Genomic DNA, 55730 nt, shown 5'->3' on the forward strand with positions numbered 1-55730 from the left:
CTGACGGCCCAGCCACGCCAGCTCGGCGACCGCGGACCGGGTGGCTTCGGGATCGAGAACCCGGGAGAAGCCGCTGAGGGTGGAACGCAGCTGCCGGGTGATCACACGCATGTCGGTTACGGCGTCCGGCAAGCCGTCGAGTACCGCGTGTTCGGCGTCCCACAACTGCTCGGTCCTCGTGCGCAGCGCCTCCAGCACCACCTCGCCCGAAGAGAGGTCAGCGTCGTGCTTGGCGAATGTCGCAGTGCTCATCACAGGGCTCCTGCCGTGGCGAGGCGGGCACGCCCGCCCTCCCGACCGGCCCGGTGCGGTGCCGGTGCCGGGGTGCCGGCGGCGAGGGGTTCGCGGGCCGCGGCGGGCATCGCGGGCTCGCTGACCAGAACGCCGCCACGGCGCAGGTGCACGGTGCGGGTGGCCAGCGCGGTCACGGCGGGCCGGTGGGTGGTCATGATCACGGTGCGGTCGTGGACCAGCCGGGTCAGCGCCTCGACGACCAGCTCCTCGGCGTGGGTGTCCAGCCCGGTGGTGGGTTCGTCCAGCAGCACCACCGGTGCGTCGACCAGCAGGGCGCGGGCGATACCCACCCGCTGGCGCTGCCCGCCCGACAGCCCGATACCGCCGGTGCCGACCACGGTGTCCAGGCCGTCTGGCAGCAGGTCGGCGAACTCGCTGACCAACGCAGCCTCGGCCACAGCGGCGACCTCGGCATCGGTGGCGTCCGGGCGTCCGTAGCGGATGTTGTCGGCCAGCGTGCCGGAGAAGAGGAAGGTCTCCTGCAGCACCATGGCGACCTGCTGGTGCAGCCAGCGCTCGGGCGTGTCGGGCACCTCGTGCCCGTCCAGCAGCACGTGGCCCCGCGAGGGCCGGTACAGGCCGCCGATCAGGGAGAGCAACGTCGACTTGCCGGCGCCGTTCTCACCCAGCAGCGCGATCCGCTCCCCGGACTCGATGGTCAGGTCGACCCCGTCGAATACCGGGCCCCGGTCGGGGTCGTACTCCAGTCCGACCTCGCGCAGCTCGATGCGGCCATCGACACGCGCCGGGAGGGGCTCGGGGGTGCCCAAGTGGTCGGCGGGCTGGTCGAGGATCCCGGCGATGCGCTCGGCCGACGCGGCGCCCTGGGCGAAGCTGGGCGCCAGCTTGGCCAGCGTCTTCATCGGCGAGAACATGTTCTTCAGGTAGCTGGTGACCACCACCAGCACCCCGACCTGCCACCACGCGTTCAGTGCCCCGTAGCCGCCGACGAACAACACCAGCGCGGTGCCCACCGCGCCCACGAGCTGGAGGGTGGGGCTGAAGCGGGCGCTGATCTCGACCGAACGCATCGACAGGCCCAGCACGCGGTCGTTCTGGACGCCGAACCGCTCGTCCTGCACCTCCTGGTTGCCGAAGGCGTGCACGGTGCGGACGCCCTGCAGCGACTCCGTGACCAACCCCGTCAGGTCGCCGACCGCGGCGCGCTTGCGGCGCGCGTTGTAGCGGGTCAGGCGGGCGAAGCGGTTGGCGGTGAGGTACACCAGCGGGGCGACGACCAGCGCGATCAGCCCGAGCCGCCAGTCCACCGCGACCATCACCGCGCCGGTGCCGACCAGGGTGATCACCGCCGGGATGAGGTCGGTGAACAGGTCCCGGATGCTGGACTCCACCCTCGAGGTGTCGGAGACGACGCGGCTGGTGAGCTCACCGATGGTCTGGCGGTCGTGGAAGGCCATCGGCAGCCGCTGGGCGTACGCGAACACGTCGGAGCGGATGCGCGAGGTGACCCGCTGGCCGGCGCCGTTCATGAACACATCGCCCAGGTAGTCGAATACGCCGGAGGCGGCGGTGATCACCAGCACGGACGCTGAGGCGACGAGGAGCATGGCCAGCGGCGAGCCGCCGAACCATCCGGCGACGGTGTGCAGCATCCCGCCCTTGTTCTCACCCTGGAGCAGATCGTTGATCACCAGGGCCAGCGGCCATGGAGCGGCCAGGTCGGCGACCAGCTGCCCGCCACGCATCAGCACCCCCAGGCCCAGCGCCCGCCGCTCGGGCCGGGCGTAGTCCTTGAACCGCCACAGCTCGCGCAATGTGCTGATGTCCCGCGTCGACGGGGCGGCCGGCGGCTCGCCGGGGGTCTTCGTGCGCATGGCGCTCTCCACTGCTGAAGGTCTGAACTGAAGATGAACGTGAATGTAGCAGTTAGCATCTGTATCACCACCTCTCAGTGGTAGTAGTCATAGCAGCCGCGACATCGGTGCTAGGATGGCGACAGACCGGACGGAGGACTGATGCCATGGTCAGGACGGCAGGGCGGCGCGCGGATGCCGCACGCAACATCGCCACGGTTCTCGAGGCGGGGGCACGGCTGCTGACCGACGATCCCGGCGCCAGCATGTCGGCGATCGCCGCGGCGGCCGGGGTGGATCGCGGCACGGTGTACCGGCACTTCGAGAACCGGGACGCGCTCGTGTGCGCCGTGCACCGGGCCGCGCTCGACGCCCTCGACGACGTCCTCGACCGCGCCCGGCTCGAGCACGCTCCCGTCGCGGTGGCTCTGCACCGGCTCGCGGAAGACCTGATCAGGGTGATCCGCCGCTACCCCATCAGCCCGGAACGGATGTGTGGTAACCCCGAGACGGGCAACCGGGCGAACGCGCAGCAGGACAGGGTGGCGCGTTTCCTCCGCCGCGCGGCCGACGAGGGCCTCATCCGCTCGGACCTGCCCGACGGGCTGGCCATGGCGCTCCTGCGACGGACCGTCGAAGTGCTCGCCGGACAGTCCGAGCTCGACCCCGCTGCCGCCGCCGACGTCGCCGTGCACACCCTGCTCCACGGCATCAGCGCTTCATGAGCGCCGCGAGAAGTACCGCTGGTCCGCCCGAGCGCGGGGTACGGAGCCATCTGTGGCGCTCGCTGGGCCTGCCTCGCAGGAGGTCCTCCGGTCAGGCGAAGGGGTAGGGGCCGAAGCGGCCCCAGGCCACCACTGCGGCCAGCACGATCAGCACCACGTTCGCGGCGATCGCGCGGGACTCCCCGCGCCGGGCGTGGGTGATCGCCGCCCCTGCCATCAGCAGGATCAGGCCGACGGCGGCCAGCGGCACGAGAACCGGGACGATGCCCAGCACGGCGGGCAGGATCAACCCGATCGCGGCCAGCACCTCGAGGGCGCCGATCGTCTTGAGCATGCCCGGGGAGAAGTCCTGCGCCCACGCCATGTTCGGCGACGCGGCGAGCTTCTCCTTCGGCTGGGCCAGCTTCATGCCGCCGGCGACCAGGAAGGCGACGGCGAGCAGGGCGGCGAGAATCCACAGAACGATGTTCATGAGCGTTCACCAATCAAAGTCAGAAACGTGGACCGAGGTGTGCTCCGGTCAGGAGTTGGCGAACGCGTCCTTGTGCGCCGTCAGCCACAGCCCGAAGGTCTGAAGCTGCGGATTCAGGGCGCGGACGGCGTCGAGATCGCGAACGGCGTTGAACTGCGGCACTTCCGCGTAGTACTGGAACATGTTCCCCATTTCGACCGCGCCAGGGAACGACTGCGCCCGGACCGCCTCGAAGGGCACCGCCACGTAGACCACCTCTTCGCCCAGGACAGCGCTGAAGCGCTCGGCCATCTGCGTTCCGGTCAGGTGCTCACCGGCGATGCTGATGGTCTGGCCGACCAGCTCGCTGCCACGCTCGAAGATGCCGTAGGCGGTCTTTCCGATGTCCTCGACCGCGATGCCGGCGAGCGGGCTGTCGCCCATGGCCAGGGCCAGCGTGAGCCGGCCGTCGGCGGCCCGAGCCGGTGCCATCGGGCCGAGGAGGTTCTCCCAGTAGAAGGTGGTGCGCAGGAAGGTGGTCGGCAGTCCGGCATCGGTGAAGAGTTGCTCGGCCTCGGCCTTGACGTCGAAGTGCGGCACCTTGTAGCTGCCCATCAGGGTTGGCATGCGCGCGTCGTTCAGTGGAATGTGCTCGCGGGTGTCGTCGAGCGTCGACCAGATCACATGGCGGAGCCCGACGGTCTTGGCCGCCCGCGCCATCGTCGCGGCGTCACTCTTCTCCCGGTCCGGGGACCCGTGCTCCCAGAAGTTGGTCACCAGGAACGCCCCGTACGCACCGTCGAAGGCCTTCGTCACGCTCGCCTCGTCGCTGATGTCGGCCTCGACCACCTCGGCCCCCAGTGCGGCCAGCTCCCGCGCCTTGTCCGAGGCCGCGTTGCGGGTCAGCGCCCGCACGGTGAACTCGCCACCACCATCAGCCAGGATCGCTCTCGCCAGCCCGCCGCCCTGGGCTCCGGTCGCGCCGACAACCGCGATCACTCTCTGCTCTGCCACGGTCTTCTCCTCTGCAGCAAGTACATGACACATCAGTTGATGTGTCATGTACAGTACGTAGGACTGCATGACGTGTCAACAGTCGGGTAGACTCGCCGCCATGGGAGAAGAGACGCCCCCGTGGCTGAGCCCCGAGGAGCAGCACGCCTGGCGCAGCTTCATCCGCCTACACCAGAAGCTCGGCGCCACACTGGTCCGCGACCTGCAGGCGCACTCCAAGCTCTCGGGCGCCGACTTCGAGATCCTCGTCGCGCTCACCGACGTCCCGGAGGGCCGGCTACGGTTCCAGGACCTGGCCAGGACGGTGGAATGGGAGCAGAGCCGCCTGTCCCACCAGATCGCCAGGATGACCAAACGGGGGCTCGTGGCGCGCGAGGAGTGCGCCGAGGACGGACGCGGAATCTTCGTCGTCCTCACCGCCGCGGGACGCGAGGTCATCGACGCCGCAGCCCCCAAGCACGTCGCCACGGTCCGGCGCCTCGTCATCGACGCCATCAGCCCGAACGAGCTGGCCACCCTCGGGCAGATCTCCAACCACATCCTCAACCGGCTGGACAACGTGTCGTCTTGAGTAGCCGCGCCTGCCGCGACCCTCCCGGCCGGCACCCGGGCCCCACTCACGCCACAGGAGGCCAGGATCGCCCGGCTCGCCGCCGAAGGCGCGTCCAATCCGGAGATCGCCGACCAGCTCTACGTCAGTCGCCGCACGGTCGAAGCACACCTGACGAAGATCTACTCCAAGCTCGGAATCAACTCCCGCACCCAGCTCGCGTACGCGATGCTCCACGACCTGGCCGGCTAGGAGCTCGCGGTCGGCGTTGCCTCACCCCCGCAGTGGGTGGCCCCGGCCACCGCGACCCATGGCAGGCCCACCCACTGCGTTTCGCGTCCTCGACAGCGTGTCCTGCCGAGCCGGTCAGGAGACCAGTTCTCGGAACTGGGGACGAGGATCCAGCGCCGCAGCCACCCGGAAATGGACCTTTGCCTCGTCGTGCCGGCTGCGCCGCTGCAAAGTCCGGCCGAGCGCGAAACGCGCGTAGGCATCCGTCGGAGCCATCTCCACCACGCGCTCGAGAGCCTCCTGAGCCCGCGCAAGCTGGGCGGAGTGGTAGTAGGCGCGCCCCAGCAGCAGCTGCCCGCCCGCGTGCGTCCGCAGCTCGTCGGCCAGCGGCTCGAGCAGCCGCAGCGCCTCGAGTGGGTCGCCGGTCTCGAGGTACAGCTCGGCGAGCCGGTAGCGCTCGGTCTCCTGCATCGCGTCCTCCTCGGGCGCTCGATCGGACAGGCTCAGCGCTCAACCGTCAGCAGGGACCAGGTATTTCGCGTCGCAAGTGGACCTTTCTCAGCTACGTCGCAGCGCGGACCGAGAGCGCGTCACGCTGTCGGGCGCCGCGGCCTACTGCTCGGAAGGGAAGCCGCGCGGCACCGGCACGGACACCGTGGGCATCTCGGCGACACGGAGTCGGGCCGACCCGTACGGCACCAGTCGCAGGCTCTGCACGGGCATCGTGAGCGACACCGGGCTCGCCGGCACCGGGCCTGCCGAGTTCTGGTGCAGCTGCCAGTCCTCGATCATCGAGCCCCGCCCGGCCACCACCACGGGCGGCGACCCGGGGGCGAACGGGACGGATGGAACCGGCGTGCGGGTGACAGACCAGCTCTCGAGCCCGTCGGGGTCCTCGACCCAGAGTCCGAAGTGCCACGCGGTGCGCGGGGTGATCTCCCACTCCCCAAGTCCCTCGTGGCCGGGCACGGGGCGCCACACTTCGCCGAGCCCGTGGACCATCACCAGCGGGCCCAGGCGCAGCCCCACGGCGCCCCCGTCGCGCGGGACGGTTCGCAACTGCATGGGCAGCACCAGCCGGAGCCGGTCGCCGTCGGTCCACACCCGGGTCACGGTGAGGAACCCGTGCTCGTTCGGGCGCACCGGCTGGGGTTCTCCGGCGACGGTCAGCGTGGCGCCGGCGCACCACTCCGGGATACGCAGGCGCAACCCGAACGCGGGTCGGCCGGGCTCGGTGTGCACGACGACCTCGACGGTCTCGTCGAAGGGGTAGCTGGTCTCGACGTCGAGGACGACCGTGCGGCCGCCGAGCTGCGCCGAGACCCGGCACGGCCCGTAGGCGACCACCGTCAGCACGTCCTCTTCCGGCCCTGCCATCCACATCGACCGCACCAGCTTCGGCCAGGCCTGGTGGAGGTTCGCGGTGCAGCACTTGCCGACCGGGCTCGGGCCGAACGTGTTGGCCTCGTCCTTGCTGAAGGTCCACTCCCGGTGCGCGAACGAGACCAGCACCTGGTTGGCCTGCTGGACGAACTGGTGGGCCAGCATCCGGGGGTCGTTCGCGGCCGCCAGCTGGTTGAATGCGACCGCCTCCAGTCGGTCGCCGTACCGGCCCTCCCCGAGGTTCCGCACCAGTTGCTCCAAGGTGAACATCAGCTCCACGACAGCGCACGTCTCCACGCCTCGCCGAGCGTCTCGCCCGGCGAGCCACTCGTCGCCGGAGAACATGCCGTGCACCTGGCCGTGCAGCCGGTCGAGGTGCTCGAACATCCGGACCACCTGGGCCGAGGCGTCGGCGGACAAGTCGACCCGCGCGGCAACCGCGGGCAGCTTGAGCGCCATCGCAATGTTCACCACGTGGGTGAGGTGCGAGAACCGGGTCATCGGACCGGCCGGCAGGTCGTCGGTCAGCGCAGTCAGCCAGTCCGCGGTCTGGGTGAGCAGGAGCCGCCCGAGGTCGAGCAGCCACTCGTCGCCGGTACGTTCGTGGAGCCAGAGCACCGAGACAACGTTCTCCGCGCCGCGAGCCTTGGCCCAGCTGGTGAGGGGACGATCGGGGAGCTCCGCGGCCTGGTAGCGGAAGTAGCTGGTCAGCAGTCCCTCGACGCGGTGGTCGCCGGTCGCGTCCGCCCACTGGGTGAGTGCCTTCAGCGCGACCATGCGCGGCCACCAGTCGTCGTTGCCGACCGGCCCGAACTGCCCGTTCGGTCGCTGGCTGGCGATGATGGACTCGACCCAGGTCCGGGCGCGTTCCTTGAGCTCCTCGTCGTCGAGGACGAAGGCCAGCGGGACCAGCCCGTCGAGGTAGTACGGGCCGTTCTCCCAAGCCTCCCCGTCGCCGCCGAGCCAGGCGCTCGAGGCACTCACGTCCTCCCAGAGCTCAGGCAGGCGGCCGGTCTGCCCGTCAGCCTGCAGCCTCAGCTGGTCGGCCAGCCACCCCGTCGGCCGCACGGCCCCCAGGGGCAGCTCACGCAACGCGGCATTCGCGACCTCGGACACGGTTCTCCTCAGTGTGTTCTCCGGGCGGCATCGTGAGCCGTCCGCCGTCGATGATCGTTCACAGGCTGCTCCCGGTCCGCGCACAGAGATTTTCCAGCCACGGACGTCAGGCTCGGCTCCGACCGCGGCGAGGGTCCGCGGCGGAATGAGGACAACCGACGATGGCACCTGCACAGACCCGTCGCCCGCGCTGGTGGCCGGCCGCCGCGCTCGCCGCGACCGGGCTGGTCCTGCTGGCCGGCTGCGGCAATGCCGCATCCGGGAGCAGCACAGGGAGCGCGAGCACGACCGCGAACGGGGGCACCGCTGCCCCGTCGAACACGCAGATGGACGCGTTCGCGAGCTGTCTCGCCGAGAACGGCGTGACGCTGCCCGAAGGGTCGGGCGATCCCCAGAGCGACCCGGCTCCCGGTGGAGCCGTCGAGGGAAGCGCACCGTCGGACGCCCCGGAACCCGGTGATGGCGACACCCCGCCGGCACCGGAGGGCGTCGACGCCGTCACGTGGGCCGCTGCACTGGAAGCATGCAGCGAGACGATGCCCAAGGGATAGCGAGCCCGCCGACAGCCCGTCGAGCGCTCGGCGGGCTGTCTGCGGGACCTGTGTCGCGGTTCGAAGCAGTTTCCGTGCACCCGTGTTCAGGCGCTGCTCGGCAGCTCTGTCTCGAGGAGATCCCCGCGTCAGCCGGTGGGCGCCGCCGCCGGGAGCAGGAGCTCCTGGCCCTCCCGAAGACCGGAGAGCACCTGGGTGTACTCGTCGCCGACGGCACCGGCGTCGAACGGCGTCGGAACCGGCTGGTTGTCCCCGCCGCGGACGTCGACGATCGTGCTCGACCCCTCGCGCCGGACGATGGCAGAGGGCACACGGAGCACGTTGTCCACGGATTCGGTGATGACGTCGGCCAGCGCGGTCTGGCCGTCACGCAGCCGCGGGTCGCTGCCCTCGCGCAGCACGATCGTGGCGTTGTACTGCACGATCCCCGACGCGGGTGTCCCCGCCGGTGCGATCGCCAGCACCGTGGCCGGCGCCCGCAGGCCCGGGACGGCGTCGACGCTGACCTCCACCTGCTGATTGACCGCGATGCGCGCGGCGTCGGACTCCTCGAACGGCACGATCAGCTGGAACGTGTCGATGTTGTTCAGCACCATGAACGCGGTGCTGCTGGAGGTCGAACTGCTTCCCGAGTCGCTCGACGCCGCAGAGGTGCTCTCGGGAATCGTCGCGCTGGTACCGGGAGCCACCGGGGTTGTGCCGGACGCCTCGCCGAGGAACTCGCCGACCTTCCCGTTGATCACCGACACGACGCCTGCGACCGGGGCGCGCAGCACCGTGTTGTCGACGTCCTGCTGAGCGACCCGGACGGCCGCCTGCGCGTTGCGCAGCTGCGCCCTCCGGACCTCGATGTCGGCGGGCCGGTCGTTCTGCGCGGCGCCGCTGTCGTTCTCCGCGGAGATGACTGTCTGCTGTTCCCGCTCGATCGCCACCTTCCCATCGGCGGCGGCCACGTCCTCCTGGTGCTTCGCCTGGTCGAGCGCGGTCTCCGACTGGAGCACCGTGCGCTTCGCGTTCTCGACGGCCGAGCGGTCGGCGTCGAGCCGGTCGCAGGCCCCGGCGGGGACGGTGCTGCGGGAGACGCCTTCCACCGTGTACGACGCGTCCTCGGTGTCATCGTCACCATCGGACGCCGGCGGCCTGCTGGTCGGTGTGCTCCCGCTGGTGGTCGGCGGCGGGCTGGTGGTGGTCGTCGACGAGCTACCGCCCGCGTCGTCGCAGGCCTCCTCGTCCCGGCGCAGCACGTCCCAGGCGCGGTCGAGCACCCTCTTGTCGAAGGCGAGCTGCTCACGCGCCCGGTTGGTGGCCGCGCGGTTCAGGTCGTTCGTCTCGTCGACCTGCTGCTTGACCGCCTCGATGATCTCCCGCGCCTGCTCGAGGGTGCGGCCGGTGGCGTTCACGCGGTTGCCACCCGTGGCGCGGTCGAGCTCGGCCTGCGCCTCGGCGAGGGTGGCCTGCTCCTGCTGGAGCGTCTGGCGGAGCGCGAAGTCGTCGACCCGCGCCAGCTCCTGCCCCGGCACGACGCGATCGCCGACGCCCACCAGCACCTGCGTGAGCTGCCCGCGCCGCGGGAAGCCGAGCGTCTGCTCGGAGATCCCGACGAGCGTCCCGGAGGCTGACACCGTCGTCTGCACCGAGCCGCGGTCCACGCGCAGCGTCGGCGGTGGCGGCGGCGCGCTGGTGCAGGCCGTGAGGGCCAGCACCGCGACCGCACCGATGGCGCACACCACCCGGGTGCGCCGACCGGTCGTTCGGGACATGGAAGCTCCTGTCTTGATCACTTCTGGACTGAGTCTGGCGCGGGTCATTGGTATCGGAGGGCCTCGATCGGTCGGAGCCGTGAGGCGCGGTGGGCCGGGTAGCCGCCCGCAACGAGGCCGATGAGCAGGCTGACCGTGAACGAGAGCACGATCGAAGCGGTATCGACTGCGGGCACCGGGAAGTCGGGGATGAACTGCGGGAGGATCGCGGCACCGGTGAGCGCGAGCCCGACACCGAGGGCGATCCCCATCAGCCCGCCCAGGCCGGACAGGAACACCGACTCGAGCAGGAACTGCAGCAGGATCACCCGCGGCCGGGCGCCGATCGCCTTGCGGATCCCGATCTCCCGGGTCCGCTCGGTGACCGTCACCAGCATGATGTTCGCGACGCCGATGCTGCCCACGATCAGCGAGATCCCCGCAACGGCCGCGGTGAACAGCGTCAGGTACGACAGGAACTGCGTCGCGTCCTGGATCTGCTGCTGCAGCGCCAGCACGTTGAAGTCGCGCTTGGCGGTGTCGCGGATGTTGTGGCGGTCGGACAGGATCGTCGTGATCTGGTTCGACGCCGCGGTCACCGTCTCCGCCGAACGGGCCCGCACGATGATGGTGTCCAGCGCCTCGCCGCCGCCGGTGAGGTAGCTGCGGGCGGCGCCGAGCGGCATGATCGCGACGTCGTCCTCTTGCCCGGTGCTCTCGAGCGTGCCGATCACCCGGAACACCGCCCGGCCGATCCGGACCTCCTGGCCGAGCGCGGCAGCCGGGCTACCGCCGTACAGCTCGTTGACCGCGTTCGAGCCGAGCAGGACCACCTTGGCGTTGGTGCGGGCCTCCTGCTCGTCGAACCCGCGCCCCGCCGCCACCACTCGATCGGTGATCGTCAGGTAGTCGGCCGTCGATCCGGTGACCGACGTGCGGTACTGCTCCCCGTTCCCCTGCAGCAGCGCAGTCCCGCTCACGGTCGGGGTCACCGATGCGATGTCCGGAGCGCGCGACCGGTTGGTCAACGCCGCCATGTCGTTCTCGGTGAGGTCACGGGCCTGGCCCCCACCAGGCACCGCACCCACGCTCTGGGTCACGGTGATCTGGGTGTTGAGCGAGCCGAACTGGTCGTTGAACCCTGCCTGGATCCCGTTGCCGATCGCGGTGAGCAGGATGACCGCCGAGACGCCGATGATGATGCCGAGCGTGGTGAGCGCGGAGCGCAGCTTGTTGGCCCGCAGGCCGCGCAGCGCGATGCTCGTGACCTCCCAGATCACGCCGCGGCCAGTTGCTGCTGCCGTACGTCACGGACGATGTGGCCGTCGCGCAGCTCGATCACGCGCTTGGCGAACTCGGCGACCTCCGGCTCGTGCGTGATCAGCACGACGGTGCGGCCTGCGTCGTTCAGCTCGACCAGCAGCCGCATGATCTCGACCGTCGAGGTGGTGTCCAGGTTCCCGGTGGGCTCGTCGGCGAGGATGATCGCCGGGTTGGTGACCAGCGCCCTGGCCACCGCGACGCGCTGCTGCTGCCCACCGGAGAGCTCGTTGGGCATGTGCTCTGCCCGCTCGTCCAGACCCACCCGCTCGAGCGCGGCCCGCGCCCGTTCCCTGCGGACGTGCACACCGGCGTAGACCAGCGGCAGCTCGACGTTCCGCAGAGCGGACGTCCGCGAGATCAGGTTGAACGACTGGAAAACGAACCCGATCCGCGTGTTGCGGATGGCCGCGAGCTTGTTGTCCCGCAGCTTGCTGACGTCGATCCCGTCGAGGGTGTAGCGGCCGGTGCTCGGCACGTCAAGGCAGCCGAGGATGTTCATCATCGTGCTCTTGCCCGACCCGGACGCCCCCATGATCGCGACGAAGTCGCCCTCCTCGATCAGGAGATCCACCGGGCCGAGCGCCCGGACCTTCACCTCGCCGTTGCCGTAGATCTTCGTGACGCCATCGAACTCGATCATCTTCCCCCCAGGTGGTTGATCCCGTCGTGGACACCTGAGACGCGCACCGCGCCGGTTGGGGCGTGTGGATGGTGTCGTTGAAGGATCCCGATCACCCGGGTGACAGTGCCCGGGTTCCATGAGAACCTGATGAAGATCTGCCGGAGTTTCGTTAATAGCCCGGCGCCGCAGCGCCCACGGCGGATTTTGTGGCTGTGCGCCGACAGGCGCCGGACGTCATCCGTTCGTATGGCCGGGCCACAAGACCCCGCATCTTCATCGGTTTCTCATCTTCACCCGGCAAGCTGTGCAGGCCGAATTCGAGAGGCGAGGAGACAGATGCATCTGGTCGTGGTCGACGACGAGGAAGCGGTGCGGGACTCGCTGTCGCGGACCCTGCGCTTCGAGGGCTACACCGTCGCCCTGGCCGCGGACGGCGCGGCCGGCCTCGAGGTGATCCGCGCCGAGAAGCCGGACGCGGTCGTGCTCGACATCATGATGCCGGTGCTCAACGGCTTGGACACGTGCCGCGTCCTCCGTTCCGAGGGCAACTTCGTCCCCATCCTCATGCTCACCGCGCGCGGTGGTGTGTCCGACCGGGTCACCGGGCTCGACGCCGGCGCCGATGACTACCTCGTCAAGCCGTTCGCGTTGAACGAGCTGCTGGCCCGCGTCCGCGCGCTGCTGCGGCGGGTCGAGTACACCGCACCACCGCAGCCCGCGGGCGGCTCCGCCCTGACGTTCGCCGATCTCGTTCTCGAACCCGAGACCCGGGAAGTCCGCCGCGGCGATCGGCCCATCCGCCTGACCCGCACGGAGTTCGCGATGCTGGAGATGTTCTTGCGGAACCCCCGGATCGTGCTCACCCGCGCCGCGATGTTCGAACAGGTCTGGGGCTACGACTTCGGTACCTCGTCGAACGGGCTGGACGTTTATGTCAGCTACCTGCGCCGCAAGCTCGAGGAACTCGGCGAGCCTCGGCTTCTGCACACCGTGCGGGGCGTCGGGTACGTGCTCAGGGACGATCCACTGTGAGACCGCGCGTGCCGTGGCGCGAGAGGTCGCTGCGCACCCGGCTCACCGTTCTCGTGGCGGGCGCCATGGCGGCAGCTGTCGTCGTGATGTGGCTGTCCACCTGGCTGCTGCTCAGGGCGAACCTGTACATCGAGTTCGACGCACAATTGCAGACCTACGCCCAGGTCGCAGCGAAGTTGGAGTCTCCGACCGAGGCACTGTCGACACTGCGAACGGTGGAGCGGCCAGGGCTGGATACCGGGGCCGAGAACGACGACATGCTCGTCGTGCAGTTCCTGAACCCCGACGGGACCAGCGCGGGGGCCGCCGGGCCGGCCGCAGCTGTCCCAGTGGGACCCGCCAGTCGCCAGGTTGCCTCGGGCGCGGTCCCCGCGGCATCGGAGGTGGAGACGATCGCCGGTGCCCGGTACCGCATCTGGACCGTGGCCCGGCCGGGCGGCGGCGCCGTCCAGGTTGCCCGCAACTCGGCGGAGCTGGAACGCCGACCGGACGTGCTCGGGTTCTGGCTGGCGGTCGCCGGACTGATCGGCGTTCTCGGCGCCGCGCTGGCCGGCCGCGCGATCGCCAGATCCGCGTTGCGCCCGGTCGGCGAGCTCACCGTTGCGGCGGAGGAGATCGCTCGCACGCAGGAGCTCTCGACCGGTATCACCGTCACGGGCAAGGACGAGCTGGCCCGGCTGGCCGAGGCGTTCAACGCGATGCTCGCAGCACTCAAGGACTCCCGCGACGAGCAGCGACGGTTGGTCCAAGACGCCGGCCACGAGCTGCGTACGCCCCTGACCAGCCTGCGCAACAACATCGAACTGCTCATCCACGCCGACGGTCAGCGTCGCGCGTTGCCGACCGAGGACCGCGCCCGGTTGCTAGCCGACCTCGGCATCCAGTCCGCCGAGTTGACCACCTTGATGCAAGAGCTCGTCGACCTGTCCACCGGGGAGCACGAACCCGAGCCGGTTGAACTGGTCGACCTGGCGGACGTGCTCGACGCAACCGTCGAACGGGTCCGGGCCCGGTCACCACAGATCCGGTTCGACATCGAGTTGGCCTCCGCTGTGGTGAACGGCCGGGCAGCCGCCCTGGAGCGCGCGGTGCTCAACGTGCTCGACAACGCCGCGAAGTGGAGCCCGCCGGGCGGCGTTGTCACGGCCCGGGTCATCCGCGACGCCGAGAGCGTCCCGCCGCGAGCCCGGATCGTGGTGTCCGACCAGGGGCCGGGGATCGCGGCGGTGGACCTTCCCCACGTGTTCGAGCGGTTCTACCGCGCCGCGACCGCCCGTTCCCGTCCCGGCTCCGGGCTCGGCCTCGCCATCGTGGAGCAGGTCGTCACGCAACACGGCGGGACCGTGCACGCCGCCCGCGACGTGGCTTCAGGGGCGCGCTTCGAGCTTGCCTTCCCGTTGGCGGCGCCGGGTCAATAGCCAAGCTCCGGCACCCCCTACTCGACATTGCTCCTGCTCCGTTTCCGGTCGCGTACCCGGACCGCGACGAACAGCACGATCGCCAGTGCCACCGCGGCGATGACGACCGTCTGGAAGACGCCCGCGTACCCATCGACGACCTGCCAGTTGGCGCCCAACAGGTATCCGGCCACGACGAAGACCGAGTTCCAGATCAGGCTGCCCAACGTGGTCAGCCACAGGAACTGCCACATCGGCATTCGTTCGACGCCCGCCGGCAACGAGATGAGGCTGCGGAACAGCGGCACCATCCGGCCGAAGAACACCGCCTTCGTGCCATGTCTGAGGAACCACTGCTCGGTGCGGTCGAAGTCGGACGGTTTCATCAGCGGCGCACGGATGATCAGTGCGCGTACCCGGTCGCGGCCGAGCCACGCGCCGAGCCAATAAGTGAGAACGGCGCCCACCACGGAGCCGAGGGTCGTCCAGAACAGGGCCATGAACAGGCTCATCGTGCCCTGGCTCGCGGAGAAGCCGACCAGTGGCAGCACGAGTTCGCTCGGCATCGGCGGGAAGATATTGTCGATTCCGAGGAGCAAGGCCGCGCCCGGCCCGCCCAGCTCATCCATGAGGTCCACCACCAATCCGGCGAGACCTTCTGGCTGGCCGGCGGCTGCTACGTTCATCTTCTGACTCCTTCGGGTGGTTGTGGGGTTTTCTCCGCTCCCGGAGGGGAGTCTCGCCGGAACTCGCGGAATGTCATCCACAGTACGGATGCGACCGCGACCGCCATGAGCGCAGCGAGGATCCGGAACTCCAGAGTGGGCGCGAACATCTGGTCCATGATGGACCCGGACGCTGGGTATCCGTCGGGTGCGGGAAGGCCGGTATCGCCGGGAGGAGACTGGCCGTCGATCGTCACTCCTGGCGGGTCTCCGGAAGGCATCGGACCCCCTGATGAGAACAGCACTTTGAGATAGGCGAGGAACGAGGCCACCTGCACGAGAACGGGTACGTACCAGAGGCGGCGAGGCAGGTAGAACGCGGCGATCACCGTGAGTACCTCGGCCAGGTAGAAGTAGCGCTCGTGCATCGACGGCAGGAGAAATGGCACCAGGACGGCCGAGGTCGCTCCCAGCAGAACGACCTTCGTCGTCGTCAGGTGCACTCGGCTGAGCAGTACGCCGAAGCACAGCCCGAGAATCACCAGCCCGGTCACCGCGACACCGATGGGCCGGATCACCGCCGCGTCGGCGCTCGCCGGGAGGAACTGGTAGATCGACGGCGCGTTCAGGGACAGCTGCGGATACGAGTTCGTCTGCTCCACATAGACCGACAGCAACTGGGCCAAGGGCGCTCCGGCCAGCAGCGCCGGCACGGCCAGCAGCAGGACGACTCCCGGGACGGCCAGCAGTAGCCGCCACGGTATCCACTTCTTCAGCACCAGCACGAGGAGCAGCGGGAACAGGAAGACCGCCTGCAACTTGAAGGCCAGTGACAGGCCGAAGAAGACGCAGGCGAGCCACGGCCGCCTGCGAAGGAGGAAGTACACGCCGCCGAGGCCGAACGCGGCATAGATGGAGTCGGCCTGCCCCCACAGCCCGCTGTTGGTCGCCACGGTGGGGAGGAACAACACGATGAGGGCGGCCAGTGACGGTACCCAGCGGCCGATGTGGCGCAGCGCGACGATGCGGTAGGTGAAGTACGCCAGTACCAGGTCGAACACCAGCGAGATGATCTTGATCCCGGCGAGTGCGGGTATCGGCAGATAGGTCAACAAGGTGATCAGGTACAGATAAGGGACGTTGTAGTCCGAAAAGTCGTACTTGAGAGCGCCGAATCCACCATGCGTGGAAATGAACTCGTACCAGTCTTTGATGAAGAACTGGTAGTCGGAGGACTCGTGGTCGAACATGGCAACCCTGGCCACGACCGCAGCCACGACCGCTGCCGCCACCAGTCCCACTCGGCGGAATTTTTGCTTCCGGTTCTCGTCGATGTCGACGGATTCCGATGCTGTGTACACGCCGCGACCGTAGATCGCGTTTGTGAGAGTTACCTGGAAGCTGTGTGAGTAAACCGTGGACATCGCGACTCCCAGGATCCTTTGAGGTTCCCTTCAGGCTGCTCGCGGTTGCGCCCGGCATACCTGGAGTCATGACTGAAACCCTGGCTCCGGGCATCGCGCCGGACCTGACCGGTGCGATCAAGGTCGCCACGGTCGACGTCGTGATCCCGGTGTACAACGAGGAACGCGCGCTGCGCGGCTGCGTGGACGTGCTGAAGTCCTACTTGGACGGACAGTTCCCGTTCGAGTGGACCATCACCATCGTCGACAACGCCAGCACCGACGCCACCCTGGCGATCGCCGGCGAGCTGGCCGAGGCGGCGGATCAGGTCCGGGTGCTGCATCTCGACGAGAAGGGCCGTGGGCGTGCCCTTCGCACCGCGTGGCAGTGGAGTGACGCCGACGTGGTGGCCTACATGGACGTCGACCTGTCGACCGGACTGGATGCGTTGCTGCCCCTGGTGGCGCCGTTGGTCAACGGCCATTCGGACGTCTCGATCGGTTCGCGACTGGCGCCGGGCGCGCGGACAATACGCGGCCCGAAGCGTGAGTTCATCTCCCGCTGCTACAACGCGATCATCCGGCTCAGCCATGGCGCGACGTTCTCCGACGCCCAGTGCGGGTTCAAGGCCGCGCGCACGGACGTGATCCGTCCGCTGCTCGGCCACATCGAGGACGACAACTGGTTCTTCGACACCGAGCTGCTGCTGCTGGCCGAGCACAACGGGCTGCGGGTGCACGAGGTGCCGGTCGACTGGGTCGAGGACATCGACACCCGGGTCAGGATCGGAGCGACCGCGCTCGAGGACATCCGCGGTCTGGTCCGGGTGGCGAGGGCGAAAGCCGTCGGCACGGCGAGAGTCGCTGACCTGCCGAGACGTCCGGAACCCCAGTCGGTCCACCCGGACGCGGTGGTGGCCAGACGGGACACGGGCGTGGTCTGGCAACTGTTGTCGTTCGGCGTGATCGGCGTCTTGTCCACAGTGGCCACTCTGCTGCTCTTCGCGTTCTTCCGGCCGTCGATGCACCCGTTGGTGGCCAACCTGCTGGCGCTCGTGATCACCACGATGCTCAACACCGAGGCCAACCGGCGGTTCACGTTCCTCGGATCCCGTGGCAGGTCCGGCCGGGTGCATCTGCAGGGTCTCATCGTCTTCGGCCTCTACTACGCGTTCACGTCGTCCGCGCTGCTGGTCCTGCACTGGGCGGTGGCCGAACCTTCGCGGCTGCTCGAACTGGTCGTGCTGCTCGGCGCGTCCCTGCTCGGCACGGCAGGCCGGTTCGTCCTGCTGCGCAGCTGGGTCTTCAACCAGGGAAAGGGAGCCAAGTGACCGCCGCCGAGACCGGCCGCGCGGAGCGGACACCGAACCCCGAACCGGCACGGCACCGTCCCCGCCCCTGGCAGCGATACGCCCTCGTCGCGATCCTCGTGCTGGCGACGGCGCTGTACGGCTCGGTGTTGTGGACCGACAGCTGGGGCAACACGTACTACACGGCCGCGGTCAAGTCGATGTCGTCGAACTTCATGAACTTCCTGTTCGGGTCGTTCGACCCGGCCGGTGTGGTCACGGTGGACAAGCCGCCGTTGGCGTTGTGGCCGCAGGTGATCTCGGTGCAGATCTTCGGCTTCCACAACTGGTCCGTGCTGCTGCCGCAGGTGGTCGAAGGCGTGGCGGCGATCTTCCTGCTGCACCGGACGGTCCGGATGTGGGCTGGGGAGAACGCCGCGCTGATCGCCGCGTTGGTCGTCGCGCTCACGCCGATCACCGTGATGATCACCCGCACGAACAACACCGACACCATGCTCGTCCTCACGCTCGTCGCGGCGGCCTACGCCTTCACTCGCGCGATCACAGCGCTGGAACCAGGCACGAGGACGAAGTGGCTGCTGTTCACGGCGTTCCTGATCGGTTGCGGCTTCCTGGCGAAGATGGCGGCCGCGTACGTCGTCGTTCCTGCCTTCTTCGCCGCGTACCTGGCCGCCGGCCAGGCACCCTGGCGCCGTCAGGTGCTCGACCTGGCCGGTGCGGCCGGCGTGCTGCTGGCGAGTTCACTGTGGTGGGTCGCTGCGGTCGACCTGTGGCCCAGCCAGAAGCCGTACATCGGCGGCAGCACCGACGGCACGGCCATGGACCTGGTGCTGGGCTACAACGGGCTCGGCCGCGTGTTCGGCGGTGGAGCGAACAGCGGGGAGGTGGCCGGTACGCCCCCACAGGGCGGGGGTGGTCCCGGCGGTCCCGGCGGTCCCGGCGGCGGCCCGAGTTTCGGCGGCGAGTCCGGTGCCGATCGGATGTTCAACGAGGCGGTCGGCGGGCAGATCAGCTGGCTGCTGCCGTTGGCGCTGATCGCGCTGGTGGTGGCGGCGGTGCTCGGCTTCCGGCGGTGGCGCCGGTCCGCCCCGGCGGACACCGCCAACCGCGCTGGCTGGGTGCTGTGGGGCAGCTGGCTCGTGGTGTTCGCCCTGGTGTTCAGCTACCAGAACGGCGTCTTCCACCCGTACTACACCACCGTCATGGCACCCGCGATCGGAGCGATCATCGGTGCGGGGACGGTGTGGGCGTTCCGGAGGTACCGAGAGTCCTGGGGACCGGGCCGGTTCGTGCTGCCCGCCTGCGTCGCGGTGGCCGCGGCGTGGGCGTGGGTGCTCATCTCCCGCGACACCTCGTGGCACGGCTGGCTGCGGTACGCGGTGGTGATCGTCGCGCTGGTCGCGATCCTGGCACTGGTGCTGCGCACGATCCCGAGGGTGGGGTTCGGGCTGGCGCTCGTCGCGGTGCTGCTGGCACCTGCCGTGTGGTCGGGTGCCGGTGCGGTCTCCACCACAGCCATCGCGAGCCTGCCGGCCGCGGGGCCGGGGGACGAGGACATGGGCTCCATTCCGGGTGGCTGGGACAGGGGGGAACTCACCGCGGACCAACGCAAGATCCTGGACTACGCCAAGTCGCATTCGGCCGGAGCCGAGATCACGCTGGCGGTCGAGGGCGGCGCCCAGGCCTCGGGGGTGTACATCGTCGCCACCGACGAGACCGTCATCGGAATGGGCGGGTTCGACGGCAAGGTCCCGGCACCCTCGACGGAACAGCTGTCCACCTGGGTGCGTGCGGGCGAGCTGCGGTTCGTGCTCACCGGCGCCGGGATGATGGACGACAACACGGTCATCGAGCGGTCCACGTGGATCGAGCAGAACTGCAAGCCCGTCCTCACCGCGGGCGGCGAGGGAGAGACGAGCGGGACGCTGCACGAGTGCACGGTCGGATGACTCACAACGCGTTGTCAGGAAGTTCCCAGGTTCGTCGTCGACGCTGGTCAGGTGGATCGGCAGTGTGGTGAGGCGACCGTACTCGTCGTGGACGACGAACCGAACATCCTGGAGCTGTTGTCGGCAGCGCTCCGGCTCAGCGGGTTCTCCGTACACGCGGCGGACTGCGGGGCCGAAGCGCTGGACACGGTCCGGCGCGTCCGGCCGGACATCGTGATCCTGGACGTGATGCTGCCCGACACCGACGGCTTCAGCCTCGCCCGCAACCTCCGCACGGTGCGGGACGGGCTGCCGGTGCTCTTCCTGACCGCGCGGGACGCCGTCGAGGACCGGATCGCCGGCCTGACGGCGGGTGGCGACGACTACGTGACCAAGCCGTTCAGCCTGGAGGAAGTGGTGTTGCGGCTGAGGGCGATCCTCCGGCGTACGGGTGGCGGCGCCGACGTCCCGCCGGACGACAGCACCGTCCGGTACGCCGATCTCGTGCTCGACGAGGACGCGCACGAGGTCCGCCGGGCCGGCCGGCTCGTCCAATTGTCGCCAACGGAGTTCAACCTGTTGCGCTACCTGATGGTCAACGCCGAGCGGGTGGTCAGCAAGTCGCAGATCCTCGACCGGGTGTGGAGCTACGACTTCGGCGGCGACGGCCGGATCGTCGAGTCGTACATCAGCTATCTGCGCCGCAAGATCGACTCGGTGGGGCCGCCGCTGATCCACACGATCCGCGGCGTCGGCTACTCGCTGCGGTTGCCAAGGGAAGGGCGTTGAGCACGAGCCGGTGGCGCAGACCATGGACCCTGCGGGCGCGCCTGGTCATGGTGTTGCTGGTGCTGGCCACCGCCGGCCTGGGCACCTTCGGGGTCGCGAGCATCCTGCTGCTCCGCGAGTCGATGATCGACCGGATGGACGACCAGCTCAGGGAGCTCGCTCACCGGGTGGACGACCGCCCGGGAGGGCCGTCGCCGTCGCAAGAGGACTTCGAGCGTCAGTCCGATGGCCTGCCAACGGACTTCGCGATCAGGGTGCTCGACGGCAACGGCACACCGGAGATGTCCGCCCCGGTCGACGCGGCCGGTCCGGAACTTCCGGTGATCAACGCGACCACCGTCGACCAGTACGACGAGCGCCCGTTCATGGTCGACGACACACGGGGCGGCGCCAGCTGGCGCGTCATCGTGTCGCAGCGGATGACGCCCGACGGGCCGCGGATCATCGTGGCCGCGCAGTCGATGGAGTTCACAGAGGCGACCGTGACGCGGCTGATGTGGATCGAGATCGGGGTTGGGGTCACCCTGCTGCTCGCCCTCGGCGTGGTCGGGTTCCTGCTGGTGCGGCTGGGACTGCGGCCGTTGACCAGGATCGAGAACGCCGCGGAGAACATCGCAGGCGGCCACCTCGATCTGCGGGTCGCGGCGGATTCACGTACCGAGGTCGGCCGGCTCGGCGGCGCGCTGAACACCATGGTCGGCAGGCTTTCCGCCGCGCTGCGCCAACGCGAACGGTCCGAGACGCGGCTACGCAGGTTCGTCGCGGACGCCTCGCACGAACTGCGCACCCCACTGACGTCGATCCGTGGCTTCGCCGAGTTGAACCGCAGCGGCGGCGCGCCGAACCGGGACGACGTGGACCGGCTGATGGGCCGGATCGAGGGCGAGGCGATCCGGATGGGCCGGCTGGTGGAGGACATGCTGCTGCTGGCCCGGCTGGACCAGGAACGCGCGCTTGACCTGGCCGAACTGGACATCCGCACGCTTGTCGAGGACGCCGTGCACGACGCAAGGGCCCGCGACCCGGAGCGACCGCTGATCCTGGAGATCGTCGCGGTACCGATCCGCGTCACGGTGGACGAACACCGGATGCGTCAGGTGATCACGAACCTCGTCAGCAACGCCATCGCCCACACCCCGCCCGGCACGCCCGTGCACGTCCGCGTGGGCATGCCCGCCGAACTGCTGGACCCCCCGATTGCCGTGGCGGGGAGTCTGCAATCGCGCGGCCGGGTCGTGCTGGAGGTGATCGACGAAGGGCCCGGCGTGCCACTGGAGGCCGCGCCGAACATCTTCGACCGGTTCTACCGGGTGGACGAAGCCCGGTCCCGCACCCGCGGCGGCACCGGGCTCGGCCTGGCCATCACCGCCGCGATCCTGGAGGCCCACGGCGGCCGCGTCGAGCTCAGGACGGCGCCCGGCGAAGGTGCTCGCTTCACCGTGCTGCTCTCCTGAATGTCAGGCCCGCTCCAGCACGACGACGGGGATCTGCCTGTCAGCGGCCGCCTCGAACTCGGCGAACTTCGGGATGTCCGCCACCTCTTTCGACCAGATCCGCGCCCGCTCCGCGCCTTCCGCAAGCCGAGCTACCACCGGCACTGTTTCCGTACCCGTCTCGACCATGGCCCGCGGATTCGCCACGAGATTGCGGTACCACGCCGGATGCCGCGGACTGCCACCGTGGGTGGCGAAGACGGCCCAGCCATCGCCCACCGACTGGTAGAACAACGGGTTGATCAGCTCGCGCCCCGTCTTGACCCCGGTGTGGTGCAGCAAGACGAGCGGCATGCCTCGCTCGTCGAAGCCGGGAATCCAAGGCGGGATGGGGCGACCAGCAGCGAAATCATCGGTGCTGCTCCAAGCCACGTACCCGCCTTTCATTCGAAACTCGGCGATGATCCGTTCGTTCCAGCCGCCGGGCGGCATCGCCTCGTTCGTCGTGATCGCGGACGGGTCGGACATGACATCCCCTTCGCTGTCGGGAGCACCGGTCAAGACGCGTACCTCATTTCCGGCACTCGCACGCGTCCCGGCGCAGAGCGGGCTTCGGCGATGGCGGAAGGCCCAGGTCCGCCGATGGTGCGATAGATCTGTTCGAACGTGTCGAGAGTTCGGGTGATGCTGTGCTCGGCTGCGAGCTTGCGTCCGGCGGCGCCCATCGCGGTTCGCTTGTCCAGGTTGCCCGCGAGGATGCTGAGGTACGTGCCTAGTTCGAAGGCGTGTCCGGGGCGGTAGAGGAATCCGTTGCGGCCTGGGTGAACGAGGTGCGGCAGTGCCATGGCGTCGGCGGCGACGACGGGCAGCCCGGCGGCCATCGCCTCGAGGGTGGCGATGCTCTGCAGCTCGGCCGTGCCGGGCATGCAGAAGATGTGGCTGCTGCGGTACGCGTGGACGAGCTCGGCGTCGGTGACGACTCCGTGGAAGGTGACGCGGTCCGCGACACCGATCTTGTGCGCGAGGTCGTGCAGCTGTGCCCGGCAGGAACCGCCGCCGACGATGTCGGCGTGGACGTCGGGAGCGTGGACGAGCGCTCGGATCAGTTGGTCGACGTTCTTCTCCGGGTCCAGGCGTCCGACGAACAGGGCCCGGACGATATCTCCGGGGACCCGTCGGGCGTCGGGTTCGTAGTGGGCGAGGTCGATGCCGCAGGACACCACCACGGGCCGGCCGGGCAGACCGCGTCCGTCGATGAAGCGGGCCGCCCGCCTCGTCGGGGTGGTGACCACGTCGGCATGCCCGTACACCCGCACGAAGTCTCGCCAGGCCCACCCGATCAGGGCCGAGGTGATCGGCCGCGGCAGCCCGACGTGGCCGAGGACGTTCTCGGGCATCAGGTGGTTGGTCGCGACCGTGGGGATCCCTCGCTGGCGGGCGCCGGCGAGCAGACCCCGGCCGATCGAGAAATGGGACTGGACGTGGACGATGTCGGGCCGGATGCGGTCCAGCAGGTCGTTCGCGGTGCGCCGGGCGAGGCCCGGCGTGGTGAAGCGCAGCGTCGGGTGGAACGGCACTCGGTGCGAGCCGACGTGATGCACCGCGTAGGGCTCGCCGAGGACGGAGTCGTTGTCCCGCTCGGGGGCCAGGACGTGGACGTCGTGGCCTCGGCTCGCGAGGCCTCGGGCCAGCCGGTCGGCGAAGTTGGCCGCGCCGTTGATGTCGGGCGGGAAGGTATCCGCGCCGATGAGGACGCGCAGGCCGGAACTGGGACGTGCGACGGACACGGACTTCTCCTTGACGGTGGGCTCGTCATGGACTGAACGAGCGAGTACGACGACTCCGGCGATGGCGACGAGAGCCAGCCCGGCCTGAACGGCGGTCACGGCCGCAGAGGTGGTGAGTCCCTCGCCGAAGAAGAGGGCGCTGGTGGTGACCGCGGTGATCGGGTCGAGCACGGTGGCCGCGGCGACGGCGACGGCAGCCGGCCCGGTCGCGTAGGACCGGTGCATCAGCCAGCCGCCGGCGAGCAGTAGCGCGGCGGCCTCGGCGAGGAGGATGAAGCCCGGGACCGGAGTGACGCCCAGCACGTGCGTGACGGCGACCCGCATGACGGCGGCGCCGAGTCCGAACAGGACGGCAGCCGCGGCGCTCTCCGCCAGACCCCGTGCCTTGCCTCGAACACCGTGCGCGACCGCAGCGACCACGGCGCCGATCAGCACGGCGGGCTGCCCGGCAGCGAGCGGGGGAACCGGAACCGCGTTGGTCGCCGAGGTCGACAGCAGGACGAAACCGCCGACTCCGGCGCACACCACCGCCACCGCCACCACGACCCGGGGTGAGCGCGCCGGATTCCCGATCAGCACCGTCAGCACCAGGCTCAGCACACCGATCGGCTGGACGATCGCCAGCGGCGCGAGCGAGAGCGCGACAAGGTGCAGCACGGCGCCCGCGACGACGAAGGCCGTGCCGCCCAGCCAGGCGGGCCGTCGCACCACCGATGGGAACGTCCTGATTCCGAGGTTGTCGCCACTGTTCACAGCGCGCACCGAGCCGTGCTGCAGGCGCACTCCCGCGGCGAGGAAGCAGGCCGCGAGCAGCGCGCAGGCGATGGCGAGTGCCGTCATCGCGACAGGACTTGGGGAATGGCGGTCGCGAGCTCGCCGCTCCGAGGCGTCGACAAAGAGCGATCATGGGTCCTGTGCACATCTTCGACGGTGCCCAGGCTGGATGAGAATCTGATGAAAATGTCGCGGAGTTTGGTTAAGAACCCGACGCTCAACAGGCACCGGCCGCGCAACCGATTAGCCTCGATCCCGTGCAGCACCACGACCTGGCACCGCCTTTTCCCCCGGTCAGCTAACCCGATCGCGCAAGGAGAGGTCTGTCCGATGCCTGCGAAGTCCCGTGTCGATTTCTGGTTCGACCCGTTCTGCCCGTGGAGCTGGATCACGTCTCGCTGGATCCTCGAGGCGCGGCAGGTCCGCGACTTCGATCTGGAGTTCCACCTGTTGGCACTCGCGGTCCTGAACGAGGACGATCTTCCTCCTCAGTTCAGCGATCCGAGGATCATGGCCAAGGTATGGGCGCCGACGCGCGTGCTGGCTGCGGCCGAGCAGGCCAAGGGCCGCGCAATCCTGGAACCGCTCTACACCGCGATCGGCTCGCGGATGCACTCCAATGACAACAAGGAAATCCTCGACGTCCTGCGGAGGGACTTCGACAAGGTCATCGCCGAAGCGCTCGAAGAGGTCGGTCTCCCGGCGGAGCTGGCCGATGCGGCGACCTCGGATGAGTACTACGGCGCGATGAGCAGGAGCATCGACGAGGGCCTGAACGTTGCCGGCTCGATTGCCGGTGTTCCCACCATCCACATCAATGGCCGCCCCTTCTTCGGGCCGGTGCTCGGCAGCATCCCGCGAGGCGAGCAGGCCGGCAGGTTGTGGGATGCCGTCGAGACCCTGGGGACCAACCCCGACTTCTGGGAGCTCAAGAGCGAGCAGCCGGAGGACCTGCGACCGAACATGACCTGAACGACGCGGCGCGGGTGTCGCACCGGACACGTCTGCAGATCGGCGCGGCTCGCCGGCGTGTCAGTCATCTCACCCTGGCCCCTACAGCCGTACTGGTGTACTGCATACAGTCAACGGCAGACGAGGTTGCGGTGCAACCGAGAACCAACGGCAGAGCCAAGGAGGACCCAGACCATGACGGACACGGTCGCGGAGGCCGCAGAAGCGGGGGGCGGCGACACGGCTGCTCTGACGGACGGGATTCACCTGGTCGTCGACGCGCTGAAGCTGAACAGGGTCGAGACGATCTACGGTGTCGTCGGCATCCCCATCACGGACCTGGCGCGCCTGGCACAGGCGTCCGGGATTCGCTACATCGGGTTCCGGCACGAGAGCGACGCGGCGCACGCGGCCGCGGCTGCCGGATTCCTGACGCAGAAGGCGGGGATCTGTCTGACGGTCTCCGCGCCGGGCTTTCTCAACGGCCTGGTCGGGCTCGCGAACGCCACCACCAACTGCTTCCCGATGGTCCAGATCTCCGGCTCCAGCGAGCGGCACATCGTGGACCTGCAGCGCGGTGACTACGAGGAGATGGACCAGCTGGCGGTCGCCAGGCAGCTCTGCAAGGCGGCGTACCGGGTGTCAAGGGCGGAGGACATCGGACGGGGCATCGCGCGGGCGATGCGTACGGCAGTGAGCGGCCGGCCTGGCGGGGTGTACCTGGACATCCCGGCGGCAGTGCTGGGCGAGATCATCGACAAGGACAAGGGCGAGACGTCCCTCTGGGAGATCGTGGACCCGGCGCCGAAGCAGATACCCGACGCGGTGGCCGTCGACCGGGCCATCGAGCTGCTGGCAGGCGCGCAGCGCCCGCTGATCGTGCTCGGGAAGGGCGCGGCGTACGCGCGGGCCGACGACGCGATCCGGCAGTTCGTGGAGTCGACCGGAATCCCGTACATCCCCATGTCGATGGCCAAGGGGCTGCTGCCGGACGATCATCCGCAGTCGGCGGCCACCGCGCGATCGCTGGCGTTGAAGCAGGCGGACGTCGTGCTGCTTGTCGGGGCGCGGCTGAACTGGCTGCTGGGGCACGGGGACGCCCCGCAGTGGAGCCCGGACGCGAAGTTCATCCAGGTCGACATCGCAGCGAACGAGATGGACTCCAACCAGCCGATCGCCGCCCCGCTGGTCGGCGACATCGGCTCTGTGATGGACGCGCTGGTGGAGCGGACGAAGCCCGGACAGATCGCGGCACCTACCGGGTGGCGGGAGGCGCTCGGCGAGAAGTCCGCAGCGAACGTGGCGAAGATGGCCAAGCGGCTGGAGGCGGCGAAGACCGCGCAGCCGATGACCTTCCTGGGCGCGCTCCAGGCCATCCGCGACGTGATCGTCGAGCGTCCCGACGTGTACCTGGTGAACGAGGGTGCCAACGCCCTCGACCTCGCACGCAACACCATCCCGATGTCCGTCCCACGACACCGGCTGGACTCCGGTACCTGGGGCGTGATGGGAATCGGCATGGGCTACGCCATCGCGGCCGCGGTGGAGACCGGGCAGCCGGTGATCGCCATCGAAGGCGACTCGGCGTTCGGCTTCTCCGGTATGGAGGCCGAAGTCATCGCCCGCTACGACCTGCCGGTGATCACGATGGTGCTCAACAACAGCGGCGTGTACCGCGGTGACGACGCCTCCCCGTCGGGTGACCCGGCGCCCACGTACCTGAGTGCGCGGCACGACATCCTCATGCAGGCGTTCGGCGGCACGGGCTACCAGGCCACGACACCCGATCAGGTCGGCGAGATGCTGCGGAAGGCGCTCGCGGAGGGCAAGCCTGCGCTGATCGACTGCATCATCGACCCGGCGGACGGCACCGAGTCCGGCAACATCAAGCATCTCAACCCGAAGGGCCTCAACGCGAAGCAGTGATCCCTACCCGATCAGCGGCACCGTACTGGCCATCGGCTCCCGGTGCCGCTGATCGACCGGCACTGACGGCTCGCGTGACCCTCACCGGCCGCGCCCCCCTGTCGACGCGAAGCCGGCCATGAACTCGGCGGCCTCCCCCACGAGGACGAGGTCCTCCTCGAGGATCTACGACTACGCCCACTCCCTCAATGGCGCGGTCGCGAACGAGCAGAGCCTCCGGACCGTGGTCCCCTCCTACTGATCTGGCTGGTCACTCGACCGTCCATCGACGGCTCGCCTGGAGCTCGTCCAGGATTTCAGCGGTGGTCGCGGTCTCGCCGAGGCGGGGGAAGACGTACATGCGCAGCGAAACCGCCGTCCACTCCTCCGCCGCCAAGGCACTGGCCGTCCTCACCGCCCAGGTGGCGCGGCTGGCGACCGCGGGAATGCTGCACGACACCAGCGTCGACGACGCCACCGTGCACTTCCGCGCGCTGTGCGACGGCCTGGCCGGACTGGAACTCGGCGGCGCATCCTGGTCCGACGCCGGCGAGCGACTCTGGCGCGCGGGCTGGCCGCACTCGTCCGAGGATTCACCACACCAGGGGTATGACGGCGCCTCCTCGACGAACCGGCCGGGATGGCCGAGTCCGCACGGGACCGCTGCCCCCTCGCACTGTGCCCCGGACGCCTCACACGTCGAACGATCCCCCCGCGGGAAAGGTCAGGGCGGCGAATCGCTCACCGATACGCCGATGGGTCGCGGCGTCCGGGTGGAGCTCGTCGGGCAGCGGGAGCTCGCCGGCGTCCGCCTCGCCGTAGAGCTGGCGACCATCGAGGTAGAACAGCTGGGAGTCGTCCTTCGCGCGTTGCGCCACGATGCGCGCCAGCTCTTCACGCACCACTTCCAGGGTCAGCTTCCCCGCGGCACGCTCGGCCGGATCACCTGTCGCCCGGAACCGCAGCGACCCGGTGCTGAAGTCGACCGCCCCTGGACCCGGTGTCTGCTCGTGGATCGGGCAAAGGATCGGCGACACCACCAGCAGCGGCTTGTCGGGGTGCCCCTCGCGAATGGTGTCGAGGAAGCCGTGCACCGCCGGGCCGAACACCCGCAGCCGCATCACATCGCCGTTCACCACGTTGATGCCCAGTTTGACGCTGATCAGGTCCGCCGGAGTGTCCCGCAGCACGCGAGCGGTAAACGGGTCCACCATGGCGCTGCCCCCGAACCCCAGGTTGAACAGCTCGACGCCACCGCGGGCGGCCGCCAGCGCGGGCCAGGTCATCGACGGGCTCGCGGCGTTCGAGCCATGGCTGATCGAGCTGCCGTGGTGCAGCCACACCCGGCGTCCTGCCCGTGGCACCGGCTCGACCGGGGCGTCGGTGCGCAGCGCCACCAGCTCGGTGATCTCGGTGTGCGGCAACCAGACCTCGACGTCCTTCGGACGATCGGGCAGCCCAGCGAACCGGACCATGCCGACCGGACCGGGAATCGTCTCCGCTACACCCGTGGCCATGTCCAGGAGGAGGGTCTTCCCACCGGTCGTGGTGGCCTGAGCCGTGAGCTCACCATCAATGAGAAGGTCGTACACGCCGTCCGGCCGGGGCGGGATGTCGCGATAGCCCACCCTGGTCCGCAGCGTGTCCAGCTCGACGACGGTGGCCCGGGTGCGCACCGCCAATCGCACCCCGGATGGTTGCGCCTCCGCCATCGCCAGCTGCCCGTCACCCTGCGCGCGGGCCCAGGCAGGGAGCCGGTGCGGTAACACCCCCTGCTCGGTGGGCTCCAGCTCCAGCGCTCCACGCACCAGGTCGGGAGTGATCGGGATCGTGTCCATGATCCCCACAGGCTGTCACATCCGTCCACATCGATTCGAGGTCAGCACGCGGTGTGGCGCAAGGTTGAGCGCGCTCGCCACGGAGGCGAGGGCCCCGGCCTCGCGCCGTCGTACACAAGATCAACGGCGGCGGGTGTCCGAGTCCAGCACCGCGAGCCGTTCGCACACTTTGTCGCCGATGGTGGCGAGCGTCTGGAGCTCTGCTGCGGTGACGTGGTCGATGAGCGCGTTGCGGACGTCGGCGACGTGTTGCGGGGCGGCGGCCTTGATCAGCTCGCTGCCCTGGAGGGTGATTGCAATGACTGCTCCCCGCTGGTCGGTGAGGCACCGCTCGCGTGTCACCAGGCCGCGCTTCTCCATCCGGCCCAGGTGCTGAGACAGGCGGCTCTTCTCCCAGCGCAGCAGACCGCCGAGCTCGAACGGCCTCAGCCGGCCGTCCGGCGCCTCCGACAGATGAGCCAGGACCTGGTAGTCGGCGGTGGAAAGCCCACACCGGTTACGCAGCTGCCGGTCGATGAACTCCGACAGGCCGTCCTGCATCGACATCAGGCTGCGCCAGGCCCGCTGTTCGTGTTCGTCCAGCCACCGCGCCTCAGTCACGGTCGTCACCCTACTCACTTGATTGACATGTGAACTAACCGCTGAGTACGGTCCTGTTCACATATTAACCAGTTTGGAGGCAGGCGTGGCTCCACCAGGAGTGCCTGAGGGTGGCAGGTTGCATTCCCCTCCTGACTGCGTCCATCTGATCGTCCCGTCGTTCCACCCATCTGACCCGATAACGTCGATCTTGCCGAGGAAGGAAGCCCCGCCGTGGCCGCCGAGCCGTTTGAGGTCAGCATCACCGAAGCCGAGATCGCGGATCTGCGTGAACGGCTGCGACGGACGCGGTGGCCCGAGCCCGAGCCGGTGGACGACTGGTCGCAGGGGTTGCCGCTGGCTTATGCGCAGGAGCTCTGCCGCAGCTGGGCCGAGGACTACGACTTCGGGTTCGCCGAGCGGCTGAACGTCTTCCCGCAGTACCGCGACACATTCGACGGGCTGGGCATCCACTTCCTGCACGTCCGCTCACCGGAGCCGGATGCGTTCCCGCTGGTGCTCACGCACGGGTGGCCGGGCTCGGTGCTCGAGTTCCTGGAGGTCCTCGGCCCGCTGACCGACCCGCGCGCGCACGGCGGAGACCCGGCGGACGCGTTCCACGTGGTCGCGCCGTCGTTGCCCGGGTACGGCTGGAGTGACAAGCCGTCGACAACCGGGTGGGGCATCAATCGCATCGCGCGCACCTGGGACACGTTGATGGTTTCGCTGGGTTACGAGCGGTACGGCGCGCAGGGCGGCGACTGGGGTTCGGCGGTGTCCGGCGCGCTGGGCGAGGTGGCGCCCGAGCGGGTCGCCGGCGTGCACCTGAACCTGGGGTCAGTGGCGGCGGGCACCTTCGACGACCCGACGCCCGCCGAGCTGGCGAACCTCGAGGCCGAGAAGGAGTTCCAGCGCACCGGCCGGGGGTACTCGGGGCAGCAGGCGACGCGGCCGCAGACGCTCGGCTACGGCCTCACCGACTCCCCGGCGGGCCAGGCCGCCTGGATCGCCGAGAAGTTCTGGGCCTGGACGGACAACAACGGCCACCCCGAGGACGCGTTGTCGCGGCAGAAGATCCTCGACGAGATCTCGGTCTACTGGTTCACCGCGTCGGCCACGTCGTCGGCGCGCCTGTACTGGGAGAGCTTCAGCAGCTTCCGGGACAAGGTCACCGCGCCGTCCGGGCTGTCGGTCTACCCGCGCGATATCACCCGCCCCTCGCGGCGGGAGGCCGAGCTGCGGTTCACCGACCTGCGCTGGTTCGAGGAGCTGCCGCGAGGTGGCCATTTCGCCGCGCTGGAGCAGCCGGAGTCGCTGGTCGAGCAGGTGCGCGGGTTCTTCCGCCTCTTCCGCTGACCGTCCGTCCCATCCCCGGGAAGTCCGCGCCCGGGGGATGTGTCGCGGCGCACCATGCCCTTCTTCTCCAGGCCCCGCACCGCCCGGCTGAAGTTGCTGGAGATCAGCTGGGTCGCTTCGGCCTCCGCACCCGCCGTCGCGCCCGGGTTCCGGTCGATGAACCGCATCACCGCGCTCTCCAGCGGCGTCCACGCCTCGGCCGGAACCTCCTTGGACGCGTGGATCAGGCGGCCGACCGGAACCGTAGGCCGTCGAAGAAGATCGCTGTGATGCGCACGGCTTCGTCCTGCCAGCCTTCCGTGCGCATTCCGCATGCTCCACGAGCAGCAGCAGGAAGCACCGCAGGGCCTCATCGGGAGCGTGCCGGGCGAGGAGTTCCGCGGGTGCGGCGCACAGCCGGTCGACCTCCACGCGGTACACCTCCTCGACGAGGGCTTCGCGCGTCTCGAAGTGCCGGTAGAGCGTGGAGGTACTCGCCGGGCCGCCGGAGTAATCGGCACTGGTGCCGTGGCAAGCTGCTGACGAAGCCTGGCGTCCGGAACTCAATACTCGGCCTGGTCATCCGGCTATCCACACTGTTCAACAAGTCCTGGCGCACGATGTCAGGCCGATTCCGGTTCCGGGACGAAGGCGGGTAGTGCGTCGAGGCTGTGGCGCACGGCCTCGGCACCGTAGGCGAACATCTGCCGCTCGTAGTCGCCGACCGCGCCGAGGAGGTACTGGCGGCCCTCGGCGGCCTCGATCAGGCAGCGGCGCAGCAGGTCGGCGTCGCATAGGGCTGTGTTCGCGCCGTTGCCGCCGGTCGGGGAAGTGGCGTGGATCGCGTCGCCGAGGAGCGTGACCGAACCTGGCGCCCAGCGCTCACGGGGCGCGACCACGCGGATGGATAGGAGGGTGCTGTTGTCCGGGTCGGACTGCTCGATGAGCGACTGCAGGTCCGAATGCCAGCCCTCCATCCTGGACAGCGCGGCCTCCTGCGGGGTCGAAGCGCTGAGCGCGCCGTTCGGCGGCAGGATCATGGCCCAGCGCACGTAGTCACCGACATCGGGGAGGGTCACCTCGGGCGCCAGTTCCTCGGCCGCCTCCTTCGGCGGGGTGCGGAAACGCATCGCTCCGAGCAGCAGGCTCACCCCGTCCCCGGCGATCTTCGAGCCGAAGGCCCGCGACAGTCCGGCAACGCGCTCGGTCAGCGGTGTGCGGCCGATGACGAACCGGACGCCGGTGTCGGTCGGGGTGGTCTGTGGCGACAGCACCGCACGGACGGCGGAGCCGACCCCGTCCGCCCCGACTAGCACGTCGGCGGTGGCCGGGTCGCGGTGGGCGAACCGGGCTTCGACCTTGCCGTCGGCCAGCACGTCATAGCCGGTCAGCGCGGCCCCGGTGTGCACAGTGAGACCGGTCAGCAGGAGGTGCCGGAGCACGTGCCGGTCGACCACGATCCCGCTCCTGCCGGAGCCGAGCTCGCCGATCTGGTTCAGCTGCGGGTCCAGGATCAGCCGCTCGCCATAGGCGTCACCGACGATCGCGTCCAGCAGTGGGTGCCAGCGCGGCGGCAGACAGCCGCGCAGCGCTTCGAACCCCACAGGGTTCAGCACGAGCCGGTAGCCCTGGAACCGCGCGGTGATCGCCGGGTCCCGCTCGTACACGTCGGCCTCGATCCCTGCGCCACGCAGGCCCTGCGCCAGGCACAGACCTCCCAGACCGGCTCCGACAACGGAAACGCGCATCACGCACCCCCAGAACAGACCTTCCGAACGCCGCTCAGCCACCTGAGCGGCGCCACGCGAACCACGCAGACGGGAACTAAGTTCGACGAAGACGAACTAAGTTCTAGTCGGCGAACTTAGTTCGTGTCAAGCTAGTGTGGCCGGTATGCCCTCCGATCCCCACCAACGCCGAGCAGCGCGTCACGCCCAGCCTGCTGGGGACTCTGCGACGTCACCACCGCGCAAGAAGCCCATCACCGTCGACCGGATCGCCGACGCCGCCCTGCGCGTCGTGGCCACCGAGGGCTACGACGCGCTGACCATCCGTCGAGTCGCGGCAGTGCTCGACACCGGGCCGTCGTCGTTGTACGCGCACATCGTCAACAAGGACGACATCGACGATCTGCTCGTCGGCCGGCTCTACTCCGAGGTCGTGCTCCCCGAACCAGACCCGGCCACGTGGCGGAAGCAGACCCTCGACGTGTACGCGCAGATCCGCGACCAGTACCTGAAATACCCCGGGGTCTCCCGTGCCGCGCTGGGCACGGTCCCCACCAACCTCGACACGCTGCGGGTGCGCGAAGGGCTCTTGGCGATCCTGCTCGCCGGCGGAATCGAGCCGCAGACCGCCGCCTGGGTGCTCGACGCCCTGTCCCTCTACGTCAGCGCCTACGCCCTGGAGCAGTCGCTGGTCCAGCAGCGGCGGAAACACCCGGACCAGGAATGGGTCCTCAGCCGCGAGGAACTGCTACGCCGGTTCGCTGCGCTGCCGGCTGAGGCGTTTCCGCAGACCCGACGCTATGCCGCCGAGCTGACCTCCGGCACCGGACACGACCGGTTCGAGTTCACCCTCGGCTTGATCATGGACAACCTCACCCCGCCCCAGCCGACAGCTTCATCCCCGCCGGATGGGTGCCGCACCCAGGGGCAGTGCAGATAGTCAGCTCGAGGGCTCGGGGCGATCGCATCCAGTCCGGGACGCCGCGCACGAGCGCTCGCCACAAACGCCAAAAGTGACCTCGACCGGACAACATAGCCTGCTATGCTACAGATAGCAGGCTATGAATCTGGAGGACCACCATGAAACCGAACGCGCCCACGTCCCGCCCCAAGGGCAAGCAGATCCGCACCCAGCAGCGCGCCGCCCACCTGGCCGCCGGGGCCGTTGTGCTGGTCGCGGTGTACGCGGGACCGCTGCTCGGCACGGTGTTCGCGGCGGTGGTCCAGTGGGTGGTCTTCCCCGCGTTGATCCTCACCGGCATCGCCATGTGGAAGTGGCCCCGGATCCGGCGGGTGCTGCGCGGACGCGCCGTGGCAACGGCACGATGAGCGAGCTTGCGAGCGAATCATCGACACAGCGCCCGCGCGAAGCGCCGCCCGAGCGCAGCGAGGGCGTGCAATGAGCGCACCGCTACCTCCCGAGTCCTCGATCGGGTACCTGGTCAACCACCTGGCACGGCTCCTCGCCCAGGCGCTGCGCGAGCGGATCGAACCCCACGGGGTGGTGCCCGGACAGTTCGCCCAGCTGCTGGCGCTCTACCAGGCCGACGGCCTGACCCAGGCCGAACTGTGCGCCCGCGTGCAGGTCGAGCAACCCACCATGGCCAACACCCTTGCCCGCATGGAACGGGACGGACTGATCACCCGCACCCCGGACCCGGCCGACCAGCGCCGCGCCCTGGTCCGGCTCACCGAGCGCGCCCGCCGGCTCGAACCCGACCTCGTCGCCGCCGCCCGAACCGTCAACACCCTGGCCACCCACGGGCTCACCGACGACCAGATCACCACCTTCCACACGGCGCTGCACGCGGCCATCGCCAACCTCGAGGCTGCGCGCGGCCGCCGCGACCAACCCCCACGAACCATGGAGACAGCACGATGACCGACAGTGTTTCCCCTGCCGTCCCGCGAACTCTCGTCGCCGGTGTGGCGACCACCGCGGCCTTCGCCGTCGGATGCCTGCTCACCCAGGTCGCGACCGTCCCGATGTGGCGTCGCATGGATCCCGAGGCGTTCCTCCGACAGTTCGCCACCACCGGCCCCGCCACCGGCGCCGTACTCGCCCCGATCGACATCGCCTCAATGACCCTGCTCGGCGTGGCGACCGCGTCGGCCGCCCGCCGTGACGCACCCGCCCGCGTACCGCTGGCGGCCGCCACCGCCGCCATGGCGGGAACCGTGCTGCTCTTCCCGGCATACTTCGCCCGCGCCAACGCCGCATTCCTCCGCCCCGGCTTCCCCACCGACGCCGTGCCCGCCGGGCTCGCCGCCTGGAACCGGTGGAACTGGGTACGGACCGGGCTGGCCCTGGCCGCGACCGTGCTCAGCGGGGCCGCGGTCGCCGCATCCGATCGCCCGCGTACATGGAGGCAGACCCCACGTTGACGATCCGTCAGGCCACCGCGACGGCGTCCGTGAGGGCGGGGTAATCGGTGTAGCCGCGGTGGTCGCCGCCGTACGCCCGGGACATGTCGGGCAATGCGAGCTCGGCGCTGTCGGCGAGGCGCGTGACCAGATCGGGGTTGGCGATGAAGAGCCGGCCGAAGGAGACGACGTCGGCGGCTCCGGCATCGACCAGATCGAGGCGGCGCGGGTGGTCGAGCGGGTCCGGTGTGGCGGCGTTCAGGATGAGGGCGCCGTCCCACGTGGACCTGAGGACCGGCGTGAGTCTCGAGTCACCTGCCTCGACGAGGTGCAGGTAGGCGAGGCCGAGGTCGTTGAGCTCCGAGACCAGCAGCGGGTACGTCGTGGCGTAGTCCGGCTCGTGGGTGTCGCCGAGTCCGTTGTTCGGCGAAATCCGCAGGCCGGTGCGATCGGCGCCGATGGCGTCGGCGACGGCGCGCGCGACCTCGACGGTCAGCCGGATGCGGTTCTCGGGGCGTCCGCCCCACCGGTCGGTGCGACGGTTGGCGTTGGTCGCGAGGAACTGGTGCAGCAGGTAGCCGTTGGCGCCGTGGATCTCGACGCCGTCGAAGCCTGCGGCAACGGCGTTGCGGGCAGCATCGGCGAACTCGGCGACGGTGGCGAGGATCTCGTCCTCGGTCAGCTCCCGCGGGACGACGTGGTCCTGGAGGCCCGAGGGTGTGAAGATCTGTCCGGCGGCGCGGACCGGGGACGGTCCGACGGGGACGACGGTGTCGTGTCCGACGGCGGCGGTCGTGCTCGGGTGGCCGATCCGACCGGTGTGCATGAGCTGCGCGACGATCGTCCCGCCGCGGGCGTGCACCGCATCGGTGACCGCCCGCCAGGTATCGATCTGGCTCGCGGAGTGGAGGCCGGGCGTCGACGGGTAGCCCTGGCCGGTCGGGCTGGGCTGGATCCCTTCGGTGACGATCAGCCCGGCGCCGGCGCGCTGGGAGTAGTAGGTCGCCATGTCGGACGTGGCGTGGGTGTCGAAGGACCGGCTGCGCGTCATCGGCGCCATCGCGATCCGGTTGCGCAGCCGCAGGCTGCCGAGCTGGACGGACTCGAAGGCCGTGCGGCGGATCTGGACGGTGGGGTGCTGGGACATCTGGTGCTCCTCGGTTGGTCGGCGGTTCAGTTAGCCGAACAACCAAGTCGTCGGGCCCTATTCCTTGTCCGGCTAACTTTCTTGTCGAGGGTGCAGCCCGTGCCTCGTCAGCGACCTCCTACTGGGCCTGGTCGGCGGCGACCTGCAGGCCGGCTTCGAGCTCTGCGAGCAGCGACAGCGTCTCGGCGGCGCGCCGCGGCGACAGCGCGGCGGTGGTGAGTCGCTCGAGGGCGGACCATGCCTGCTCCACTCGCGCGCGCAGCGGCAGGCTGGCCTCGGTCGCCTCCACGATCAACGCGCGCCCGTCGGTAGGCGAGGGTGTGCGCTGGACCAGGCCCGACTTCTCCAGCCGAGCGATGCTGCGGGCCATCGTGGGGGCGTCGGAGTCCAGCGTGCGGACGAGATCGACCTGTCGCTGCGGGCCGTCTCGCCACAGCGTCATCAGGACCAGCTCCTGGCCTGGGTGCAGACCGCTCTCCCGCAGCAGGCGTGCCGCGAGCGACTTGTGCAGCCGGGCGACCCGGAAGATCGCCGAGCTCAGCGGGCCGACCTCGAAGCCGGGGCGTCCGTCCATGCGTGCGAGCCTAGTTGAGAAGGTTGTCCGGCCAAGCAACACGCCTGCGTCGCGACGCCGGGCGTGCCGGCCGCATTCGCCGGTGCGTCGCGCCATGGCTTGGCCGTTGTGCCGTCCAAGCGCTCAGTTCGGACACCAGCCCACCCCGACCATCGCGCGTCGTCGGCCACGAGCGGCTCTCGAACCAAGTCGAGACAAGGCCCGATGCCGACGCGGCCAGCCCGAGCAGCACGCAGGGAAGCACCCAGTAGCCGAGGACGAACAGCAACACGGTGTCGTCGCGGATCCGCCTCGCCGCCAGCAGGTCAGGGGAGCTGCATGGTCCTGAGCTGGCGGCGGGAAGTGATGCCGAGTTTGCGGAAGATGTTGCGCAGGTGGGCGTCGATCGTGCGAGGGCTGAGGAACAGCTGCGCGCCGATCTCCTTGGAGGTGGCGCCGGTGGCGACGAGGCGGGCGATGTGCCGTTCCTGGGTGGTGAGCGCACGCCCGGCTCCGTGATCGCCATCAGCACCAGCGCCGCAGGCGCGAGCGCCGGGTCGTCCCGTATCGGACCGCGGCTCGGGAGCCCAGGAACCTGGTCAGCGCGGGAAGCGCTCAGTGGACGTCGCTCAGAACTCCGGCTGGGCAGGGACGAGGTTGGTGCGGGCGCACTCGCGGAAGGCCGTGACGAGGGGATGGTGATCGTCGGCTCGCGTGACGACCACGACCCGCGTGGGATCGACCCCCTCGAGGGGGACGGTGGTGAGGTCGTCGCGCAGGCTCACTCGCCGGTCCCCGGCGGGCAGGACGGCGATGGCCTGACCATCGGCGACGAGTTCGAGCTTGTCCTCATAGCTCTCGACCGGAAGGGGCCCGACCGGGGCCGGGCTGCCGTCGGGCCGTGGTTCGAGGCGCCAGAACTCGCGCCACGCGGTGGTCGTGGCACCGCACCCGACCACCGCGTCGGCGGCGATGTCGCTCAGCCGGACCGACTCCTTGCCCGCGAGTCGATGGTCGATGGGCACGACCAGCACCCGCGGTTCCTCGTAGAGGACCGTCACGCGGAGGCGGTCCGTCGGATACGGGAGCGGCATCCGGGCGATGATCGCATCCACGCGGTGCTCGGCCAGTGCGGTGGCGTCGTTCCCGTCCAGGTGTCGGGTGCGGACGTCGGCGCCGGGGTGACTGCGCCGCAACGCGCGCACCGCCGGGGTGATGACCAGGTCGTCGACGTACCCGATGATGATCGCGGGCAGCGGCGCAGCGGCCCGCGCCGTGCCGATGGCGTGCCGGGCGGTGTGCAGCAGCGCCCGCGCCTCGGGGAGGAACGCCTGCCCGGCCTCGGTGAGTCGGCTCCCCTGCGGGGTGCGCTCGAGCAGACGGACCCCCAGCTGGTCCTCCAGGCGCTGGATCTGGCGGCTGAGCGAGGGTTGCGCGACGTGCAGCAGTGTGGCCGCCCGGCCGAAGTTCAGCTGCTCGGCGACGACGGTGAAGTAGCGCACCAGCCGCAGGTCGAGGTCCGCGCCGGCGGAAGCAACGTCGGGCACTTCTCCAATGTACGTCGCACCTGAACCGGCATGACGTGCCGTGATACGCGGTGCGCATGACGAGGTGAAGAACGGGTCTTGGACACCGCTTCGCGTCCGGCCTTCACTCGATCTCGGGGCTCGATCAGGCGAGCCCCGAGAGGCGAGCATGAAGTGAGGACACACCACCATGGGCGAGTACGACGGCAAGCACATTGTGATCACCGGTGGCAGCAGCGGGTTCGGGCTGACCACGGCGAAGCTGCTGGCCGATGACGGTGCTCGCGTTCTGATCACCGGGCGCACCGAGGCCACGCTCGAGGCCGCCCAGAAACAACTCGGCGACAACGCCATCGCCGTTCGCAGCGACGCCGGCTCGGTTACCGACATCGAGGCGCTCGCCGACCGGGTGAAGGCGGAGTTCGGCACGGTCGATGCCCTGTTCGTCAACGCCGGGATCAACGCGTTCGCGCCGTTCGAGGCGACCACCGAAGAGCTGTACGACCAGGTCTTCGCGATCAACGCCAAGGGCGCCTACTTCACCGTGCAGAAGCTCGCGCCACTGCTCGACGAGGGCGCCGGGGTGGTGCTGACCACCTCCGTGGCGAACGTCCTCGGCATCCCCATGATCAGCGCGTATGCGGCCAGCAAGGCCGCGCTGCGCTCCATGACCCGCGGCCTGGCCCGCGAGCTGCTCCCGCGGAAGATTCGCGTCAACGCGGTCAGCCCAGGCCCGATCGACACCGGCATCCTGGACCGCTCCCTGCCCCCGGAGGCCGCCGAGCAGGCCAAGGCGCAGATGACCGCGGAGAACCCGATGCTGCGCTTCGGCGACCCCGAAGAGGTCGCCAAAGCAGCGCTGTTCCTGGCCTTCGACGCCACCTACACGACCGGCGCGGAGATCCCCGTCGACGGCGGCGGCTCTCAGATCTGAGAAGAAGCTGGGCCGTCGAGTTGCGTAGCGAACCTTCCTTGCCGGGACACTAGACTAGGCCGGGATCGGTCGCCGCTCTTGTCCGAAACGGCCATCCCGGCCCCCGAGCATCGGGACGTAGGACGCGGCGTGGTCGTGCCCGCAGGAGCACGCAGCGCCGTACTGCGCGAGGACCTCGCCGGGCGTCGCGCCCACGAGCCGACGACACTCGCGGCTGAGGTGGGCCTGATCGTGGTAGCCGACCTCGGCGGACCACCGTGCGAGCTCGACGGCCGCGGCGCCCTGCTCGGCGACCGAGGCCTGAACGCGGGCGAGGAAGCCCTGGAACCGCAGAATGCGGTGCAGCTCCTTCGGCCCGACGCCGACCGCGGCCCGGCATCGGCGCCGCAGCTGACGTTCGGAGATCGACAGCAGCGCGGGCAGAGCGGCCGTCCCGCCGCCCTGCCAAGGCATGAGATTCCGGACGGCCTCGTCCACCAACGCGTCCGGTTCGCCGGCAGACCGCGCGACGAACGACTGGAGCTGACCGAGCGCGACCCGCGGTGTCACGGCGCCCCCGAGGACGTCCGTCAGACGGGCCAGGTCAGGCCAGAGGTCGGTGCCCACAACGTCCTGGTCGACGAGCTCCTCGGCCGGCATCCCGACGAGACCGCCGAGCACCCCCGGACGTAGCCGCACCCCGACAACGGTGCCTCCCGCCGGGATCTCCCGGTACGTCGCCGTGGTCAGGGGGCCGAGCAGCCGGGGCGCCTCACCAAGCACACATCGCACCTCGGCGCCGCCGTGTGGCACATGCCGCTGCGCCACGGGCCGGTCGCCCACCTGCTGGATCCACACCGACGATGCGTACGCGGCGAGTGCAGGCCTCGGCGCGCGCTCAATGTAGGACGACTCCCCTGGCACCCCACCATCGTGCCGAACCATCGTGCCGACCCGGTCGTGGACGGCGATCCCGGCTGGGAAGAGCTGATCCGGCGGTTGGCGGCCGCCAGTGCCGAGTTCGCGGCGATGTGGGCCGCCCACGCCGTGGCGCAGCCGTCGACCCGCGTGAAGGTCTACAGGCATGCAAGCGCCGGAGATATCGCGCTGACCGTCACCGGCTTCGACCTCGCCGCGTCTCCGAGGACCCCACCGGCCTGAGGCGCCAGGGCCTGGAGCTGATCCACACGCCCCACGAGCGTGTGCCGATCACCACCTCCCGAAATACCTGACTAGTCAGTTACTGTTACGTCAGACGAATCGCCCGCGCTCGGCGGGCGCACACACGGTCGGGGTCCCCGATGAAACTCACCTACGTCTTCGATGCCTACTGCGGCTGGTCACACGGCTTCTCCACCACGCTGCGCGAGATCACCTCCCGCCATCCCGAACTCCCGGTCGAAGTGGTCTCCGGCGGCCTGTTCACCGGACCACGCCGAGCACCGATCAGCACGTTCGGCTACGTCCAAGGCGCCAACGCCAGGATCAGCGAGCTCACCGGCGCCGAGTTCGACGACCGCTACGAGCGGCTGATCGCCGACGGCTCCTTCGTCATGGACTCCGAAGCCGCCGCCCGCGGCATGGCCGCGCTGCGCCGGGCCGCCCCCGACCGGGTCGTGGAACTGGCCACTGCTTTGCAGCGAGCCTTCTACGTCGACGGGCACAGCCTGTCCGACGCCGATACCTATCGGGAACTCGCCGAGGCGGGCGGGCTGGACGCCGACGCCGTGGTCGCCGCCTTCGACGCGCCGCAAGCGCACGCCGAGGCCGAGGCCGACTTCCACCGCGCCGCCCAGCTGGGCGTCCTCGCGTTCCCCACCCTCCTGGCCGTCGACGACGACCAGGTCACCGTGCTGGCACACGGCCAGGCCACCGTCGACGAGATCGACCAGCGACTCACCGCCCTGTCCAGCACCCGCACCTCCTGACACTCCCCACCGTTCGAGGAGCCCCACCATGACCACCCTGTCCTTCACCGTCCTCGACCTCGACTTCCCGGCCGGCAGCAAGAACAAGACCGCCACGCTCGTCACCGGCCACAACGAGGCCCTGCTGGTCGACGCCGGCTTCACCCGCGCCGACGGCCACCGCCTGGCCGCCGCCGTCCTCGACGCTGGCAAGACGCTCACCACCGTGTTCATCAGCCACGGCGACCCGGACTTCTACTTCGGCGCCGAAGTCCTCGCCGACGCCTTCCCCGACGCCACGTTCGTGGCCACCCCGCTCGTCATCGACCACATCCGGCACTCCTACGAGGGCAAGTTGAAGGCGTGGGCAACCCTTGGCGCCAACCTGCCCAGCCGCCTGGTCGAGCTCACCCCGCTGACCGGCGACCTCACCTTCGAAGGCCACCGCTTCGAACTCAAGGGCGGCCCCGCCGGACTGCCCGACCGCCACTACCTGTGGCAGCCCGAGCAGCGCGCGATCCTCGGCGGCGTGCTGCTGTTCCAGCAGGAGCACGTTTGGGTCGCCGACACCCCCACCCCCAAGGACCGTTCCGCCTGGATCGACCTCCTCGACGAGATGGCCGCCCTCGACCCGCGGCTGGTCGTCCCCGGCCACCGCCTTCCCGGCACCCCCGCCGACGCCTCCGCCATCACCGCCACCCGCGACTACCTCCTCGCCTTCGAGGAGGAGCTCGGCAAGGCCGCCGACGGCGCCGCCCTCACCGCCGCGCTCATCGAGCGCTACCCCGACAACGGCATGCAGATCGCAGCTCAGATCGGCGCCAAGGTCGCCAAGGGCGAGATGACGTGGGGCTGATGGACGTGTCCGACATCGTGCTCTCCCCCGCTCCGGCCGATGTGGTGCGCCGCCAGTACCTCGCCTCAGCAGCCGGCGACCTGGAAGCGCTGCGCGCCACCCTCGCCCCCGACGTCGAGTGGACCGAGATGGCCGGCTTCCCCCTCGCCGGCACCTACCGCACGCCCGACGGCGTCACATCGAACGTGATGGAAGCGCTCGCCGGGGAATGGGACGACTGGACCGCCCATGACGACACCTACGTCGTCGACGGCGAGAACGTCGTCGTCCTCGCCCGCTACACGGCGATCAACAAGGCGACGCGCAAGGCGATCGACGTGCGCGTCGCCCACCACTTCGTCGTACGTGGAGGCCTCATCGTCCGCTTCGAGCAGTTCGTCGACACCGCGCTCGTCCGCGAAGCCATGGCCGACTGACCACCGGTGCGCAATCCCCGTTGCCGGGGCGGACACGCGCCGTGGCGTTGGCGCCTCCGGATGGGGACTAGTAGTTGACCTGCGCCATGCGCTCGTCCTGCCAGTTGGCCAGATTCTTCGCGATGCTCCTGAAGGCGAACGCGGCCGATGTGTAGAGAACAGCTGCGAGGACGAGGAAGAGCATCAATGCGGCCGGCCCGCGCCGGGTGAGTGGGTCACTCGCCAGCGTCACGGCGATCCCGATCGGTGCGGCGAGGCTGCCGCCGATCCAGCCCGCCCACCACATCCATACCTGCGGGAGCGGTTGCCCCGTGGGGTTGCTGGCCTTCACGAGATCGAGCACCACGACGACGGGCAGGAACAGGTTGCCGATCGGGATGAACCAGCCCCCGATCGCCCATCCGGCAGCCAGGCGGTGCCGGGCAACGTAGAGGGCGTCGGCGTTCGCGCGGGCCCTGGTGAGCCACACGATCACGAGGATGCCGGCCACCGCCTGCCCGATGAGGCTGAGCAACAGGCCTCCGCCCATGAGGACCATTCCGAGCTGAGCCTGCGCGCTCGACTGGTACCACCCGAAGGTCGACGTGGATGCGGCCATCAGGATCGAGCCGACGGCAGTCACCCACACCGCACCAGATGCCGCGGTGGACAGACCGTGCAACGGCGTGGGCTGGACCTGTCCGGCAACTGGGCGTTCCGCGGGGTGCATGGTGGCTCCTCCAGAGGTCGGCGATGCGTCAGAAACGAGCCCGCGCGCCGCGCCTCGGTTGGGACGCCGGCAGCTATGTGACGCACACCACATCTCAAATCACAGCACACTCGCCGAGACGACAGCGCGTGCGCCCAGGAACATCCCCAGCTTGTCGGCCGCAGCGTGCAGCGCGGCGGTCTCAGCGGCATCGAACGGCCGGCACAGCACCGTATCGAGCACGACGGTGTCGGCCCGGACCGTACGCTTCCAGCGGCCGGCCACCTGTGTGTCGACCACGATGACACCGTTCGGCAATGAGGGCTTGCCCGATGCCACGGCCGCCAGGTCGCCGAGGTCGAGCAGGTACCTGCTCTGGGTGTAGCCGACGATGTACTCGTCGTAGGCCTGCAGCAACCGCACCGATGGGGACGGGGCCGGCGTGCGGGCGTTTCCCGGCGCGGACCAGAAGGTGATGCCGTCGACGTCGGTGCTCTCCAGTGCGTCGCCGGCGAGCGACAGCCCGGTGGCGATGTCGACACGCGTGAGGCTGGACCACCACGCCAGGTCCTTCGCCGTCGCCGGACCATGGCTGGTGAAGAACCGGTGGACCAGCTCGGCCAGCGCCGCCTCGCGATCCAGGCTCGCCGCCCGCGGGACCCGCTCCTCCAGCAGCGCGTACGTGTGCTGTTTCCCCCGCAGCGGGCCGCTGCAGATCATCCGCTCCAGTTCGGCGTGGATGAGGATGTAGCCGAGCCGGAACCCCGCCGCGGTAATGCCATGGCGGGCGAGCAACGCCGCGATCTCGGTGCGAGTGAGGTGGTTCCCGTCGGCGACAGCGTCGGCAATCAGGTCCGTGGTGCGGCGCAGCAGCGGACCGTCGAGCTCACCCCGCCGGTAGGCATAGGTGTTGAGCACGTGGATCCGCGGCGCCGTCAGTTCCAGCAGCCAGCGCAGGTCGGCGGGGGCCACGAAGTGCCACGTCGGGCGTAGCACGTGCGTGCGGAGGATGACGCCCTCGTCGAATGCGCGATCGAGGTCTGCGTCGGTTACGCCGGGGCCGAGCCGCTGGGCGAGCGCCCACTTCGCCGGGTGGTAGTCCTGAGACTGCAACCCGCCGAACCAGCCGACCACGTCGGCCGCGTCGGCGAACGGGGCCGGCTGCACGCCGCCCAGGCCAACGGCGCCGGTGCGGCGATGGGCCAATTCGAGCCCCTCCGGCGTCACCGCTGCCCGCCGGCGGGCTGGGTGTGGCCGGTCGGCCGATCCTCGCGGTCCCGGACGCCGGCGAGCCGGTCGATGGGCATCGTCCACGGCTCCCGTTCTCAGCCGGCCGAGTGCGCGCCGGTCATCAGCCCCGCAAGATCTTCGGGATGGATGAACGACGGCGGGGGTGGCGGCCCCCAGTTGAACATGCCGCGGGCGCCTTCGACGGTCTCGGGATTCCAGAGCTGGTCGTCGATGATCTCGTCGAGGTCGGAGTAGTACTCCGAGAAGTTGCCCGCGGGATCCTTGAGGTACCAGAAGAAGTTCGAGCCGACGTGGTGGCGCCCCAGACCCCACACGTGCCGCTCGGGATGCTCCTCGAGCATCGCCGAGGCGCCGCGGCCGACCTCGTCGACGTCATCGACCTGCCAGGCGGTGTGGTGCAGGAAGCTCACCGGCGCGGAATTGACCAGAACGTTGTGGTGGTCGGTGGAGCAGCGCATGAACGCGGCGAGCCCGGGCACGCGATCGCTGACCTTGAAACCGAGCCCGTCGGTGAAGAAACCGCGGGTCGCCTCCTCATCGGTGGAGCCGATCACCACGTGCCCCAGCTTGCGGGGACGGACCCGACCCTCGCGCAGGATGCCGGGCGCGCGCACGTTGGGCCGATCGGCCCGACCGGGCCCGTTGTAGGGGGTGGCCGGGATCGGTGACTGGATCAGGTGTGGAGTGACGCGCAGGGTTGCCCGCACCCCGATGACCGGCTCGACGGCGGACAACGAGCCGCCCGCCCGCTGCGTCGGCACCCCGAACCGGTCGAGGTTGCGCTTCGCCCGCTCCAGGTCCTCGACGTCGTCGACCCCGATCTCGAGGGCCAGCAGCCGCCGCGACGGCGCGTACTCCAGCCGCAGCTGCTCACCGCCGTCGGCGGTGGCGAACCGACCGGGCGCCACCTGCTCGAGGCCGAAGTCGGCGTAATAGCCGGCAACGGTGGCCACGTCGGGAACACCGATGGTGAGGGACGAGAGTCGGTGCAGCGGCATTGCGTGCTCCTCGGTTCGGCGGTGTCGGTTCAGTTGCCGGCCAGGCACTCCTGGCGGATCTCCCCGATGCCCTGGATGCGGCTGACGACGACGTCGCCTGCGGCCAGGAACCACGGAGGCTTGCGAGCCATGCCCACCCCGGCCGGCGTCCCGGTGAAGATCACGTCACCCGGCCGGAGTGGGCACACGCCCGACAGGACCGAGATCAGGTCGGGCAGCGACCAAACCATCGCCGACGTCCGGCCCTTCTGCACCTGCTCGCCGTTGATCTCGCAGACCAGCTCGAGATCGTCGGGATCGTCCAGCTCGTCCGGGGTGACCAGCCACGGCCCGATCGGGCCGAACCCGGGGAAGGACTTCGCCAGGGAGAACTGCGGGGCCGGCCCGACCATCTGAACTGCACGTTCCGAGTAGTCCTGCCCCACGGCCAGCCCGGCGACATATGTCCACGCTTCCGCCGCGGGAACGCGTTCCGCGCGCCGGCCGATCACCGCGACGAGCTCGATCTCCCAGTCGACCTTGTCGCTCGGGAGCGCGACGGGCGCGAACGGCCCGGACAACGAGGCGGGGAACTTCGTGAACGTCGGCGGCACGGCTCCGCGGGTCACCTGGAGGCCGGCCTCCGCGGCGTGGTCGTGGTAGTTGAGGCCGATCGCGAACACCTGGGCCGGTGCGGGTGCCGGGTTCCCGAGCGCTGCCGGGTCGATCGGATCCCCGCCTGCCGGGTCCACCGAGCCGGCCCACTCGCGGAACGCCTCCCACACCGGGTAGAGCGCGGCGACGTCGGGGCCGAACCGGCCCTCGCTCGCCCGCGCGACCTCGACCCCGCGGACGTCGCCTCCCCCGTCGGCGCCGGCCAGCACCGTCGCCCGTCCCGAGACCGAAGCCAGTCGCATCTGATGCCCTTCCGGCGGAAGCCCGTGGCGAGGTACCCAACCAGACCATCAGGCGAGATGTCAATCGAATATCGAGATTTTGCGTAACGCCGCCTCCTCGAGCAGATCGGTCAGTCCCGGTGCTGCGCCTTGCCCAACTCGTCGGTGAGCCGGGCGAGGGCGTCCTCGGCGGTGGGGACGGGGCCGAACAGCTGCTCCTGCCGACGGGGGTCGGCGACGTAGCGGCCGGTGTCGAACCACCCGAACATCGCGGCCATGTCCTTGACGATCGGCATGAAGGGGCCGGTGACGGCCCCCGCGGCGCGGGTGACGGGGGACGGGACGGCCCACACCTTGATCTTCTTTCCGGCCCGGCTGCCCATCAGGTCGGCCATCTCGCGCATGCTGACCGGGCGGTCCCAGCCGATGTCGACGCGCTCACCGTCCTTGACCTCGGCGTCGACCGCGGCCGCCAGGTACGCCGCGAGATCGGAGGTGTGGACGAAGGTCAGCGGGACGGTGCTCTTGCCCATCCACGTCAGGCGGCCCTTGTCGATCGGGTTGCCCGCCATGCTCGCGATCTGTTCGAGGAACGCCCCCGGGCGCAGTGCGACGAACGGGACGCCGAGCTGTTCGAGCTTGTCCTCGGCGACCTTCTTGTGCCAGAAGTGCGGGACATCGGGCGTCTGGTCGCAGGTGAGGATGCTGGTCAGGACGAACCGCCTGATGCCGGCGCGGTGGGCGGCCTCGGCGAGGTTGGCGTTGCCGAGGGTGTCGATGTCGTTCGCGTTCTTGCCGCCGCGGGTGTAGCCGGCAGCGGTGGTGATGACGGCGTCGGCGCCGTTCATGGCGGCGACGAGTGAGTCGAGGTCGAGCATGTCGCCGCGGGCGATCTCGACACCCCGGCTTTCGAGCCTGCTCGCGTCGGTGGTCGGCCGGACCAGGGCGCGGACGTTCTTACCGCTCTTGAGCAGTTCGTCGACGACCTTGCCCCCGAGGGAGCCGGTCGCGCCGACGACGAGGACCGGGAGGGTGGTGGAGCGGTTGGTGGTCATTGGTCTCACTTCCCCATCAAATGATCAATCGAGAGTTATTGCGAGCTTGCCCCGGACATGCCCGGCGTCGCTGACCTCCTGGGCCGTGGCGGCCTGGGCCAGCGGGTAGGCGGTGACGGTGGTGACGACCTTGCCGGTCGCGGCGTCCTGGGCCAGGGCGGCCAGGCGGGCGGCCGAGCGTTCCCGGGGACTGCTGGAGAAGGTGATGCCGAGCTGGTGCGCGCGGAAGTCGGCGATGGTGACGATGCGTTCGGTGCCGCCGCGCAGGGCGATGGAGTCCTCGAGGGGGCCCTTCCCTGCCACGTCGAACACCGCGTCCACGCCGTTGGGGGCGAGCGCCCTGACCCGCTCGACCAGGCCCTCCCCGTAATGAGTCGCGGTGGCGCCGAGCGAGGCGAGGTAATCCTGGTTGGCGGGACCGGCGGTGCCGATGACACGTGCTCCGCGGGCAGCGGCGAGCTGGACCGCCAAGGTTCCGACCGCTCCGGCCGCGCCGTGGATCAGCACGGTCTCCCCACTGGCGACACCGAGCAGGTCCAGGACCCGCTCGGCCGTCGCGCCCGCCACCGGCAGCGCGACCGCGCGCTGCCAGTCGAGGTCGGCGGGCTTGGGAACCACGGTGGTGGCCAGCGCGTACTGGGCGAATGAGCCGGTGTCCGACCAGCCCAGCACCTCGTCGCCCACCTTCACGTCCTGCACGCCCTCACCCAGTGCGTCCACCACGCCGGCGACCTCGTGACCGGGGATGGCGGGCAGCGGCGTCGGGAACACGGCCTGCATCGCCCCGGAGCGGATCTTGCCGTCCAGCGCGTTCACGCCGGCCGCCTCGACGCGGACGCGGACCTGCCCGGGGCCGGGCTGGGGGATCTCGATGTCGGCCTCGTGCAGCACTTCCGTGCCGCCGAAACGGTCGAACAGGATGGCTTTCATGACAACTCCTCAGGGTTGTTCGATCTGCAGGCCGCGCTGGATCACAGTGATCGCCTCGGCGTTCATCCGGTGGCTGATCTCCGCCCCGGGGAGGGCGAAGGAACCGTGGAAAGTGCCGGGGAAGAGGTGGAGTTCGGTGGGTACACCGGCCTGGACGAGGCGCTGGGCGTAGGCGATGCCCTCGTCGCGCAGCGGGTCGAACTCGCTGACGCAGACGTAGGCGGGCGGGAGGCCGGCGAGGTCCTCGGCGCGGGCCGGTGCGGCGTAGGGGGAGACGTCGGGGCCGCCCCGACGCCCCGGGCCGCCCAGGTAGGAGTCCCACACGATCGGCAGGTCGGACGCCTTGATGATCGGCGTGTCGGTGAGTTCGGCCATGGACGGGGTGTCGAGGCGGTCGTCGACGGCCGGGATGCGCAGGAGCTGGAAGCACGGCGTCGGCCCGCCCCGGTCGCGGGCCATCAGGCTCACGCCGGCCGCGAGGTTGGCGCCGGCGCTGTCGCCGCCGACCGCGATCCGCTCGGGGTCGATGCCCAGTTCCGCGGCGTTCTCGACCGTCCATCCGAAGGCCGCGAAGCAGTCCTCGAGCCCGGCCGGGAAGGGGTGCTCAGGGGCCAGGCGGTAGTCGACGGACACCACGACCGCCCCCGACTCGACGGCGAAGGTGTACGTCATGCCGTCATTCCCGGCGACATCACCGCCCATCCAGCCGCCACCGTGGAAATAGACGAGCGCGCCGTACGCTCCCTCGTCCTGACCGGTCTTGGGAACGTAGATCCTCACGGGCACCTCCGGTGCGCCTGCCGGGCCCGGTACCGCCGCGTCCCGTACCTCCACGGGAACGGCCGTCTCAGGGCGCTGCCAGGCCGCGGCGAACTCGGTGGCCTGCCGGCGGAACGCTGCGGGGTCGTCCCACGCGAGGGTGGGGAGCATCTCCACGATCGGGGCGAGCTCTGGATCAAAGGCATGGCGCACTGGGGGTCTCCTTGGATAGGTAGTGGGTGACCAACTGCCGTTCAGCGTGGTGACCGCGGGTAGCCCGGTGCGGTCGAGCAGCTCACCGAGGACGCCGCCCGCGCCCGAGCGCCGGGCTCCGCCGCCGACGAGCGCGATGGGCCGCTGGGCCGCGGCGATTGCGGCAGCCGCGCGGTCCACCAGCTCGACGTCCGCGGCGGTGCGCAGTGCCGGGACCGAGCCGAAGCGGGCATCGATATCACCGGCTCGATGCCGCCGGCGAGCATCCTTTTGATCAGCTCTGGCGCGAGGACCGGCACGTAGAAGGCGTGCGTCGTCCCGTACTCCTCCAGCATGTGGCCGAGGGCGTCAGCGGCGATCACGTCAGTGACCTCAGGGCCGGTTCGATCACGACGTCTCCTCGGCTACACAGACTGATTCTGTCGACAGATTAGACCCTAGCTCACGAGACTCCAAGGGCGTACCGCAGCTCCGCTGCTTGACTGAGGGCTAGACTGTCGACAGACTTCGTTCGAGACGCGCCGACCACACACGGCCACAGCGCTGTCGCTCATGGCGCTGATGGATGCGCTGCACGACCGCGCCTGCGCCGTGCCGCGCTGCACCAGGCCTGCCACTGTGAGGAAGGAAACGGATGACTCTTACGGAACCGACCACGTACGAGCGATCGACGGTGAGCTACGAGACGGCTCGGCGACTGCTCGAGGCCGCTGTCGGAGCCGCACGCGAAGCCGGTATGCCGGCGACCATCGTCGTCAGCGATGTCGCCGGTGAGCCGATCGCGATCGCGCGCACTGACGGCGCCGGCCTGCTGACCATGAAGGTGGCGGCCGACAAGGCCTGGACGGCCGCCAATGCCGGTGCTTCCACCGAACAGGTGCACACGTTCGTCACATCGGACCCGGCTGCGCTGGCGTCCATGCCGGCAGTGCCCAGGTTCAGCCTTGTCGGCGGCGGTCTTCCCATCACCGCCGGCGGGCGCGTGATCGGTGCGATCGGCGTGAGCGGCGGCACCAGCGCTCAGGATGTGGCCGTGGCCCGCGCCGCGCTCGACTCCCTCGGGGAGCTGTAGACGTGTTCGGCGTCGACTGGCGAACGTCGCCACGACAGTACGACGTGCGCGTCGAGCGAGGCGTGCGCATCGTGATGGACGACGGCGTCGAGCTCGACGCGCAGGTGTACCGGCCGGACTCCGACGGCCGCTTCCCGGCCCTGCTCGGGGTGCACGCCTACGACGCCGCCATGCAGACCGCGCACTCGCACCCTCGCGCGATGAACCCGGCGAACGCTCAGGCCGAGGCAGGCGACCCCTACTTCTACGCCCGGCGCGGGTACGTCCATGTGATCGTCAACGCGCGCGGGACCGGCGCCTCGGGCGGCCGCTACTCACACTACGGATCGCGCGATGTCGACGACGCGGTCGCCGTCATCGAGTGGATGGCGACCCAACCGTGGTGCACGGGCGCTGTCGGGATGTTCGGCGTGTCCTACTTCGCCGTCGTGGCGAAGCAGGTCGCGGCCCGCGACCCGGAACCGCTCAAGGCCGTGTTCGCGCCGTTCGGCTACACCGATTTCTACCGCGACAAGTTCTACCACGGGGGCATCCTCGCCCGTAACTTCCTCACGTCGTGGAGCAAGCACCTGGCCAACGCCCGCATCGAGGGATGGAGCAAGAACGCGCTCGGCGAACAGGAGTACGCCCGCCGGTTGGAGCAGCTGCGCGCCGACCCGGACATCACAGCCGTGCCCGAGCTCGCGGCCGCGCTCGCCGCGCCGGACGCGAACGCGCACCCGTTGATCATCGACGTGCTGATGAACCCGCAGGACGGCCCCTACTGGCACGAACGCAACCCCGACCTCATGGCCATCCGGGTGCCCATCGTGCTGGGCGCCTGCTGGGCCATGTACGGCTTGCACCTGCCCGGCGAGTTCCGGGCATGGAAGCAGATCGACGCACCCAAGAAGTTGATCGTCGGGCCGCCGATCTACCTCGACCGACCGGTCTACCAGTACGCGGAGCAGTCACTGCGCTGGTTCGACCACTGGCTCAAGGGCAACGACACCGGTTACCTCGACGAGCCACCCGTGCAGCTGTTCCTGCCCGGCCACGACGGCAAGGGCTCTTGGCTCGACGCCCACGAGTGGCCCCTGCCGCACACCACGTGGCACAGCTTCTACCTCCACCGCGACGGGCTGCTGTCCGAACACGAGCACTGGCCATTCGAAGGCGCGTCCGGCTACGAGGACAACACGTACAACGACCGTGGCGCCGTCACCTTCACCACGCCCGCTCTGGTCGAACGCACCGAAGTGGTCGGGCCGGCGACCGCGACGGTGTACGCGGCCACCACCGACGACGAGCTGTTGCTGTTCCTCTCGTTGTGGGTGGTCGACGCCGACGGGAGCCGCCACCTGCTCACCCGGGGTTGGCTCCGCGGAACTCTGCGCGAGGTGGACGAGGCCCGATCCGAACCCTGGCTGCGCGAGCACCCCTACACCAACCCCAAACCCGTGACCCCTGACGCGGTGCACCGCTACGAGATCTCGCTGGCGCCGACCGCCTATGTGTTCACCCCCGGCCAGCGCATCCAGCTCCAGATCAGCTCCGCCGACCTCGAACAACCCGAGAAGGTCCTCGACATGGTCGCTCAGGGCCATCTACTCAGGCGCAGTCCCTCCTGGATCAGCATCCTGCACGACGCCGAACACCCGTCCGAACTGTCGCTTCCCATCACCGATGGCAACCGCATCGGCACCTACATGTCCGCCGGAACCTGACGGAGGAAAGAATATGGTCACACCCTGGCTGTTCGACGTCTTCAACTACCCCTGGTCCCCTGACGCCACGAAATTCGATACCGATGCCACCCAAGATCTTTTCGACTGGCACCTCGAATCGTGGGAGCTGGCCGAGCGTGCCGGATTCGAGGGGGTGTTCTTCAGCGAACACCACTACACCCCCTACGCCTTGAGCCCATCACCCAATCTTCTGGTCGCCGCGATCGCCCAGCGCACTGAGAGACTCAGGCTCGGCGTCATGGCGAACATCGTGCCGATGCACAACCCGCGACGGCTGGCCGAAGAGTTCGCGATGCTGGACTACCTCACCCACGGGCGGCTCGAGATCGGCCTCGGCCGGGGCGTCGATGAACGGGAGTTCGCCCGCGAAGGGATCCCGCTGAAGGAAACGCGACCGCGCTTCCAAGAAGGTCTGCGCCTGATCGAAGAGATGCTCTCGAAGCCGGTCTTCACCCACACCGGCGAGTACGCGAACTTCGAGGAGGAGACGTCGATCTGGCCGCAACCGCGGCAACCCATGTCGACGCGCCCTCCGATCTGGATCACCGCGCTGAGTCCGGAGACCATCGACTGGTGCGCCCAGCAGGGCTACCGCATCTCCACCGCTTTCCAGCCCACCGAGAAACTGCGTGCCGTACACGACAGGTATCGTGCTGCCGCGCACAAGGCGGGGAACGCCGCAGGGCCGGAAAGCGTGATGGTGCTCAGGAATGTCTTCGTCGCGGAAACCGACGAGGAGGCCCGCGCCATCGCCGAGCCCGCGCTCAACCACATGTTCGGGCTCTACAAGGAGTCCGTCGTCTGGAAGGACATCGAAAACACCGTCCCAGAGGGCTACAACACCGAGTTCTACCAGTCGTTCTTCCGTCCCTTCGCCGGATCCGGTCCGGTCGACTGGCAGACCCTGGTCGATCTCGGGATCTTCATCGTCGGGTCACCGAGCACCGTCCGCGACACGCTGCTGAAGCAGGCGCACGAGATCGGGTCCTCGAACCTCCTGATGTGGGGCTCGTTCGGGATCTTGACGAAAGAACAGACGCTCACCTCTTACGAACTGATCGGGCGCGAAGTCATTCCCGCCCTGCGTGAGGAGACCATCGAATGACGACCCTGTGGACACAGTTCAAGGTGGGACCGATCACACTCGAGCACCGGCTGGCGATGTCGCCGATGACCCGTAGCCGCGCGCTCCCGGACGGCACGCCCGCGCCGCTGGCGGTCGAGTACTACGCCCAGCGTGCGTCGCTCGGACTGCTCATCACCGAGGGAACGCAGCCCAGCGCAGACGGCCAGGGCTACCTGACCACGCCCGGCATCCACGCCGACGCGCACGTCGAGGGCTGGCGCGCGGTGACCGATGCGGTCCGCGCGGCAGGCGGGCACCTTTTCATCCAGCTCATGCACGTCGGCCGGATCAGTCATCCCGACAACACGCCCCACGGCCGGCAGCCTGTCGCGCCCTCGGCGATCGCGCCGGGCGTACCGATGTTCACCGCGTCCGGCATGCAGGACATCCCGCAGCCGCGTGCCCTGACCACCGAGGAGATCGCGTCCACGGTGGACGACTTCCGAACAGCGGCGGCGCGGGCCGTCGAGGCCGGCGCCAGCGGCGTCGAGATCCACGGCGCGAACGGTTACATCATCCAGCAGTTCCTGTCCCCCAACGCGAACCGCCGCACGGACGCCTACGGCGGCTCCGTCGCAGGCCGGATCCGGTTCGCGGTGGAGGTCGCCAAGGCGGTCGCCGCCGAGATCGGGCCCGAACGCACGGGCTTCCGCATCTCGCCGGGAGGGACCATCAACGGCATCGACGAGGGGCCGCACACCGCCGAGACCTACCGCGCCCTGATCACCGAACTCGCCCCGCTCGAGCTCGCCTACCTGCACGTGATGCAGGGACAGGACGACGACCTGCTGCGCGAGATCCGCGACCGCTGGCCGACGGCGCTGGTGGTCAACCGGGGCGGCCGCACCCGGCAGCAGCTCACCAGCGACCTGGACAGCGGGCTCGCCGACATCATCACCGTCGGACAGTGGGCGCTGGCGAACCCCGATCTGGTCGAGCGCCTGCGCCGCGACGCGCCACTCAACGAGGCGGACCGGGCGACCTTCTACGGCGGTGGCGCGGAGGGGTACACCGACTACCCGGTGCTCAACGGGAGGTAATCATTGACTTCACAATCGCGGAACGCGCCGAGCACACAGGGGCCCATGACGATGGTCGAACGATCACCAGACTCGCTGGCAGCATCCGAGGACGGGAGCGAGACGGGCCACGCAACAGCCACGCTCGACACGGTTCACGACCTGCTGCGCAACCGAATCCTGAACGGCCAGCTCCCGCCCGGAGCGGTCGTGTCCCAAGCTCACCTGGCCCGCGATCTCGGCGTGTCCCGCTCCCCGATCCGCGAGGCGTGCCGGTTGTTGGAGCGGGAAGGGCTCTTGATCTCGCGGCACAACCACCGCGTCCAGGTTGCCGACTTCTTACTGGACGACCTGGAGGAGCTCTACGCCTCGCGGCTGGTGCTGGAGCCGCTGGCGCTGACCGTGCGAGTCTCGTCGCTGACCACGAGCGAACTGGATGATATGGCCGCGGCGCTCGAGGACATGCGCCACAGCGCCGAGCAGCGCGACTACGACCGATTCACGGTTCCGCACAACCGGTTCCACTCGCTCCTCTACTCAGACACCAGCGGCCGGTTGCTGCGGCAGATCAGTCAGCTGTCTGATCACGCCAGCCGATATCGCCGCGTCTACATGACTCAGACACCAAGCGCTTGGGACGTCGTCATGGCACACGACACCAAAATCTTGCAAGCGCTGTCCCGGGGGGACGCCACTGCCGCCGGCGCGGAACTGGCCCGACACCTGGCCGCCACAGCGCTGTCAATCATGGCGCTGATGGATCCGCTGCACGACCCACGCCTGCTCCGTGCCGCGCTGCGCCAAACCTGCCACTGACCATCCGATGAGTGGCAGCTTCGACAACCCCGCTGGATCGCGCGGCACGCGTCAGCCCGCAGGACGCGTCCTGCGGTGGCTGAACAAGATGATGATGAGCTGGATCCGCCGCCGGGGCGGCACGTTCATGGGCATGAACGCCCTGGTCCTCACGACCATCGGCCGGAAGAGCGGTGTCGAACGCGCGACCCCGGTCGGCTGGTTCCCCGGCGAGGACGGCAGCTGGCTGATCGTGGCGTCAGCGGCCGGCGCGCCGAAGAATCCGGCGTGGTACCACAACATCGCCGCACATCCCGACAAGGTTCGGATAGAGCTGGCAGGCCGCACGGTTGCCGTGATCGCCGAGCAACTCCACGGGCCGGAGCGCGAACGAGCATGGCGGCAGATCACCGCCGCCGCCCCCCGCTTTGCGCAGTACGAGCAGAAGACCGATCGCGAGCTGCCGATCATCCGCCTGGTGCGGCGATCCGGCTGAGAAGGAGCACAAATGGACAGACAAATGGACATTGGTATCGGTCTTCCGTCCACCATTCCCGGCGTCCCGGGCCGACGGGTCCTCGAGTGGGCGCGCGCCGCCGAGAAGGCCGGTTTCTCGAGCCTGGGAACGCTCGACCGCCTCGTCTACGGAAACTTGGAGGCGGTGCCGACCCTGGCGGCCGCCGCCGCGGTGACCGAGCGGATCGGGCTGACGACAGCGGTCCTGATCGCCCCGTACCGGGGCAACGGCGCGCTGCTGGCCAAGCAGCTGGCCACCGTGGACAGCATCGCCGAGGGCCGGCTGCGCGTCGGCATCGCGGTCGGCGGACGCGCGGACGACTTCGAGGCGACGGGCTCGTCCTTCAAGGATCGAGGG

57 protein-coding genes and 1 pseudogene (2 of these 58 running past the window's edge) are annotated in these 55730 nt (G+C 69.5%); 29 read left to right on the forward strand and 29 right to left on the reverse strand.

The genetic code is table 11. The features are described 5' to 3' along the window. Positions 1-252, reverse strand: partial view of a CHAD domain-containing protein gene (locus K1T35_RS35775; protein ID WP_220256153.1) — the 5' end (the start) only. 696 nt of this gene lie to the left of the window's left edge; only the first 252 of its 948 coding nucleotides appear in the window; it begins with the start codon at positions 250-252; the stop codon falls past the left edge of the window. Continuing rightward, positions 252-2129 (reverse strand): ABC transporter ATP-binding protein, encoded by a 1878-nt coding sequence (locus tag K1T35_RS35780; protein WP_220256154.1) that lies wholly within the window; start codon positions 2127-2129, stop codon positions 252-254. The genes K1T35_RS35775 and K1T35_RS35780 overlap by 1 nt, the downstream gene beginning before the upstream one ends. A 146-nt stretch (positions 2130-2275) precedes the next feature. Here K1T35_RS35780 and K1T35_RS35785 point away from each other — a divergent pair, with 146 nt between their 5' ends. Next, positions 2276-2833 carry a TetR/AcrR family transcriptional regulator gene (locus K1T35_RS35785; RefSeq protein WP_220256155.1) on the forward strand — a complete coding sequence of 186 codons (558 nt, stop codon included), beginning with the start codon at positions 2276-2278 and terminating at the stop codon, positions 2831-2833. A 91-nt stretch (positions 2834-2924) separates the two neighbouring features. Here the strand turns inward: K1T35_RS35785 and K1T35_RS35790 are convergent, their stop codons facing one another. Together K1T35_RS35790 and K1T35_RS35795 are read right to left on the reverse strand one after the other, a co-directional pair. After that, positions 2925-3305, reverse strand: a complete 381-nt coding sequence (locus K1T35_RS35790) for a DoxX family protein (protein ID WP_220256156.1) — start codon at positions 3303-3305, stop codon at positions 2925-2927. Positions 3306-3353: 48 nt separating this feature from the next. Next, positions 3354-4346, reverse strand: a complete 993-nt coding sequence (locus K1T35_RS35795) for an NmrA/HSCARG family protein (RefSeq protein WP_255621092.1) — start codon at positions 4344-4346, stop codon at positions 3354-3356. Between the two features lie 52 nt (positions 4347-4398). On the opposite strand from K1T35_RS35795, the gene K1T35_RS35800 reads away from it, so the two are divergent. Next, positions 4399-4869 (forward strand): MarR family winged helix-turn-helix transcriptional regulator, encoded by a 471-nt coding sequence (locus K1T35_RS35800; protein WP_220256157.1) that lies wholly within the window; start codon positions 4399-4401, stop codon positions 4867-4869. A 66-nt stretch (positions 4870-4935) separates the two neighbouring features. Beyond that, entirely contained in the window at positions 4936-5100 is a 165-nt protein-coding gene (locus K1T35_RS49920) for a helix-turn-helix transcriptional regulator (protein ID WP_220263055.1), read from the forward strand. Between the two features lie 114 nt (positions 5101-5214). Here the strand turns inward: K1T35_RS49920 and K1T35_RS35810 are convergent, their stop codons facing one another. Together K1T35_RS35810 and K1T35_RS35815 are read right to left on the reverse strand one after the other, a co-directional pair. Then, positions 5215-5550 carry a tetratricopeptide repeat protein gene (locus tag K1T35_RS35810; protein ID WP_220256158.1) on the reverse strand — a complete coding sequence of 112 codons (336 nt, stop codon included), beginning with the start codon at positions 5548-5550 and terminating at the stop codon, positions 5215-5217. A gap of 141 nt (positions 5551-5691) precedes the next feature. Beyond that, a complete protein-coding gene (locus K1T35_RS35815; protein WP_220256159.1) occupies positions 5692-7578 on the reverse strand; it encodes a beta-L-arabinofuranosidase domain-containing protein in 1887 nt (628 codons plus the stop codon). Positions 7579-7739: 161 nt separating this feature from the next. Here K1T35_RS35815 and K1T35_RS35820 point away from each other — a divergent pair, with 161 nt between their 5' ends. Next, a complete protein-coding gene (locus tag K1T35_RS35820; RefSeq protein ID WP_220256160.1) occupies positions 7740-8129 on the forward strand; it encodes a hypothetical protein in 390 nt (129 codons plus the stop codon). 128 nt (positions 8130-8257) lie between these two features. On the opposite strand, the gene K1T35_RS35825 is transcribed toward K1T35_RS35820, so the two are convergent. The 3 genes from K1T35_RS35825 to K1T35_RS35835 are packed head-to-tail and all read right to left on the reverse strand — an operon-like array spanning position 8258 to position 11831. After that, positions 8258-9889: a hypothetical protein gene (locus K1T35_RS35825; RefSeq protein WP_220256161.1), complete on the reverse strand. Its 1632-nt coding sequence runs from the start codon at positions 9887-9889 to the stop codon at positions 8258-8260. A gap of 44 nt (positions 9890-9933) precedes the next feature. After that, positions 9934-11148, reverse strand: a complete 1215-nt coding sequence (locus K1T35_RS35830; RefSeq protein ID WP_220256162.1) for an ABC transporter permease — start codon at positions 11146-11148, stop codon at positions 9934-9936. Further along, positions 11145-11831, reverse strand: coding sequence for an ABC transporter ATP-binding protein (locus tag K1T35_RS35835; protein ID WP_220256163.1), 687 nt, complete (start codon positions 11829-11831; stop codon positions 11145-11147). The genes K1T35_RS35830 and K1T35_RS35835 overlap by 4 nt, the downstream gene beginning before the upstream one ends. A 318-nt stretch (positions 11832-12149) precedes the next feature. Here K1T35_RS35835 and K1T35_RS35840 point away from each other — a divergent pair, with 318 nt between their 5' ends. Next, positions 12150-12845 (forward strand): response regulator transcription factor, encoded by a 696-nt coding sequence (locus K1T35_RS35840; RefSeq protein ID WP_220256164.1) that lies wholly within the window; start codon positions 12150-12152, stop codon positions 12843-12845. Then, positions 12842-14263 (forward strand): HAMP domain-containing sensor histidine kinase, encoded by a 1422-nt coding sequence (locus tag K1T35_RS35845; RefSeq protein WP_255621093.1) that lies wholly within the window; start codon positions 12842-12844, stop codon positions 14261-14263. Before K1T35_RS35840 ends, K1T35_RS35845 begins: the two co-directional genes overlap by 4 nt. Before the next feature lie 17 nt (positions 14264-14280). Here K1T35_RS35845 and K1T35_RS35850 read toward each other — a convergent pair whose 3' ends face one another. Both K1T35_RS35850 and K1T35_RS35855 read right to left on the reverse strand, forming a co-directional pair. After that, positions 14281-14928, reverse strand: a complete 648-nt coding sequence (locus K1T35_RS35850; RefSeq protein WP_220256165.1) for a DedA family protein — start codon at positions 14926-14928, stop codon at positions 14281-14283. After that, positions 14925-16268 carry a hypothetical protein gene (locus K1T35_RS35855; protein WP_220256166.1) on the reverse strand — a complete coding sequence of 448 codons (1344 nt, stop codon included), beginning with the start codon at positions 16266-16268 and terminating at the stop codon, positions 14925-14927. Before K1T35_RS35855 ends, K1T35_RS35850 begins: the two co-directional genes overlap by 4 nt. A gap of 131 nt (positions 16269-16399) precedes the next feature. On the opposite strand from K1T35_RS35855, the gene K1T35_RS35860 reads away from it, so the two are divergent. Genes K1T35_RS35860 through K1T35_RS35875 form a run of 4 tightly spaced genes read left to right on the forward strand, consistent with a single transcriptional unit; the run spans position 16400 to position 21791 of the window. Further along, complete coding sequence (locus tag K1T35_RS35860) at positions 16400-17641, forward strand: bifunctional glycosyltransferase family 2/GtrA family protein (protein ID WP_220256167.1); 1242 nt, start codon at positions 16400-16402, stop codon at positions 17639-17641. Then, complete coding sequence (locus K1T35_RS35865; protein WP_220256168.1) at positions 17638-19569, forward strand: glycosyltransferase family 39 protein; 1932 nt, start codon at positions 17638-17640, stop codon at positions 19567-19569. The genes K1T35_RS35860 and K1T35_RS35865 overlap by 4 nt, the downstream gene beginning before the upstream one ends. Before the next feature lie 51 nt (positions 19570-19620). Beyond that, positions 19621-20337: a response regulator transcription factor gene (locus K1T35_RS35870; RefSeq protein ID WP_220256169.1), complete on the forward strand. Its 717-nt coding sequence runs from the start codon at positions 19621-19623 to the stop codon at positions 20335-20337. A 47-nt stretch (positions 20338-20384) separates the two neighbouring features. After that, positions 20385-21791 (forward strand): cell wall metabolism sensor histidine kinase WalK, encoded by a 1407-nt coding sequence (locus tag K1T35_RS35875; RefSeq protein WP_220263057.1) that lies wholly within the window; start codon positions 20385-20387, stop codon positions 21789-21791. 3 nt (positions 21792-21794) lie between these two features. Here the strand turns inward: K1T35_RS35875 and K1T35_RS35880 are convergent, their stop codons facing one another. Then, entirely contained in the window at positions 21795-22298 is a 504-nt protein-coding gene (locus K1T35_RS35880) for a nitroreductase/quinone reductase family protein (RefSeq protein ID WP_220256170.1), read from the reverse strand. Between the two features lie 29 nt (positions 22299-22327). Then, positions 22328-24397, reverse strand: a complete 2070-nt coding sequence (locus K1T35_RS35885; RefSeq protein WP_220256171.1) for a glycosyltransferase — start codon at positions 24395-24397, stop codon at positions 22328-22330. Positions 24398-24661: 264 nt separating this feature from the next. Between K1T35_RS35885 and K1T35_RS35890 the strand changes: the two genes are divergently transcribed. Both K1T35_RS35890 and oxc read left to right on the forward strand, forming a co-directional pair. Beyond that, a complete protein-coding gene (locus tag K1T35_RS35890) occupies positions 24662-25303 on the forward strand; it encodes a DsbA family protein (RefSeq protein ID WP_220256172.1) in 642 nt (213 codons plus the stop codon). Between the two features lie 174 nt (positions 25304-25477). Beyond that, on the forward strand, positions 25478-27208 hold the full coding sequence (gene oxc, locus K1T35_RS35895) for an oxalyl-CoA decarboxylase (RefSeq protein ID WP_220256173.1): 1731 nt from the start codon (positions 25478-25480) through the stop codon (positions 27206-27208). Positions 27209-27458: 250 nt separating this feature from the next. Here oxc and K1T35_RS35900 read toward each other — a convergent pair whose 3' ends face one another. The 3 genes from K1T35_RS35900 to K1T35_RS35910 all read right to left on the reverse strand — a co-directional run bounded on the left by K1T35_RS35900 (position 27459) and on the right by K1T35_RS35910 (position 29625). Next, a complete protein-coding gene (locus K1T35_RS35900; RefSeq protein WP_220256174.1) occupies positions 27459-27665 on the reverse strand; it encodes a hypothetical protein in 207 nt (68 codons plus the stop codon). 214 nt (positions 27666-27879) lie between these two features. Beyond that, positions 27880-29025, reverse strand: a complete 1146-nt coding sequence (locus tag K1T35_RS35905; RefSeq protein ID WP_220256175.1) for a GDSL-type esterase/lipase family protein — start codon at positions 29023-29025, stop codon at positions 27880-27882. A 120-nt stretch (positions 29026-29145) separates the two neighbouring features. Further along, on the reverse strand, positions 29146-29625 hold the full coding sequence (locus K1T35_RS35910) for a MarR family winged helix-turn-helix transcriptional regulator (RefSeq protein WP_255621094.1): 480 nt from the start codon (positions 29623-29625) through the stop codon (positions 29146-29148). Between the two features lie 213 nt (positions 29626-29838). On the opposite strand from K1T35_RS35910, the gene K1T35_RS35915 reads away from it, so the two are divergent. Continuing rightward, entirely contained in the window at positions 29839-30960 is a 1122-nt protein-coding gene (locus tag K1T35_RS35915) for an epoxide hydrolase family protein (protein ID WP_220256176.1), read from the forward strand. Positions 30961-31562: 602 nt separating this feature from the next. On the opposite strand, the gene K1T35_RS35920 is transcribed toward K1T35_RS35915, so the two are convergent. Further along, positions 31563-32687 (reverse strand): NAD(P)/FAD-dependent oxidoreductase, encoded by a 1125-nt coding sequence (locus tag K1T35_RS35920; protein ID WP_220256177.1) that lies wholly within the window; start codon positions 32685-32687, stop codon positions 31563-31565. Between the two features lie 145 nt (positions 32688-32832). On the opposite strand from K1T35_RS35920, the gene K1T35_RS35925 reads away from it, so the two are divergent. The 4 genes from K1T35_RS35925 (at position 32833) to K1T35_RS35940 (ending at position 35051) form a co-directional block, all read left to right on the forward strand. Further along, positions 32833-33606, forward strand: a complete 774-nt coding sequence (locus tag K1T35_RS35925; protein ID WP_255621095.1) for a TetR/AcrR family transcriptional regulator — start codon at positions 32833-32835, stop codon at positions 33604-33606. A 140-nt stretch (positions 33607-33746) separates the two neighbouring features. After that, positions 33747-33995 (forward strand): hypothetical protein, encoded by a 249-nt coding sequence (locus tag K1T35_RS35930; protein ID WP_220256179.1) that lies wholly within the window; start codon positions 33747-33749, stop codon positions 33993-33995. Positions 33996-34065: 70 nt separating this feature from the next. Then, the gene (locus K1T35_RS35935; RefSeq protein ID WP_220256180.1) at positions 34066-34548 is read left to right on the forward strand and encodes a MarR family winged helix-turn-helix transcriptional regulator; all 483 of its coding nucleotides are present in this window, start codon (positions 34066-34068) and stop codon (positions 34546-34548) included. Continuing rightward, positions 34545-35051, forward strand: coding sequence for a DUF1772 domain-containing protein (locus K1T35_RS35940; protein ID WP_220256181.1), 507 nt, complete (start codon positions 34545-34547; stop codon positions 35049-35051). The genes K1T35_RS35935 and K1T35_RS35940 overlap by 4 nt, the downstream gene beginning before the upstream one ends. 7 nt (positions 35052-35058) lie before the next feature. Here the strand turns inward: K1T35_RS35940 and K1T35_RS35945 are convergent, their stop codons facing one another. From K1T35_RS35945 to K1T35_RS35960, 4 genes and pseudogenes are all read right to left on the reverse strand, one after another. Next, positions 35059-36177 carry an alkene reductase gene (locus K1T35_RS35945; protein ID WP_220256182.1) on the reverse strand — a complete coding sequence of 373 codons (1119 nt, stop codon included), beginning with the start codon at positions 36175-36177 and terminating at the stop codon, positions 35059-35061. A gap of 118 nt (positions 36178-36295) precedes the next feature. Then, on the reverse strand, positions 36296-36751 hold the full coding sequence (locus K1T35_RS35950) for a MarR family winged helix-turn-helix transcriptional regulator (protein WP_220256183.1): 456 nt from the start codon (positions 36749-36751) through the stop codon (positions 36296-36298). 305 nt (positions 36752-37056) lie between these two features. Beyond that, positions 37057-37230, reverse strand: a pseudogene (locus K1T35_RS35955) (helix-turn-helix transcriptional regulator); the annotation flags it as partial. Between the two features lie 129 nt (positions 37231-37359). After that, on the reverse strand, positions 37360-38277 hold the full coding sequence (locus tag K1T35_RS35960; RefSeq protein ID WP_255621097.1) for a LysR family transcriptional regulator: 918 nt from the start codon (positions 38275-38277) through the stop codon (positions 37360-37362). Between the two features lie 169 nt (positions 38278-38446). Between K1T35_RS35960 and K1T35_RS35965 the strand changes: the two genes are divergently transcribed. Further along, the gene (locus tag K1T35_RS35965; protein ID WP_220256185.1) at positions 38447-39190 is read left to right on the forward strand and encodes an SDR family oxidoreductase; all 744 of its coding nucleotides are present in this window, start codon (positions 38447-38449) and stop codon (positions 39188-39190) included. Between the two features lie 54 nt (positions 39191-39244). On the opposite strand, the gene K1T35_RS35970 is transcribed toward K1T35_RS35965, so the two are convergent. Then, positions 39245-40114 carry a helix-turn-helix domain-containing protein gene (locus K1T35_RS35970; protein ID WP_220256186.1) on the reverse strand — a complete coding sequence of 290 codons (870 nt, stop codon included), beginning with the start codon at positions 40112-40114 and terminating at the stop codon, positions 39245-39247. Here K1T35_RS35970 and K1T35_RS35975 point away from each other — a divergent pair. The 4 genes from K1T35_RS35975 (at position 40103) to K1T35_RS35990 (ending at position 42348) form a co-directional block, all read left to right on the forward strand. Next, positions 40103-40330, forward strand: coding sequence for a hypothetical protein (locus K1T35_RS35975; protein WP_220263320.1), 228 nt, complete (start codon positions 40103-40105; stop codon positions 40328-40330). The genes K1T35_RS35970 and K1T35_RS35975 overlap by 12 nt on opposite strands. Before the next feature lie 140 nt (positions 40331-40470). Further along, a complete protein-coding gene (locus K1T35_RS35980; protein WP_220256187.1) occupies positions 40471-41097 on the forward strand; it encodes a DsbA family protein in 627 nt (208 codons plus the stop codon). Between the two features lie 28 nt (positions 41098-41125). Next, on the forward strand, positions 41126-41932 hold the full coding sequence (locus tag K1T35_RS35985; protein WP_220256188.1) for an MBL fold metallo-hydrolase: 807 nt from the start codon (positions 41126-41128) through the stop codon (positions 41930-41932). Beyond that, positions 41932-42348 (forward strand): nuclear transport factor 2 family protein, encoded by a 417-nt coding sequence (locus K1T35_RS35990; protein WP_220256189.1) that lies wholly within the window; start codon positions 41932-41934, stop codon positions 42346-42348. Before K1T35_RS35985 ends, K1T35_RS35990 begins: the two co-directional genes overlap by 1 nt. A gap of 67 nt (positions 42349-42415) precedes the next feature. On the opposite strand, the gene K1T35_RS35995 is transcribed toward K1T35_RS35990, so the two are convergent. The 7 genes from K1T35_RS35995 to K1T35_RS36025 all read right to left on the reverse strand — a co-directional run bounded on the left by K1T35_RS35995 (position 42416) and on the right by K1T35_RS36025 (position 49297). After that, on the reverse strand, positions 42416-43057 hold the full coding sequence (locus tag K1T35_RS35995; protein WP_220256190.1) for a DUF4328 domain-containing protein: 642 nt from the start codon (positions 43055-43057) through the stop codon (positions 42416-42418). A 99-nt stretch (positions 43058-43156) separates the two neighbouring features. Further along, positions 43157-44203 (reverse strand): winged helix DNA-binding domain-containing protein, encoded by a 1047-nt coding sequence (locus K1T35_RS36000; RefSeq protein WP_220256191.1) that lies wholly within the window; start codon positions 44201-44203, stop codon positions 43157-43159. A gap of 158 nt (positions 44204-44361) precedes the next feature. Beyond that, a complete protein-coding gene (locus K1T35_RS36005; protein ID WP_220256192.1) occupies positions 44362-45285 on the reverse strand; it encodes a VOC family protein in 924 nt (307 codons plus the stop codon). Positions 45286-45314: 29 nt separating this feature from the next. Beyond that, positions 45315-46181 carry a fumarylacetoacetate hydrolase family protein gene (locus tag K1T35_RS36010; protein WP_220256193.1) on the reverse strand — a complete coding sequence of 289 codons (867 nt, stop codon included), beginning with the start codon at positions 46179-46181 and terminating at the stop codon, positions 45315-45317. 110 nt (positions 46182-46291) lie between these two features. Then, positions 46292-47215, reverse strand: coding sequence for an SDR family oxidoreductase (locus K1T35_RS36015; protein ID WP_220256194.1), 924 nt, complete (start codon positions 47213-47215; stop codon positions 46292-46294). 24 nt (positions 47216-47239) lie between these two features. Continuing rightward, positions 47240-48145, reverse strand: coding sequence for an NADP-dependent oxidoreductase (locus tag K1T35_RS36020; RefSeq protein ID WP_220256195.1), 906 nt, complete (start codon positions 48143-48145; stop codon positions 47240-47242). Between the two features lie 9 nt (positions 48146-48154). After that, positions 48155-49297, reverse strand: coding sequence for an alpha/beta hydrolase (locus K1T35_RS36025; RefSeq protein ID WP_220256196.1), 1143 nt, complete (start codon positions 49295-49297; stop codon positions 48155-48157). A 493-nt stretch (positions 49298-49790) separates the two neighbouring features. Between K1T35_RS36025 and K1T35_RS36030 the strand changes: the two genes are divergently transcribed. The 7 genes in view from K1T35_RS36030 to K1T35_RS36060 are tightly spaced (at most 45 nt apart) and all read left to right on the forward strand, a layout consistent with a single transcriptional unit that may run on beyond the window. Continuing rightward, complete coding sequence (locus K1T35_RS36030; protein WP_220256197.1) at positions 49791-50189, forward strand: heme-binding protein; 399 nt, start codon at positions 49791-49793, stop codon at positions 50187-50189. Positions 50190-50191: 2 nt separating this feature from the next. After that, positions 50192-51895: a CocE/NonD family hydrolase gene (locus tag K1T35_RS36035; protein ID WP_220256198.1), complete on the forward strand. Its 1704-nt coding sequence runs from the start codon at positions 50192-50194 to the stop codon at positions 51893-51895. 13 nt (positions 51896-51908) lie between these two features. Continuing rightward, positions 51909-53021, forward strand: coding sequence for an LLM class flavin-dependent oxidoreductase (locus tag K1T35_RS36040; RefSeq protein ID WP_220256199.1), 1113 nt, complete (start codon positions 51909-51911; stop codon positions 53019-53021). Next, positions 53018-54082, forward strand: a complete 1065-nt coding sequence (locus K1T35_RS36045; protein ID WP_220256200.1) for an alkene reductase — start codon at positions 53018-53020, stop codon at positions 54080-54082. The genes K1T35_RS36040 and K1T35_RS36045 overlap by 4 nt, the downstream gene beginning before the upstream one ends. A 45-nt stretch (positions 54083-54127) precedes the next feature. Continuing rightward, a complete protein-coding gene (locus tag K1T35_RS36050; protein WP_220256201.1) occupies positions 54128-54877 on the forward strand; it encodes a GntR family transcriptional regulator in 750 nt (249 codons plus the stop codon). Between the two features lie 7 nt (positions 54878-54884). Next, positions 54885-55352, forward strand: coding sequence for a nitroreductase/quinone reductase family protein (locus tag K1T35_RS36055; protein WP_255621099.1), 468 nt, complete (start codon positions 54885-54887; stop codon positions 55350-55352). Positions 55353-55364: 12 nt separating this feature from the next. Beyond that, on the forward strand, positions 55365-55730 hold the beginning of the coding sequence (locus K1T35_RS36060) for an LLM class flavin-dependent oxidoreductase (RefSeq protein WP_255621100.1). The gene runs 513 nt beyond the window's last position; the window shows 366 of its 879 coding nt (coding positions 1-366); its start codon is at positions 55365-55367; its stop codon lies beyond the right edge, outside the window.

Origin of the sequence: Pseudonocardia sp. DSM 110487, from assembly GCF_019468565.1 — a bacterium.
In the GTDB taxonomy this organism is placed as follows: Bacteria; Actinomycetota; Actinomycetes; order Mycobacteriales; family Pseudonocardiaceae; genus Pseudonocardia.

Coding starts and splice junctions, on each gene's coding strand:
- K1T35_RS35885 (WP_220256171.1), bottom strand. CDS start 24,397: ATGACGGCACTCGCCATCGCCTGCGCGCTGCTCGCGGCCTGCTTCCTC.
- K1T35_RS36015 (WP_220256194.1), bottom strand. CDS start 47,215: ATGACCACCAACCGCTCCACCACCCTCCCGGTCCTCGTCGTCGGCGCG.
- K1T35_RS35880 (WP_220256170.1), bottom strand. CDS start 22,298: ATGTCCGACCCGTCCGCGATCACGACGAACGAGGCGATGCCGCCCGGC.
- K1T35_RS35825 (WP_220256161.1), bottom strand. CDS start 9,889: ATGTCCCGAACGACCGGTCGGCGCACCCGGGTGGTGTGCGCCATCGGT.
- K1T35_RS36055 (WP_255621099.1), top strand. CDS start 54,885: ATGAGTGGCAGCTTCGACAACCCCGCTGGATCGCGCGGCACGCGTCAG.
- K1T35_RS35930 (WP_220256179.1), top strand. CDS start 33,747: ATGAAACCGAACGCGCCCACGTCCCGCCCCAAGGGCAAGCAGATCCGC.
- K1T35_RS36040 (WP_220256199.1), top strand. CDS start 51,909: ATGGTCACACCCTGGCTGTTCGACGTCTTCAACTACCCCTGGTCCCCT.
- K1T35_RS35835 (WP_220256163.1), bottom strand. CDS start 11,831: ATGATCGAGTTCGATGGCGTCACGAAGATCTACGGCAACGGCGAGGTG.
- K1T35_RS35875 (WP_220263057.1), top strand. CDS start 20,385: ATGGTGTTGCTGGTGCTGGCCACCGCCGGCCTGGGCACCTTCGGGGTC.
- K1T35_RS35800 (WP_220256157.1), top strand. CDS start 4,399: ATGGGAGAAGAGACGCCCCCGTGGCTGAGCCCCGAGGAGCAGCACGCC.
- K1T35_RS35965 (WP_220256185.1), top strand. CDS start 38,447: ATGGGCGAGTACGACGGCAAGCACATTGTGATCACCGGTGGCAGCAGC.
- K1T35_RS35970 (WP_220256186.1), bottom strand. CDS start 40,114: ATGGTTCGGCACGATGGTGGGGTGCCAGGGGAGTCGTCCTACATTGAG.
- K1T35_RS35905 (WP_220256175.1), bottom strand. CDS start 29,025: ATGGACACGATCCCGATCACTCCCGACCTGGTGCGTGGAGCGCTGGAG.
- oxc (WP_220256173.1), top strand. CDS start 25,478: ATGACGGACACGGTCGCGGAGGCCGCAGAAGCGGGGGGCGGCGACACG.
- K1T35_RS36045 (WP_220256200.1), top strand. CDS start 53,018: ATGACGACCCTGTGGACACAGTTCAAGGTGGGACCGATCACACTCGAG.
- K1T35_RS35925 (WP_255621095.1), top strand. CDS start 32,833: ATGCCCTCCGATCCCCACCAACGCCGAGCAGCGCGTCACGCCCAGCCT.
- K1T35_RS35995 (WP_220256190.1), bottom strand. CDS start 43,057: ATGCACCCCGCGGAACGCCCAGTTGCCGGACAGGTCCAGCCCACGCCG.
- K1T35_RS36010 (WP_220256193.1), bottom strand. CDS start 46,181: ATGCGACTGGCTTCGGTCTCGGGACGGGCGACGGTGCTGGCCGGCGCC.
- K1T35_RS35840 (WP_220256164.1), top strand. CDS start 12,150: ATGCATCTGGTCGTGGTCGACGACGAGGAAGCGGTGCGGGACTCGCTG.
- K1T35_RS35850 (WP_220256165.1), bottom strand. CDS start 14,928: ATGAACGTAGCAGCCGCCGGCCAGCCAGAAGGTCTCGCCGGATTGGTG.
- K1T35_RS35780 (WP_220256154.1), bottom strand. CDS start 2,129: ATGCGCACGAAGACCCCCGGCGAGCCGCCGGCCGCCCCGTCGACGCGG.
- K1T35_RS35935 (WP_220256180.1), top strand. CDS start 34,066: ATGAGCGCACCGCTACCTCCCGAGTCCTCGATCGGGTACCTGGTCAAC.
- K1T35_RS35820 (WP_220256160.1), top strand. CDS start 7,740: ATGGCACCTGCACAGACCCGTCGCCCGCGCTGGTGGCCGGCCGCCGCG.
- K1T35_RS35795 (WP_255621092.1), bottom strand. CDS start 4,346: ATGACACATCAACTGATGTGTCATGTACTTGCTGCAGAGGAGAAGACC.
- K1T35_RS35940 (WP_220256181.1), top strand. CDS start 34,545: ATGACCGACAGTGTTTCCCCTGCCGTCCCGCGAACTCTCGTCGCCGGT.
- K1T35_RS35985 (WP_220256188.1), top strand. CDS start 41,126: ATGACCACCCTGTCCTTCACCGTCCTCGACCTCGACTTCCCGGCCGGC.
- K1T35_RS35790 (WP_220256156.1), bottom strand. CDS start 3,305: ATGAACATCGTTCTGTGGATTCTCGCCGCCCTGCTCGCCGTCGCCTTC.
- K1T35_RS35945 (WP_220256182.1), bottom strand. CDS start 36,177: ATGTCCCAGCACCCCACCGTCCAGATCCGCCGCACGGCCTTCGAGTCC.
- K1T35_RS35785 (WP_220256155.1), top strand. CDS start 2,276: ATGGTCAGGACGGCAGGGCGGCGCGCGGATGCCGCACGCAACATCGCC.
- K1T35_RS35810 (WP_220256158.1), bottom strand. CDS start 5,550: ATGCAGGAGACCGAGCGCTACCGGCTCGCCGAGCTGTACCTCGAGACC.
- K1T35_RS35950 (WP_220256183.1), bottom strand. CDS start 36,751: ATGGACGGACGCCCCGGCTTCGAGGTCGGCCCGCTGAGCTCGGCGATC.
- K1T35_RS36005 (WP_220256192.1), bottom strand. CDS start 45,285: ATGCCGCTGCACCGACTCTCGTCCCTCACCATCGGTGTTCCCGACGTG.
- K1T35_RS35920 (WP_220256177.1), bottom strand. CDS start 32,687: ATGCGCGTTTCCGTTGTCGGAGCCGGTCTGGGAGGTCTGTGCCTGGCG.
- K1T35_RS35980 (WP_220256187.1), top strand. CDS start 40,471: ATGAAACTCACCTACGTCTTCGATGCCTACTGCGGCTGGTCACACGGC.
- K1T35_RS35990 (WP_220256189.1), top strand. CDS start 41,932: ATGGACGTGTCCGACATCGTGCTCTCCCCCGCTCCGGCCGATGTGGTG.
- K1T35_RS36050 (WP_220256201.1), top strand. CDS start 54,128: ATGACGATGGTCGAACGATCACCAGACTCGCTGGCAGCATCCGAGGAC.
- K1T35_RS36020 (WP_220256195.1), bottom strand. CDS start 48,145: ATGAAAGCCATCCTGTTCGACCGTTTCGGCGGCACGGAAGTGCTGCAC.
- K1T35_RS35890 (WP_220256172.1), top strand. CDS start 24,662: ATGCCTGCGAAGTCCCGTGTCGATTTCTGGTTCGACCCGTTCTGCCCG.
- K1T35_RS35860 (WP_220256167.1), top strand. CDS start 16,400: ATGACTGAAACCCTGGCTCCGGGCATCGCGCCGGACCTGACCGGTGCG.